This is a genomic window from Variovorax sp. J31P207, from assembly GCF_030316965.1.
GTDB lineage: Bacteria > Pseudomonadota > Gammaproteobacteria > Burkholderiales > Burkholderiaceae_C > Variovorax > Variovorax ginsengisoli_B.
Genome location: NZ_JASZYN010000022.1, coordinates 1 through 56,728, shown reverse-complemented (window position 1 = coordinate 56,728; position 56,728 = coordinate 1). Strand labels below are relative to the sequence as shown.

53 protein-coding genes and 1 pseudogene (1 of these 54 cut by a window edge) are annotated in these 56,728 nt (G+C 64.9%); 21 read left to right on the top strand and 33 right to left on the bottom strand.

Annotated elements, in window-relative coordinates; translation table 11 throughout:
• From QTI68_RS38020 to QTI68_RS38010, 3 genes are all read right to left on the bottom strand, one after another.
• On the bottom strand, positions 1-1,007 hold the 5' portion of the coding sequence (locus tag QTI68_RS38020; RefSeq protein ID WP_286529449.1) for a flavin-containing monooxygenase. Its footprint begins 199 nt before the window's first position; only the first 1,007 of its 1,206 coding nucleotides appear in the window; it begins with the start codon at positions 1,005-1,007; the stop codon falls past the left edge of the window.
• Positions 1,008-1,128: 121 nt separating this feature from the next.
• Positions 1,129-1,713, bottom strand: a complete 585-nt coding sequence (locus QTI68_RS38015) for a VOC family protein (RefSeq protein ID WP_286529448.1) — start codon at positions 1,711-1,713, stop codon at positions 1,129-1,131.
• A 20-nt stretch (positions 1,714-1,733) separates the two neighbouring features.
• Complete coding sequence (locus QTI68_RS38010; protein WP_286529447.1) at positions 1,734-2,648, bottom strand: Bug family tripartite tricarboxylate transporter substrate binding protein; 915 nt, start codon at positions 2,646-2,648, stop codon at positions 1,734-1,736.
• Between the two features lie 213 nt (positions 2,649-2,861).
• Here QTI68_RS38010 and QTI68_RS38005 point away from each other — a divergent pair, with 213 nt between their 5' ends.
• A complete protein-coding gene (locus QTI68_RS38005; RefSeq protein ID WP_286529446.1) occupies positions 2,862-3,800 on the top strand; it encodes a LysR family transcriptional regulator in 939 nt (312 codons plus the stop codon).
• A 541-nt stretch (positions 3,801-4,341) separates the two neighbouring features.
• On the opposite strand, the gene QTI68_RS38000 is transcribed toward QTI68_RS38005, so the two are convergent.
• A complete protein-coding gene (locus QTI68_RS38000) occupies positions 4,342-5,106 on the bottom strand; it encodes a hypothetical protein (protein WP_286529445.1) in 765 nt (254 codons plus the stop codon).
• 1,174 nt (positions 5,107-6,280) lie between these two features.
• Here QTI68_RS38000 and QTI68_RS37995 point away from each other — a divergent pair.
• A complete protein-coding gene (locus QTI68_RS37995) occupies positions 6,281-6,943 on the top strand; it encodes an SGNH/GDSL hydrolase family protein (protein WP_286529444.1) in 663 nt (220 codons plus the stop codon).
• 770 nt (positions 6,944-7,713) lie between these two features.
• Here QTI68_RS37995 and QTI68_RS37990 read toward each other — a convergent pair.
• Together QTI68_RS37990 and QTI68_RS37985 are read right to left on the bottom strand one after the other, a co-directional pair.
• Positions 7,714-7,848: a hypothetical protein gene (locus tag QTI68_RS37990; protein WP_286529443.1), complete on the bottom strand. Its 135-nt coding sequence runs from the start codon at positions 7,846-7,848 to the stop codon at positions 7,714-7,716.
• A gap of 510 nt (positions 7,849-8,358) precedes the next feature.
• Entirely contained in the window at positions 8,359-9,615 is a 1,257-nt protein-coding gene (locus QTI68_RS37985) for a porin (protein WP_286529441.1), read from the bottom strand.
• A 298-nt stretch (positions 9,616-9,913) separates the two neighbouring features.
• Here QTI68_RS37985 and QTI68_RS37980 point away from each other — a divergent pair, with 298 nt between their 5' ends.
• Complete coding sequence (locus tag QTI68_RS37980) at positions 9,914-10,966, top strand: LacI family DNA-binding transcriptional regulator (RefSeq protein WP_286529440.1); 1,053 nt, start codon at positions 9,914-9,916, stop codon at positions 10,964-10,966.
• 135 nt (positions 10,967-11,101) lie between these two features.
• On the opposite strand, the gene QTI68_RS37975 is transcribed toward QTI68_RS37980, so the two are convergent.
• The 13 genes from QTI68_RS37975 to QTI68_RS37915 all read right to left on the bottom strand — a co-directional run bounded on the left by QTI68_RS37975 (position 11,102) and on the right by QTI68_RS37915 (position 23,938).
• Complete coding sequence (locus QTI68_RS37975) at positions 11,102-12,100, bottom strand: phosphotransferase family protein (protein WP_286529439.1); 999 nt, start codon at positions 12,098-12,100, stop codon at positions 11,102-11,104.
• 9 nt (positions 12,101-12,109) lie between these two features.
• The gene (locus QTI68_RS37970; RefSeq protein ID WP_286529436.1) at positions 12,110-13,078 is read right to left on the bottom strand and encodes a C-terminal binding protein; all 969 of its coding nucleotides are present in this window, start codon (positions 13,076-13,078) and stop codon (positions 12,110-12,112) included.
• Positions 13,079-13,080: 2 nt separating this feature from the next.
• On the bottom strand, positions 13,081-13,857 hold the full coding sequence (locus tag QTI68_RS37965; RefSeq protein WP_286529435.1) for a fumarylacetoacetate hydrolase family protein: 777 nt from the start codon (positions 13,855-13,857) through the stop codon (positions 13,081-13,083).
• A 287-nt stretch (positions 13,858-14,144) separates the two neighbouring features.
• Positions 14,145-15,251, bottom strand: coding sequence for an alcohol dehydrogenase catalytic domain-containing protein (locus QTI68_RS37960; protein WP_286529434.1), 1,107 nt, complete (start codon positions 15,249-15,251; stop codon positions 14,145-14,147).
• Between the two features lie 34 nt (positions 15,252-15,285).
• On the bottom strand, positions 15,286-16,497 hold the full coding sequence (locus QTI68_RS37955; RefSeq protein ID WP_286529433.1) for an amino acid ABC transporter substrate-binding protein: 1,212 nt from the start codon (positions 16,495-16,497) through the stop codon (positions 15,286-15,288).
• Between the two features lie 46 nt (positions 16,498-16,543).
• On the bottom strand, positions 16,544-17,068 hold the full coding sequence (locus QTI68_RS37950) for a carboxymuconolactone decarboxylase family protein (RefSeq protein WP_286529432.1): 525 nt from the start codon (positions 17,066-17,068) through the stop codon (positions 16,544-16,546).
• A gap of 16 nt (positions 17,069-17,084) precedes the next feature.
• A complete protein-coding gene (locus QTI68_RS37945; RefSeq protein ID WP_286529431.1) occupies positions 17,085-18,095 on the bottom strand; it encodes a VOC family protein in 1,011 nt (336 codons plus the stop codon).
• Between the two features lie 101 nt (positions 18,096-18,196).
• The gene (locus QTI68_RS37940; protein ID WP_286529429.1) at positions 18,197-18,754 is read right to left on the bottom strand and encodes an NADPH-dependent FMN reductase; all 558 of its coding nucleotides are present in this window, start codon (positions 18,752-18,754) and stop codon (positions 18,197-18,199) included.
• A gap of 26 nt (positions 18,755-18,780) precedes the next feature.
• Entirely contained in the window at positions 18,781-20,073 is a 1,293-nt protein-coding gene (gene eno, locus QTI68_RS37935; protein WP_286529428.1) for a phosphopyruvate hydratase, read from the bottom strand.
• Positions 20,074-20,097: 24 nt separating this feature from the next.
• Positions 20,098-20,631: a cupin domain-containing protein gene (locus QTI68_RS37930; protein WP_286529427.1), complete on the bottom strand. Its 534-nt coding sequence runs from the start codon at positions 20,629-20,631 to the stop codon at positions 20,098-20,100.
• Positions 20,632-20,662: 31 nt separating this feature from the next.
• Complete coding sequence (locus QTI68_RS37925) at positions 20,663-21,370, bottom strand: ABC transporter ATP-binding protein (RefSeq protein ID WP_286529426.1); 708 nt, start codon at positions 21,368-21,370, stop codon at positions 20,663-20,665.
• Positions 21,360-23,099 carry a branched-chain amino acid ABC transporter ATP-binding protein/permease gene (locus QTI68_RS37920; RefSeq protein ID WP_286529425.1) on the bottom strand — a complete coding sequence of 580 codons (1,740 nt, stop codon included), beginning with the start codon at positions 23,097-23,099 and terminating at the stop codon, positions 21,360-21,362. The genes QTI68_RS37925 and QTI68_RS37920 overlap by 11 nt, the downstream gene beginning before the upstream one ends.
• Positions 23,090-23,938 carry a branched-chain amino acid ABC transporter permease gene (locus QTI68_RS37915; RefSeq protein WP_286529424.1) on the bottom strand — a complete coding sequence of 283 codons (849 nt, stop codon included), beginning with the start codon at positions 23,936-23,938 and terminating at the stop codon, positions 23,090-23,092. The genes QTI68_RS37920 and QTI68_RS37915 overlap by 10 nt, the downstream gene beginning before the upstream one ends.
• A gap of 238 nt (positions 23,939-24,176) precedes the next feature.
• Between QTI68_RS37915 and QTI68_RS37910 the strand changes: the two genes are divergently transcribed.
• The 3 genes and pseudogenes from QTI68_RS37910 to QTI68_RS37900 all read left to right on the top strand — a co-directional run bounded on the left by QTI68_RS37910 (position 24,177) and on the right by QTI68_RS37900 (position 25,893).
• Positions 24,177-24,959 (top strand): fumarylacetoacetate hydrolase family protein, encoded by a 783-nt coding sequence (locus QTI68_RS37910; RefSeq protein WP_286529423.1) that lies wholly within the window; start codon positions 24,177-24,179, stop codon positions 24,957-24,959.
• 103 nt (positions 24,960-25,062) lie between these two features.
• Positions 25,063-25,524 (top strand): annotated as a pseudogene (locus QTI68_RS37905) (M20/M25/M40 family metallo-hydrolase); the annotation flags it as partial.
• Positions 25,525-25,554: 30 nt separating this feature from the next.
• Positions 25,555-25,893: a cupin domain-containing protein gene (locus QTI68_RS37900; protein WP_286529468.1), complete on the top strand. Its 339-nt coding sequence runs from the start codon at positions 25,555-25,557 to the stop codon at positions 25,891-25,893.
• Positions 25,894-25,962: 69 nt separating this feature from the next.
• On the opposite strand, the gene QTI68_RS37895 is transcribed toward QTI68_RS37900, so the two are convergent.
• From QTI68_RS37895 to QTI68_RS37865, 7 genes are all read right to left on the bottom strand, one after another.
• Positions 25,963-26,943: a threonine ammonia-lyase gene (locus QTI68_RS37895; RefSeq protein ID WP_286529422.1), complete on the bottom strand. Its 981-nt coding sequence runs from the start codon at positions 26,941-26,943 to the stop codon at positions 25,963-25,965.
• A complete protein-coding gene (locus tag QTI68_RS37890; protein WP_286529421.1) occupies positions 26,940-28,013 on the bottom strand; it encodes an ornithine cyclodeaminase family protein in 1,074 nt (357 codons plus the stop codon). The genes QTI68_RS37895 and QTI68_RS37890 overlap by 4 nt, the downstream gene beginning before the upstream one ends.
• Positions 28,014-28,029: 16 nt before the next feature.
• Positions 28,030-29,355, bottom strand: a complete 1,326-nt coding sequence (locus tag QTI68_RS37885; protein ID WP_286529419.1) for an NAD(P)/FAD-dependent oxidoreductase — start codon at positions 29,353-29,355, stop codon at positions 28,030-28,032.
• Between the two features lie 21 nt (positions 29,356-29,376).
• Positions 29,377-30,096, bottom strand: coding sequence for a cupin domain-containing protein (locus QTI68_RS37880; protein WP_286529418.1), 720 nt, complete (start codon positions 30,094-30,096; stop codon positions 29,377-29,379).
• Positions 30,097-30,142: 46 nt separating this feature from the next.
• Entirely contained in the window at positions 30,143-31,624 is a 1,482-nt protein-coding gene (locus QTI68_RS37875) for an aldehyde dehydrogenase family protein (RefSeq protein WP_286529416.1), read from the bottom strand.
• A gap of 142 nt (positions 31,625-31,766) precedes the next feature.
• Positions 31,767-32,261, bottom strand: coding sequence for an Lrp/AsnC family transcriptional regulator (locus QTI68_RS37870; RefSeq protein ID WP_286529414.1), 495 nt, complete (start codon positions 32,259-32,261; stop codon positions 31,767-31,769).
• A 76-nt stretch (positions 32,262-32,337) separates the two neighbouring features.
• Positions 32,338-33,741, bottom strand: coding sequence for an aspartate aminotransferase family protein (locus QTI68_RS37865; RefSeq protein WP_286529412.1), 1,404 nt, complete (start codon positions 33,739-33,741; stop codon positions 32,338-32,340).
• Between the two features lie 616 nt (positions 33,742-34,357).
• Here QTI68_RS37865 and QTI68_RS37860 point away from each other — a divergent pair.
• The gene (locus QTI68_RS37860; protein WP_286529410.1) at positions 34,358-35,056 is read left to right on the top strand and encodes an HAD-IA family hydrolase; all 699 of its coding nucleotides are present in this window, start codon (positions 34,358-34,360) and stop codon (positions 35,054-35,056) included.
• Positions 35,053-36,282, top strand: a complete 1,230-nt coding sequence (locus QTI68_RS37855) for a M20 aminoacylase family protein (protein ID WP_286529408.1) — start codon at positions 35,053-35,055, stop codon at positions 36,280-36,282. Before QTI68_RS37860 ends, QTI68_RS37855 begins: the two co-directional genes overlap by 4 nt.
• Before the next feature lie 170 nt (positions 36,283-36,452).
• Here the strand turns inward: QTI68_RS37855 and QTI68_RS37850 are convergent, their stop codons facing one another.
• The 3 genes from QTI68_RS37850 to QTI68_RS37840 are packed head-to-tail and all read right to left on the bottom strand — an operon-like array spanning position 36,453 to position 38,734.
• Positions 36,453-36,866, bottom strand: coding sequence for a DUF3526 domain-containing protein (locus tag QTI68_RS37850; RefSeq protein ID WP_286529407.1), 414 nt, complete (start codon positions 36,864-36,866; stop codon positions 36,453-36,455).
• Positions 36,867-36,914: 48 nt separating this feature from the next.
• Positions 36,915-37,850 carry a 2-hydroxyacid dehydrogenase gene (locus QTI68_RS37845; RefSeq protein ID WP_286529406.1) on the bottom strand — a complete coding sequence of 312 codons (936 nt, stop codon included), beginning with the start codon at positions 37,848-37,850 and terminating at the stop codon, positions 36,915-36,917.
• Between the two features lie 5 nt (positions 37,851-37,855).
• A complete protein-coding gene (locus QTI68_RS37840; protein WP_286529405.1) occupies positions 37,856-38,734 on the bottom strand; it encodes a GNAT family N-acetyltransferase in 879 nt (292 codons plus the stop codon).
• A 160-nt stretch (positions 38,735-38,894) separates the two neighbouring features.
• Between QTI68_RS37840 and QTI68_RS37835 the strand changes: the two genes are divergently transcribed.
• The 11 genes from QTI68_RS37835 to QTI68_RS37785 all read left to right on the top strand — a co-directional run bounded on the left by QTI68_RS37835 (position 38,895) and on the right by QTI68_RS37785 (position 51,323).
• Complete coding sequence (locus QTI68_RS37835; RefSeq protein WP_286529404.1) at positions 38,895-39,341, top strand: aldehyde dehydrogenase family protein; 447 nt, start codon at positions 38,895-38,897, stop codon at positions 39,339-39,341.
• Positions 39,342-39,500: 159 nt separating this feature from the next.
• Positions 39,501-39,857, top strand: coding sequence for a cupin domain-containing protein (locus tag QTI68_RS37830; protein ID WP_286529403.1), 357 nt, complete (start codon positions 39,501-39,503; stop codon positions 39,855-39,857).
• 235 nt (positions 39,858-40,092) lie between these two features.
• Positions 40,093-40,758: a haloacid dehalogenase type II gene (locus tag QTI68_RS37825; protein ID WP_286529402.1), complete on the top strand. Its 666-nt coding sequence runs from the start codon at positions 40,093-40,095 to the stop codon at positions 40,756-40,758.
• 22 nt (positions 40,759-40,780) lie between these two features.
• Positions 40,781-42,073: an NAD(P)/FAD-dependent oxidoreductase gene (locus QTI68_RS37820; protein ID WP_286529401.1), complete on the top strand. Its 1,293-nt coding sequence runs from the start codon at positions 40,781-40,783 to the stop codon at positions 42,071-42,073.
• A 51-nt stretch (positions 42,074-42,124) separates the two neighbouring features.
• The gene (locus tag QTI68_RS37815; RefSeq protein ID WP_286529400.1) at positions 42,125-43,747 is read left to right on the top strand and encodes an ABC transporter substrate-binding protein; all 1,623 of its coding nucleotides are present in this window, start codon (positions 42,125-42,127) and stop codon (positions 43,745-43,747) included.
• 24 nt (positions 43,748-43,771) lie between these two features.
• On the top strand, positions 43,772-44,728 hold the full coding sequence (locus QTI68_RS37810) for an ABC transporter permease (protein ID WP_286529399.1): 957 nt from the start codon (positions 43,772-43,774) through the stop codon (positions 44,726-44,728).
• Between the two features lie 10 nt (positions 44,729-44,738).
• Positions 44,739-45,644: an ABC transporter permease gene (locus QTI68_RS37805; RefSeq protein ID WP_286529397.1), complete on the top strand. Its 906-nt coding sequence runs from the start codon at positions 44,739-44,741 to the stop codon at positions 45,642-45,644.
• A complete protein-coding gene (locus QTI68_RS37800) occupies positions 45,644-47,272 on the top strand; it encodes an ABC transporter ATP-binding protein (protein WP_286529396.1) in 1,629 nt (542 codons plus the stop codon). The genes QTI68_RS37805 and QTI68_RS37800 overlap by 1 nt, the downstream gene beginning before the upstream one ends.
• Before the next feature lie 11 nt (positions 47,273-47,283).
• The gene (locus QTI68_RS37795) at positions 47,284-48,372 is read left to right on the top strand and encodes a tartrate dehydrogenase (protein ID WP_286529395.1); all 1,089 of its coding nucleotides are present in this window, start codon (positions 47,284-47,286) and stop codon (positions 48,370-48,372) included.
• A 22-nt stretch (positions 48,373-48,394) separates the two neighbouring features.
• On the top strand, positions 48,395-49,864 hold the full coding sequence (locus QTI68_RS37790) for an NAD-dependent succinate-semialdehyde dehydrogenase (RefSeq protein ID WP_286529394.1): 1,470 nt from the start codon (positions 48,395-48,397) through the stop codon (positions 49,862-49,864).
• Between the two features lie 124 nt (positions 49,865-49,988).
• Positions 49,989-51,323: an NAD(P)/FAD-dependent oxidoreductase gene (locus tag QTI68_RS37785; protein WP_286529393.1), complete on the top strand. Its 1,335-nt coding sequence runs from the start codon at positions 49,989-49,991 to the stop codon at positions 51,321-51,323.
• 1,338 nt (positions 51,324-52,661) lie between these two features.
• On the opposite strand, the gene QTI68_RS37780 is transcribed toward QTI68_RS37785, so the two are convergent.
• Together QTI68_RS37780 and QTI68_RS37775 are read right to left on the bottom strand one after the other, a co-directional pair.
• On the bottom strand, positions 52,662-53,294 hold the full coding sequence (locus tag QTI68_RS37780) for a site-specific integrase (RefSeq protein WP_353506469.1): 633 nt from the start codon (positions 53,292-53,294) through the stop codon (positions 52,662-52,664).
• 289 nt (positions 53,295-53,583) lie between these two features.
• Complete coding sequence (locus tag QTI68_RS37775; RefSeq protein WP_286529392.1) at positions 53,584-53,787, bottom strand: hypothetical protein; 204 nt, start codon at positions 53,785-53,787, stop codon at positions 53,584-53,586.
• A 619-nt stretch (positions 53,788-54,406) separates the two neighbouring features.
• On the opposite strand from QTI68_RS37775, the gene QTI68_RS37770 reads away from it, so the two are divergent.
• Positions 54,407-54,670: a hypothetical protein gene (locus QTI68_RS37770; protein WP_286529391.1), complete on the top strand. Its 264-nt coding sequence runs from the start codon at positions 54,407-54,409 to the stop codon at positions 54,668-54,670.
• 64 nt (positions 54,671-54,734) lie between these two features.
• A complete protein-coding gene (locus QTI68_RS37765) occupies positions 54,735-55,403 on the top strand; it encodes an SOS response-associated peptidase (protein WP_286529390.1) in 669 nt (222 codons plus the stop codon).
• 121 nt (positions 55,404-55,524) lie between these two features.
• Here the strand turns inward: QTI68_RS37765 and QTI68_RS37760 are convergent, their stop codons facing one another.
• Positions 55,525-55,779: a DUF6868 family protein gene (locus QTI68_RS37760; RefSeq protein ID WP_286529389.1), complete on the bottom strand. Its 255-nt coding sequence runs from the start codon at positions 55,777-55,779 to the stop codon at positions 55,525-55,527.
• Positions 55,780-56,063: 284 nt separating this feature from the next.
• Positions 56,064-56,456: a hypothetical protein gene (locus QTI68_RS37755; protein WP_286529388.1), complete on the bottom strand. Its 393-nt coding sequence runs from the start codon at positions 56,454-56,456 to the stop codon at positions 56,064-56,066.
• Between the last annotated feature and the right edge of the window lie 272 nt (positions 56,457-56,728).

The following is a 56,728-nucleotide window of genomic DNA, read 5'->3' as shown; positions in this document are numbered from 1 at the left end:
AGGCCCGGCTGGAAGCCAGTGCACCACACAATGTTGTCGACGTTCAGGAGCCTTCCGTCCTCGAGCATCGGCAGACCGCGCTGAACGCCAGTCACGCTCGGCACGCGGAGGATGCCGGCACGGTCGAGGTTCTTCGGCCTCAGGCGAATCAAGGGCGTGCCATGGGAGATGAAGCTCGGCAACGCCTTGCGACCTATCGGCGTATCGACCGAAAGCAGCCGGTGGAAGACAAGGCGGAACAGTATTGGCAGCACCACGTAGTAAGCCAGGACGCTGCCATGTTCGATCGGGATGTGTCCTGGGTGTCGGCCGGCCAACCAGACCTGATGCGTGCGGCTCAATTCGGAGGCAATTTCCGCTCCCGAATTGCCCGCCCCCACCACCAGTGCGACCCCGGCCTTCAACTGCGAGGGTCGCCTGTAGCCTAAGGCGTGGATCTGGTGGATGGACGAGTCCAGGTCTGCCGCGAAGTGGGGAATCTTCGGCTTCTGGTAACTCGCCGCCGCCACCACGACGTGATCAGCCAAATAGAGTCGCTCGCCGGCACGGACAACATAGTGCCCATTGGCCCGCGTCAGTTCCTCCACTTTGACGCCGGTACGCACCGGCAGTTCGAACTTCGCCGCATAGGCTTCGAGGAAATCGGCCATTTCGTCCTTGGTCGGGAAGTAGCGAGGCGGCGCCGGGAACCGCATGCCGGTCAGCCCGTCGAAGCGTGCCGGCGAAAACAGGCGCAGCGAATCCCAGCGATGGCGCCAGCCGTCACCAACACGCGCGCTGCCCTCGAGGATGACGAAGCGCAGGCCTTTGCGGGCCAGGTAGTGACCGACCGAGAGCCCGGCCTGGCCGCCGCCGATGACGACGACATCAAAACGCTGCTCGGGGTTCGCACTCGCCGCGGCACTGGCGCGCGAGTCTCCATTCGTGTCGGGACCACCGGACGCGCGCAACGCGCCCGTGTCCAGTTGCCTGAACGCATGGCTTGAAGAAGGAACGGTTTGGGTCATTGCGGTCTCCGGATTTGTTGGCAGGGATGGCACTCCGGCGTTCATGACGAACCACGACACCCCCTGGAACGGCTTTGTCCAGGTGCGCTGCGCCGCGTCGGCCCGTGCCAGCGTCCAGAACTCACGGCTGCTCAGCCCTCGCGCAAATGAGCGCCGTCACGGCGTCGGCATCCACGTGGCGGCCCGAGGGATTGCGGCTGAACTCCGGACTTGCCAGTGCAGCGAGGTAGGCCTCCACGGACGCGTGATTGCTCGCCGCGATCTCGACGACATTGCAATCCGGATCGTGATAGTAGAAGCTCAGCGAAGGACCATGGTCGACGGTTCTGAATGGTTCGATGCCAAGTGCCTTGAGCCGCCGGTAGCGCGCTGCCATCGTCGAGAGCGAAGCATCGCGCAACTGCATGTGGTGCAGGCCCGGACCCGCCGGAGCAGCCAACTCCGCCGTGGGAACATCGAACAATGCGATCACCTGGATGTAGGGATGGTCCAACAGCAACCTGAAAAAACTCAATCGCGACTGACTTTCCCATGATGGTTCGCCATGTCCGGCTTCCGCGCTGGCCTGCGCGGCCATCGGCGGCAGATGCTCGCAATACGGATCGATCTCGAGCACCGACGCGTACCAGGCCCTCATCTGGTCGTATCGCGACGTTCGAAGAACGACCTCGGCAATCCGCAATAGGGTGTTGGCTTCAGTCGACATGATGCGGTGCTCCAAGGGCTCTATTGAGGTGCGATGCCGGCGCGTTGCACGACTTCGCGCCAACGCGGGATTTCCTCGGTGATGACTGCCGTCATCTCTTCCGGCGTGCTCAGGTGGATCGTTCTGCCCGCGGCCTCGAAACTGGCGCGAAGCCCGGGGTCTTGCAGCGCCTTTGAGAGGGCCTGATGAAACGCCGACACCACTGGCTCTTTCAGATCGCGCGGGGCGATGACCCCGACCCAGACCGCGTCGACTCCCTTGATCCCCAACTCCTCGAACGTTGGCACCTCGGGCGCCATATCCACGCGGCGGGAGCCGGTGACGGCGAGCGCGCGCAGCGCGCCACTTCGAACATAGGGAATCATGGGTCCGACACCCTCCAGGAGTGCATCGACTTCGCCGCTGAGCACCGCAGTGTTTGCGCTCGGTCCTTTGTAGGGAATGTGCTGTACGTCGATGTTCGCCTCGTGCTTGAACTGTTCCATCAACACGTGCGACGGCGTGCCGTTGCCAGGGGAGCTGTAGCGCAGACGTCCGGGATGAGCCCTGGCGTACGCGATGAGATCAGTCAGCGAAGCCGCGCGCACGGAAGAATTGACGACGAGGAACTGCGGCCCGCGATACAGGATGCCGATGGGGGTGAAATCCTTGACGGGGTCATAGGGCAATTGTTTGAACAAGCTCGGGCTCACGCTCATTTGCGGCATGGCGACGACGCTCAACGTGTAACCGCCGGGAGGGGTGGACTTCAACGTCTCCAGCGCTACGATGCCACCGGCCGAAAACCGGTTCTCGACGACGACGGGCTGTTGAAGCTCCCTCGCCAATCCTTCGGCAATCTGACGGGTAACGACGTCGATCACCGAGCCGGGCGCACTGCCAATGACGAAATGGATTGGCTTTGCCGGGAAGTGCTGGGCGTGCGCCACTGGCATGGCGACAAGACATGCGAGCAGAACCCAAGGCCGAACCAGACACCGCGTGCTCATTGCCAATTTCCCTTTCGATCAATCTGCAGCCAGCTTAGGTGGGCGCTCCCGAACACGCCAGCCAGAGATTGGCACACAAGAAGTGAAAAAAATTCACCTCGTTCACCCAGACGCGCGGTACGTTTCGGGTGTCGACCAACGTGCGCATGGGGGAACGGCATGGAGCATCTTCGAAGCATCAGCATTTTCGTTCGGACCGCGGAATTGGGAAGTTTCGCGGCAGCCTCGACGGCGCTGGGCCTGACGCCGTCAGCGGTCAGTAAATCGATCGCTGCGCTGGAGCGCGGGCTCAAGGTCCAACTACTCGTGCGTACGACGCAAGGCGCCCGGCTCAGCGACGAAGGCGCAAGGTTCTACGCCCGCTGCAAGACCATCGTCTCGGATCTCGAAGCGGCTGAGCGCGAGATGTCCTCAGCGCGCGAGATTGCGCAAGGCCGCTTGCGTGTGATGCTCCATGTCACCCCGGCGAGATACCGCATCCTGCCGGAGTTGCCCCGTTTCCTGCGCGAGCATCCGGAACTGCAACTCGAAGTGGTGATTTCGCCAGGCGCGAAAAGCGTCGAAGCAGAAGGCATCGATGTGGGCGTCTTCATTGGCGATCCACCCGATTCGCGACTCGTTGCGCGCCGCGTTGCCGATCTGAAGTTCGTCACCTGCGCATCGCGCGCCTACCTTGCGCAGCATGGGACCCCGTCTCATCCCCGCGACCTTGTGAACCACAACTGCATCGAGTACTTGCGCCCCGACGGGCGCACGCGCAAGGAATGGACCTTCGAGCGCGACGGCGAGACGCATGCCGTGGAGGTGGGCGGCAATCTCTGCATCAACGACGGCCAAGCGCTCGTCGACCTGGCTGCAGCGGGGAATGGCATCGCGCATGTGATCGCGATGACTGCGGAACGATCGATCGCGGCTGGCGTCCTGGTGCCCGTGCTGTCCGACTGGACGAGCGATGCTCCGCCGATCTACATGCTCTATGCGCGCGGCAACGTCCAGACGCTGCGGGTCAGGACGTTTGTCGATTTCATCACCGGGCTGTTTGTTGACATGCCTCGTGTGGCGACGCCCTCACGGCGTTGGCCGATGTATCAGAGTTGAGAGCGGCACATTGCGCGCGCCCAAGGTCGGATACTTCTTCCAACCACCGGGTCGCTCGACGCGGGCAATCCAATAGTTTTGGGCATGTCCGGCTCTTGGAGTGGGCTCAGGCGCGTTCCTAACGGAGCTAGGGACGTCGATTTGTCCACGCTCGCTGGGCGAAGATGCTGCTCAGCATGGTTTCTCTCACTTGTCTTCGAGGTCCTCGGCCGGAGGAGGGAGGCACCGGGGCCAAATTGCAGTAGGGAAGAGGAACCCTCAAACCGGGAAAGTGACATAGACAATGAGGCGTACCGGCGATCCCGGCCCCGATCTGGCTCTGAGCGGTGCGACTCAGACTTCCGATTCAGACTGACACCGTGTGCACGGTGTCGAAGTGACAAATATGAATGCCCCGGGCAAAGGTCGACAGGGCGCTACGCTTGGTACAGTCCCCCTTAAAAGCGGCTCGAGGGTTCGGCCTCTACACGACTTTGGCGGCACAACTTGAGTACTGGTTCGACGTCCGTCATGGACAGCAGCGAGACCGTTGGCGCCCTCGTCATGCTTGAGTCGGCGTCCAGCGCTTGCTTCCGAGAAAGATGCCATGGTTCTGCCCCGGACGGTTGAAGCCGTAGGTCTTCGAACCGGTCCAATCGAATCGCAAGGCGAGCTTCGCCATAGGTGCTGGCTTCACGCGTTCATGGACCTGAATGACGCAAAGTAGCTTGGCGTGCTGGAAATGGCCGACAAGGCGATCCACGATCGTTTCGACAGGCGGCTCGGTGCGGCTCAGGTCCAGACCCGATTCTGGATCCAATGCGCGGCCCCAGGGCGGTGCGATGAACGCAACCACCAACTGGTCTTGCGCCGCGACGGTATGCTCGAGGCCGTGCTCGAAGTCGATGTCAAACATGCGCATCGACTGGCCCAGTAGCACCATATTGCTGGAAGTGAGTCGGAAGACCGATGCGTCGTTCTCGAAAGCGAGGCCGACCGCCCCGGGCAGACATCGCAGCAGCCAGTACAGCGTGTTACCTGAGCCCGCGAAAGGATCGATCACAAGATGCGAACCGGCCAGGATGCCGGCCGCGGCGAACGCGACATCAGCGGCGATCGCCGCGGCCAAGCGGTCGCGCGTGCACTCGACGGCGGTGCGTCCGAGCACACGAATTCCCCTGGCGAACCAATCGACCGGCGTCAGGCCGTAGAGTGAAACGTAGTCGGCATCGTCGTAGCTGTCCAGGCCGTACTGCTGGACTTCGTGAAGATCCAGGACGTCGTTTCGCTTCTCGCCAAGCAGGAGTAGTTCACGGTCGTACTTCATGGGAACCTCCATGGCGATGGCGGCCGCGCGCGATGGGACATTCTGCGCTCGCGGCGCCAAGACATCGTGCCTCACCTTGACGCAATCCGATGGGGTCACTCTGCAATGCCGGCTTCTGGCCGTCAAGCGGTCTCGTCACGAAGGCGTGCTCAAGACTGGTTGCTGTCGGTCGAGTTTCTGGGGCGAACGACGGCGACTGTTGAAGGCTGACTTTCGGGCTTTCTTCGCGACCGGCTCGTCTACTTCAGACCTTGACCTTCGCCGTCATCGTGAGGACGTTCAGGGCAGGGCATTGGTCGGATCGCTGGTGGCAATGGACGGCGTTGCCCGTCAGCGGCTGCTTTCGAATGTCGCGAAATGGCGTTCTGGGCCCGAACTCAAACAGCCTTGGGCTGGACCAGTATGCCGAGTGCAACCACCCTTTGGACTCGATGCCGCGCATGGAGCGACGGCTCCAATGAGCGGTCGTTTCGACTTGAAATGGGTCGCCGGCTGCATTTGGGGTTCCACTCGGGCGATGTCGGTACAGGATTGCGGAGCGCCAAGGCACGCCAGCGGAACAATTCTTGGCTTGCGCGACCCTCTACGCTGTCAAATAATTCGGGTCAATCTTCGGCCCCGTTGCGCTCAAGGTGTACCCGTGAAGACCCGATTTCTTCTGATCGGATGGTTCCTTGCGACCCTTGCCGCCTGCTCGGTCGCGCGCGCGGAAGGCGCCCGCGCACCGGGAGTGCCAGACGTTCCGAGTGCCGCGGTGGCGGCGACTCAGGTGACCTCGCTCCCGCCGCTGCTCAGGACGAGCCCCGTGCCCAGTGCGGATCTTGGCGGAGCGATTCTTAGCCCTTTTTCGCCGATGCCAGGGCCTCCCGGGAGGATAGAGGCAGCGGAAGAGGCCGAGACGGCGGAAGGCGTGGCGCCGCCAGATGAAGCGAGTCCGACTGCGACAGTTGTTGCGGCGCTGGGAGGATTGGCGATCTTTGGATGTCTTTTGCGTCTTGCGGTGAACGGCGTATGACTGGGCAGCGCCTTCGCGCAGGCCGGCGCTCAGATTGTCCCGAGGGGAGCGAATGCCCTTTTTGACGATGTCGTTAACTTGTCAATTGAGCTTGCGTCAGATAATTCCAGCGCCCTGACGGCCCACCGATGGTGCGGTGGCACCGAGAGGAGATGATTCATGATTCGATCCATGCTTCGCCCACTCGCTGCAGTCCTGGTGACTGGCGTTCTTGCCGGTTACTGGGGAGGGGCCGCCGCCCAAGACGCATCTCTTTGCACGGTCGAGATCTTTGGCGACTCGATCATGGGCGGCAACGGGTCCCCAGAAACCCCGTCCATGACGCTGCAGCGGATCAGGCCCAACCTGCAGATAGTCGCCGATCACGCGGTCGCCGGCATGTCGCTGCGTGCCCTGGCGACTTTCTTTCCTTACGTGACCCTCACCGCGCACTACGTGATCATCGAGAATGGAGTCATCGATGCGTGGGACGGTTTGAATATCAACACCGTGATGTACGAGTACGCCGCCATGGTCAAGAAAGTGCGAAATGAGGGCCGCGTCCCGGTGCTGACGGGCTTTTCCCACCAGGCATTTGGCGGAGACCTTGGGTACCCGCAACTCTGGCGCCGGGACTTCTACGACACGGTCATTCAAGCCGTCGCTAACAACGCGAGCGTAGCCTTTGCCGACTGGGGATCGGTGCCGTTCTTCGGCGAGGTGGATCTGCTCGACTTCGTGCATCCAAACAAGGGCTACAGCGACCGTCTGATCGGGCGACTGGCAATGACACTTGACCCACTCATCACCAACTGCACGGCCGTTCTGGTTCCTCCAGCCTGATCGGGGAAATTGAAGCGGGTCCGACGACGATGCCTCCGGCTGCGGAAATGGGATAGCCGCTTCGCGGCGGCGTTGCGCCACCTTTCCAGTCCACTCGCCCCCCAGGCCGACCGCGCTACCACGCCCGGTCTCGACGTGCTGCTCATATGACTTACCGCCAGCCCGGGGTAGTCGTACCTTCGGTGGAGATTGATACGCTCGGAGCCAGAAATCCAATGCACGACAACCACTTATGGCGACTCACCTCTGCGCGAAAACCGTCCGGCGTAAGTTATTGATATTCAAAGGGAAATTTCTCGCAACCGTATCAAACCGAACGATAAGTACGACTACCCCGTCCACCAGTCCACCGGCCAGATACGACAATCGGTCATGGTCCACGGGCTTGAGTTGGCTGGCCGTCGCCTTGCTGTGCACGACGACATCGAGCTTGCTGACGCGTCGTCGCAGGTGATACCAGTCCAGAATGTGAGTCGCCCGGGGCAAAGCCGTCAGCTGCCATTGGCGCAGTTGGGTGTCGCCGTCGGTGAACCTCCATCAACCTATCCTGTCTGCCGAAGGCAGCAAGGACGCCTCGCACCCGTTCGCGCGAATGCTCGTCGATGGTGCGAACGAACGCAAGGCTTCGCTGACCGACGCCGACGCGCATCGCCCGCCCAGCGACGACCTCGAAGGATTTTCTCGTGGTCGGGGTGGCAGTGCCGCAGGTATCCGCTGTCGAGGCCGACCGTTGTGACGACCAACACGCTCTTCACCGCGACTGGGTCTTCCTAGGTCTCCAGGCCTTGCGCGTTCAGTCGGCGGCCGACTCCCAGCGTGTGTTCTCGCACCGTGCTCGGCGCGTTCGCTCCGACCACCGGCAACGACAGCCCAAGCAGTTCGGCCGACTTTGCGTAGGGAATCATCGCGGCCGATCGGCTTTGCACAAGGTCAAGTTCCCATCTATGGCGGCACCACCACCGCCTACTTCCAAGGGCAAAACGGCCATCCTTCGACAGTTGCCCAAATGCACGCGCGAATGCAAGCGATGACGATGCGAGGATCCTGCGCCAAGGGCACATTCTTTATGACGATCAACATTGCAATCCTTTCCGAGCTGAAGCGCCCTCGACGGTTCTCGTCACCAATTTCCGGCAATCCACGGGAGCCGCGTGCGCCCTTTACTGCCTGCCGAGTAAGTCGGCCTTCTTGCCAGACCTTGCTTGGTCCGTGCCACGAGGTGCAAGGGTGGGCAGTTACTGGACTGAAGCGTAGGAATCCGCTTCGCGCCAACAACTCTCAGATGGCCCGATCCGCATAGCCCAATGGAAGCTCCGGTCCGATCCCAGCCGAGTGAAGCACCAATTGCTGACGCCATCCCTCCCGAGGTCATACCCACTGGCGTGGGCATGTGGATGGGTACGCCGGAGTCAAAATCAGAAGGCATGACGGATACCCAGGTCGTAGCCCATTGACTTGTTCGGCACAGCATTGCCGGCACCGCCCGGGATCGTGCCCGTGTAGAAGGTTGGGGAACCCGTGACACCCAGAGCAGCGCCACCCTTGTCGTTGATGTACGCAAAGGTTGTGTATAGCGCGGTGCGCTTCGACAGGTTGTACACGTAGCCGATAGCGAACTGGTCGGCCTTCGGCTGCGAAGCGAAGAAGCCCACCGGCAGGTTGTTGTACTTCACAGCGGAGTACGACGCCCGGATAACGCCAACACCGACTGGAACAGTCACTCCAAACACGCCGCCATTGGCACCGGGCTTCGTGGTGCCGAAAGGATTGAACGCGTTGGTCGCGTAGGCGGTCTTTTGCTTGTTGTTCGAGTATTCGCTGAACAGCTTGGCAATGCCGAAGTCGTATGAAGCTCCGAGGTTCAAAGTATCGAGGGTGGTCGTCGTACCCACGTAGTAGTTGGAACCGATGGTGCTCTCGGCATAGGCCAGCGCGACGTCCAGCGGGCCATTGGCATAGCCGACGCGACCACCGAAGTATCGACCAGTGCGTGCGTTGTTCGGCGTCAGGGCCAGCGCCGGGTTGGCGACGATCGCGGCGGCGCCCGGGGGGGTCAGACCACCCGGGTCATACGAGACTTGCTCATTGAAGGCATACATGAACTGACCGTAGAAACCACCCAGGTTCGGCGGCAGGAAGTAGCCCACCGAGTTGACGGATCGCACGTAGTTGGGGTTCGACTGGAAGCCGCTGTTGGGAACGCCGAGGGCGGCGCCGCCGCTGGCGGTGGTGATCAAGTTGGTGCCCACGCCGTTGGCGCCGAACGGATCGAACACGGTGTCGTTCCAGAATGTCGGGCTGAAGTCCTTGCCAAGGCGGACTTCACCGAAGTTGCCGGACAGGCTGACCGTCGAACGACGATTGAAGTTCAGGCCGCCGCCGGTGGCAGCGCCATTTCCGTTGTCGTTGGTCATGCCGGTTTCGAGCCAGAAGCCGGCAGCCAAACCGCCGCCGAGGTCTTCCGTGCCACGGAAGCCCAGGCGGCTGGAGTTGTAGCCAGAGCTGGTCAAGGCCGTCGCAGTCTTGGTGACGCTCACGCCGAAAGGCGTTTCCGACTGGTTCTTGTAGCCACTGATTGCGGCGTCCAACACGCCAAACACCGTGACAGACGACTGTGCCGAAGCAGCACCGGCAACTGCCAGAGAAGCTAGGGCAACCAGAGATTTTTTCATTGCAAGTGTCTCCATTGAGGCTCTAAAGAATCCGGTCAGGGTGGCCAGCCCTTGATCGTGGGCGAATGAAGTGCGCCACGAACGATGGAGTTCGCCATCTGGCGGGTCGTCGTCCGTTTATGCTATCGTTAGCATAGATTCTAGAAGAGGCATTGCAGGAATGTCAACAGCCCTGATCCGACGACGCCAAATGTTGCTTGTAGTTTTTCTAGTGAATCGGCGACCGGGAGCAGGAACGGTACTGGTTGGCAATCCCCATTCCCTATGCTATCGTTAGTGCATCCTGCACCCTTTTCCCATGGTCACAATCAAAGACATCGCCGCCCGACTTGAGGTCTCCGCGTCCACTGTTGGCCGCGCCTTGGCCGACGACCCCCGCATCAGCTCTGCCATGAAGCAGAAGGTGCTCGAGATAGCGAATGAGATGGGCTACGTCGCCAACCGTGCGGCGCGCATGATGCGGGGGGTCTCCAGCAATTTGGTGGGCCTGGTCGTTCCCGACATCCGCAACAGCTTCTATTCGACGATCGCGCACGCGTTGTCGAAATGCCTGGAGAGCGCGGATCTTCAACTTACGCTGTCCGAATCCGATGACGACCGCCTGGTCGAGTTGCGCCACATTCGCGAACTCACCAGCGTCAATGTGGCCGGCATCATCATCGTGCCCACGGCCCGGCCACATCCAGAGTCGGTGCGCCTTCTCAGGATGACGCCATGCATCCAGTTGCTGCGCAGACATGCCTCGCTGGGTGACCATTGGTTTGGCATCGACGATACGCAGGCGCTCTTCCAGGCGACCAGGCACCTGGTCGAACTCGGCCACCAGCGCATCGCCTATATCGGCGGCACCACGGACCTGCCTACCGGAGCCGCACGCTTGCAAGGGTTTCACAACGCCCTCGCCGGAAGCAAGGCGGCTACGCATTCGCGAGAGGAACTCGGAGTGCCGTCGTCGACGGATTTCGGCCGTGATGCGATACGACGCCTGCTCGCACTGCGCAGCCCGCCCACGGCGGTAGTCCTGGGTTCGGTCCAGAACACGCAGGGCGTTCTGGAGGAACTGCTGGCAAGCGGCGTGCGTGTGCCCGAACAGTTGTCCATTGTCGGGTTCGGAGACGAGTTGGGTTTCAGATGGTGGGGACCGGGCCTGACGACGATGAGCCTCCCCGTCTCCGAGTTGGCCACTGCGTGCGGGCTGTGGTTCATCCATCAGCTGAAACAGAAGTCTGCAAACGCAGCGCCTTACAGCTCTGTCTCGCCGCCGACGCTCGTTGTGCGCGGCAGCACCCGAGGAATGGAGGCGGCGAACCCCAACCGCGCCGAAGCGCGTCTTCGCCAACTTGCGGACTGATCATTCCCTCGGCTGCCGGGAACAAGGCTTGCGATCGTGCCGTCCATGCCCTTGTGCATCGATGGCACCTCAATGATCTCCCCAGTCGCAAAAGTGACGCCTGCCGACGCCTCTGAGGCGTCGGCTCAATCCCGTCTAGAACCAGCGGCGGCAGATGTCACTGAGTTCTTGAGATGGGTGCTTGATCAAGCCAACGGCGAAGCCTCTGACCCGGTCTTTGTCTTGCTCATCGGTGATGTACTCGACGGGCGACTTGCCATCGATCCGCGCCAGCAACAGGCCAGGCAGCAACTTCGCGGCCCGGCGTTGTACATCGTGCGCGGGCTCCCAACCAACTTGGTCGAGGTAGCTGCGCATGAGTGCCATGAACGACCGCGCGAACTCAGCGCTGCGCGACGGCACGACAACCGCCTTCAACATCAGGTGGTTGAGGCAGAACGCGAGGTCAAACGCCGGATCACCATACCAGGCGCATTCGGCATCGAGAAGCACCGGTCCGCGCGGACCGGCCAGGATGTTCTTCGGGCTCACGTCGCCGTGGACCAGCGCGTGCGTGGTGCCTGCTGTCTGCGCCACCAGCGCCAACAGTGCCGCCGAGACCTCTGGATAACGTGCCGCTGTAGCGACGAGGTAAGGCTCCAGTCGCAAGGCATAAAAGCTCTCGATCGTGTCGAAGCGCTTGGCCACGTCGATCCGCCAGGCACTTTCCGCATGGATCGCACCAAGCACCTTACCCACCGCAGCAGCCAGATCGACGTCAACCTCGCCCGCTAGCAGTTGCTGCTTCCACACCGGGTGGTCCTCCGGCTCCAAGTAGGCCATGGCAAACAGGCCGGCTTCCACATCCTGCGCGATCGGCGTGGGCACATTGGCGGGGCAATGCTCCGACACGAACTGCATCCACGCCCACTCATAGGCATTGCGGGAGACTGGAGCCTCCCACACCGCTGCGACCTTCAGTTGCGGCAGTGCGCGCTTGACGCAGATTGCGCGATCGCCCAAATCGACCTTCCAGATGTCGGAAGACACGCCTCCGGCCAACTCCTGCCAGCGCGCTTTGACGCCAGGTCTTGTCAAGCCATGGGCTTCGACGAAGCGGACCAGATCGCGGTCGGGCACGGGTGCATTCGACATGGCGTCTCCTTAGCTGTGGCGAACCGGCTGGTTGCACCCCTCGTGCGGCGCTTGACCCGACAGGACGCGCACCACCTCCTCGGCAGCGCGACGTCGCAATTCTTCCAGCGACGCGTCGGACGAGAATGCGACATGCGGCGTCAACATCGCGCCTGGACTGGATCTCAGTTCGTCCGGCACCAGTGGTTCCGACTCCAGTACGTCCAACCCAACTGCGGACAGGCGACCGGACGCAAGGGCCTCAATCACTGCCGCGGTGTCCACAACGCCGCCTCGGCTGACATTGATGAGCAGGCCACCCGGTCGCATCAGGGCGAGTCGCTCGCCGTCGATCAAATTTTTGGTGGCCGGTACCAATGGCGCATGCACGACGATGATGTCGCTGTTGCGCATCAGGCCGTCCAGATCCATCGGCTCGACGCCTGGCTGCGGTGCACCTGAAAATGGGTCATAAGCCAGCATCCGGCAGCCGAACGCAGACAGCTTGCGGGCGGTGAGCCGACCGATGCGTCCGAACCCTACGATGCCGCAGGTGAGGTTGGCCAGTCGCTTGAGTTGCGCGCTCGCTGGGTTCCAGCGTCCGGCCCGAACCTCGCGATCAAAGTGATTCAGGCCACGGGTCCAGGACAGGATGAATCCAAGCGCGTGATCGGAAACCTCCTCCACGCAATAGTCTGGCACGTTCGTTACCCAGACTCCACGGTCGGTCGCGGCCTGCACAGCAATGTTGTCCAGCCCGACGCCCAGGCGGGACACTATCTCGAGCGGCAGGCTGGACTGGATCGCTTGCGCGGAGACCTCCGCCCAGCACGTCATGATTCCGTGCGGTTGATGCGCGGCGACCAGAGCGTCGATGTCTGACACGTTGGATGGCGCGGCCGGGCCACTCACGAGACGCAGCCCCGCAGATTCAATGACCATGCGCTCGATGGAGTCGTCGGGCCAGGCGAAGTCAGTCAGCAAAACAGTCTTGGTCATGCTCAATACCTAGGATGAGACGAGGGCGAGCCCTCGATGAAACTAATGCGTTGGGTCCCTAGTCCGTCGATGCCTGCTTCCACCACGTCGCCAGGGCGCAAGAAGCGACCGAGGTGGCTGCCAAACCCAGCCGGGGAACCAGTGCAGATCAGGTCGCCTGGCAGCAACGCGACATGTCGCGACAGGTAGGCAATCTGTTCGGCAATGCCGAACACCATGTCGTCCGTGCAACCGTCCTGCATGAGCGTGCCGTTGAGGCGCAGCCACAGGCGCAGCGCACTGGCATCGCTCACGTTCCAGGAAGGTACGAACCACGGCCCGGCGGGCAGCCAGCCGCGACCACCTTTCGACTGAAGCCAATCCGTACCGAAACGTGGAGGCTCCTCGCGAAACACCGCCGAGCGCAGCGTGATGTCGTTGACCACGCAATAGCCAGCGATTGCCGACGCCGCCTGCTCGATCGTCAGTTCCCCACCCGCGTCGCCAATGATCACGCCCAACTCGACTTCCCAATCGAGCATGGTGTGTTCGGCATTTATCACTAGCGCGCCAGTCGGATCGCGGACGGTCGAACTGGGCTTCAAGCAGATGTACGGGGCACCGCTACGGCGGCGCTCCTGGATCGCCCCGAGCGCCGCCTCCCGGCGCGCGCCGGCGCCTGCACCGGCCGGACCGTCACCGCTGTCCTCAGCGGCCTCGATCAACTGGCCCGAGTAGTTGCCGATCGTGCAAAACACCTGGCGCGGTGCTACCGGCGCGTGCAGGCGCAGATCTTTCATCGGAAATCCTTCGGCAGCGATGGCCTGCAGAACATGCGTCGAGTGGCAAGCGGTCCGCAGGGGCTCGATCCATCTCGACCACTGACTCTGAAGCCCCCCCAGATCGAGCTCCCCCGCAAGCCTACGGCTCGAAGCGAGGGCCAGGCAACGATTCAGTCCTAGCGCGCGCCCGCCCGTCGCGAGAGCCAAGAGTGGTCGCCCATCGCCTATCGAGGCATTGATCATCACGACGCTCACGCAAGCGCTCCTTCTGGTGCCGACGGGTCCGCCACGGGCAGGCGAGGTCCTCAGGGACACACGACGTAGTTCGAGAAGCCCCCGTTGCGGTCCTTGAGGCCGGAGATCGCCTCGTTCACCCGTTCCAGGGGGAATGTGACGTCTTCCAGGTACGACAGGTCAATCGTCCCGGTGCTCACCATATCGGCCATCTCTTGGCCTTGCGTGGCGCTGAACCAATTCGACCCGATCAACTGGATCTGCTCGTCCATCAGCCACTTCATGTCGATCGGCAACGCGTCGGACACACCGCCGATATTCACTACCTTGCCGCCACGCCGCACGCCCTTCATCGAATCCAGCATCGTCTCGACCGGCGCGCGGGCGCCCAGTGCGCTGATCGCGAAATCGACGCCGTCGCCACCGGTCTGCGCCCTCGCCCATTCCCCGGTGGGCCGTTCCCCCAACGCAATGACCTCGATGCGCTCGGGTGCTAGCGCCTTCACGCGCTCCAGCAGAGCCAGATCTCGGCCGGTGCCCAGAATCCTGGACAGTCCCATCGCCAGGCCGAGCACTGTCGCCGCGACGCCCAGCGTACCGGTGATGCCGTCGATCAGGCCGACTTGTCCCGAGCCAGCGCCGGCATTGCGCAGCGCCCCGTAGGAGGTGCCTAGATAGCCAAACCGTCCAGCCTTCTCGAAGCTGAGGTTGTCGGGAATGTTCACCAGCGCGTACTCAGGAGCCGTCATGTACTCACTGAAGCCGCCGTACGGGTACAAGTCGAAGATGCGTTGCCCGTCTGTGCTGGTGCTGAAGTAGCCATTGAGCGTGTAGTAGCGGCATTGGCTACGGTGGCCAGAGCGGCAGGCCTTGCACGATCCGCAAGAACGCAGTGGGCTGACGTACACGCGATCGCCCGGCTTTGCATTGATCACCGCCTCGCCGACCTCCTCGATAACGCCGGCCGGGTCCAGGCCGAAGATGGCCGGAAACTTGGCGAGCGGCTGGTGCGGAAACCAGCTCGGCCAGTTGTTGATGACGTTTGCCATGTTTGGAACGATGCCGCACGCCTTGACGCGCACGAGCACGTCGTTGGGCCGAGGCTTCGGCACCGGGATGGTGTCGAGGGTCATTGGGGTGTGCAGTTGGTGCAGCCGCGCCGAGGTCATTGTCCTCATGATTTCTCCTGTTGCGATCCGGGGGTATGCGATGTCACTGGAAGGAGCCGCCCGGCGGGCGGAACTTCGCCGGCCAAACAGTCACCCACTTGCCGCCCTGCACCTGCTTGAGCTTGGTGTCGGGCGGGCTACTGTTGAACTTGCCTTCGAATGAACGAACGCCGAGCACGGTCTGTACCTTGTTGGCCTTGAGCCAGGAGGCCATGACCTTGTCGTCAATCTTGCCGGCGCCATTGACCGCGGCTTCTAAGATTTGCCACGCAGCAAATTCCGACGCAGCCTGATATTCAGCAACCGGGTATGGCAAGCCGGCAACTTTGGCTTTCTGCACATATGCAGCAGCGAAATCTGAGGCACCCGCATTCTTGATGAACGGATCGTGATCCTCGAACCATGTCAGGCTAGTCACGCCCGTGGCGTTCGGGTGTGCCGCTGTCGGACCCGGCGCGGGAAACAGGTAGAAGTGGCGTTTGGGCCGGTAGTCGATGCGCTTCATCGCGTCGAGAAGTTGCACCGCCTCCATTCCCACTGCGCCTGACCACAATAGATCTGGATTGGCGTCCTTGATGCGGGCGGCGATCGCGCCAAAATCGCGCGTGCCAAACTCATACTCGAGAGCGAGCACGTTGTTGAGGCCCCGCTTTTGCGCGATCTCCTGGCCTCCCTTTGCCAGATCGAGCGCCGACGGGAACTTGCTGGTGACGAAGGCAATGGTCTTAGGCGGATTCGGAAGACTGGCGTATCCATCGAGGATGAGTTCCGTGTCTGCGGAGCGCGGCTCGGGGCCCAGGGGCAGAGAAGGGAACTGCAGGTCGTACGGCGCCAGCGCAGGCTCTCCCAGGCTGCTTTGAACGAATAGCTTGTTGAAGCGCTGCGCCACACCCATTGCAGCGAGGATTGCGCTGGTGCCGTAAGGTCCCATCAGCAGGTCGACCTTCTCCGCTGTGATGAGGCGCTCGTAGAGCGTGCGTGCGTTTGCCGACTGCGACTGGTCGTCCAATACGATGAATTCGACCTTGCGGCCCAGCAGCCCGCCGCGCTTGTTGATGTCTTCGATAAACACCTCGGCGGCCAGTTTGTGAATCATGCCGACCGACGCCAGCGGGCCAGTGAGTGGCAGGGTGCCCCCGACACGAATGGGGGCGCTGCCGGTCCCCTGCGCGAAGGCCTCCGGCAGGCCGGATGCAAGCACGAGCGTAGCGGCCGCGAGCGCCAGCATGCGACGACGATAAAGGCTGCAAGTCATGGTGATGCCTCCTGTTGATGTTGTGAGTCGGCGCCGTTGCCGTCGTTCAGTGGCCCGCTTCGAGCTCGATCCCCAGGCCCGCCATGATGCGAACTCCGGAGTTGTACCAAGCGACCACCAGCACCAGCGCGATCATTTCCGGTTCGCCAAGGAATGCCGCTGCGCGTGACCAGGTGTCGTCATTCACGTTAACCTCGAGAGTCGACTCCTTGGCAAATGCCATCACCGCCTTCTCTTGGTCGGTGTAGAGGCTGGAACTCTCGAACTGCGGAACCGCGTCGAGTTGCGCCTGCGTCAGGCCGGCCTTGAGGCCATGCGACTGATGGTGGGCAATCTCGTAGCGCGAGTTCGTCAGGTGCCCCACCGTCAGGATCGCCAACTCCCGCAGCCGCGGGCTCAGTGGCGATGACCGTAGCGCGTTCGCGTAGGTAAGGAAGCCGTCAAGCAACTCCGGCGTCTGGGTCAGCGCCAGGAAGATGTTGGCTGTGGGTGTCTTCCGCTCTTTCTCGAGGCGGTCGAAGATGGCCTGGTTGGGGCTGTTGGCGCGATGGAGGTATTTGACGCGTGCCATGGGATTCGGTCCTTGTTTAGATGTTGCTTTGGGTCGATTGCTGCCGGACGAACATTTCCAGCGTCTGCGGATTCGGCTTCTTCTCAGGATCCTGGGTTGTGGCGTCCTTGAAGGGGCTGGCGTGGAAGTACCAGTGCTCAGTCGCCGGAAGGCCCCAGCGCACGTTGGTGCTGAGCGAGCCAGCCTCCCAGCGCACCGGCTCGACCTCGGTGTCGATGGTCTGGTAGTGGCCGTCGCACAACTCGATGCGATGTCCGTCCGGGTCCAGGAGGTAGACGTACAGCATCCCGCCAGGGCCATGTCGGCCTGGCCCGCGGTCCACCGAGCCGCCGTAGCCATAGTTGCCCGCAAGGTCGCAGGCCGTGAAGATCAGGTGCGACTCCGGAACGATATAGGCGAAGTGGTGCATCTTCGGCCCCACGTTCTCCACGATCGCAAGGTCAAGGCACGTCCCTTTGCGGAACATGAAGGCGCCCAGCAACTTGTCACCGTGCGCCAGGTATTCCGAGTTGCGGAAGCCAAGTTGGCTATAGAACTCGCAGGCCTTCCAGCAATCGGGTGCAAAGATCTGGAAATGATCAATGCGCTGAGCGTGTGCGCCGGTGAACTGCTCGAACTTGAGGAACATCCGCTCGCGCACTTCCATGTGGGCGCACAGCTCGAGCTTGGTGCCGTACAGGTCTTCGCAATGCAGCGTGCGGCTTTGGTAGGGTACCTCCACCCACTTGACGGGCAGGCCGCGCCCGGTGAACCAGGCGTAGGCGCTGTCGAGGTCCTCGTCCAGATAGACGCGGAAGCCGAGCCGCTGACAGGCTGGCGCCCCCTCCGCCTGCACCAGGACCAGGCTGTGGTGCGCTGCTTCCGACAAACCGCGTAGGTAGCAGGTGGTTGGCGTCTCGTCGGAGACCACCAGGCCCACGATCTTCACGTAGAAGTCTCGGCTCTTTTGGAGATCCTTGACTTCCAGCACTATGTGACTCGCCCGGCTGATGTTGAATGGCGGGCGCAGGTCGACGGTGGGCAACATGGTAAATCTCCTGTGTGGTTGGTTTGACGGTGAGCGAACGAGACCGGTTTGAAGAGGGCTTGGGACTCGATTTCCGGCGGTGCAGCCGAAGTAACTTCACCCTACTCGGTTAGCGCCCTGCTGGCGCTGATCTCGGTGGTCAATGCCTGGATGGCGGCGAGAGCGAACTGGATGATCGACTCGTCCGTCAGCAGGCCGTCCTTCAGCTTCTCGAACACCTGGGGGATGACGACAGCCGGATGGACCGCCACCCGGGACAATGTGCTTGCGAGCGCCTCCCGCAGCTGCGCATGCGCTCGAGCCCCACCGGTGAAAGCAGGCGAGGCGCTGATGATGAGCGCATGCTTGCTCCGCAGCGGCGAAGTCTTCGGCGGCCGAGACGCCCAGTCGAGGGCGTTTTTCATCACGCCCGAAGTACCGGCGTTGTACTCCGGGGTGCACAGAACGAGGCCGTCCGCCTGCCGGATCGCCTCGCGCAAGCGCGCCACCGCGACCGGAGGCTCCTCGGTGTCGAAATCGCCGTTGTACAGCGGGAGGTCCGTGAGCGGATGCAACTTGAGGGCGATCCCGTCGGGCACCCGTTGCTGCAGGGTGCGCAGGACGGCCGTATTGCTCGAAGCGTGGCGCAAGCTGCCGGAGAGGCCGAGGAGGCGAATCATGCTGGGAATCCTTTGTTGGCAAGAAATCAGTGACTGGCCTGGAACGGCAATGCGTCCCAGCCCCAGAAGCGCGCGTCGCGGCCCATCGATTCCTCGATGCGCAGTACCTCGTTCCATTTCGCCATTCGCTCCGAGCGGGCGAAGGAGCCGACCTTGAGCTGTCCCGCGTTCCAACCCACCGCCAGATGAGCGATCGTGACGTCCTCGGTCTCTCCTGAACGCGCCGAAACGATGGTGCCGAATCGTGCATCCTTCCCTGCTTGCAGCGCGGCCAGGGTTTCGGTCAAGGTGCCGGCCTGGTTGGGTTTGATCAGGACAGCGTTCAATTGCGACACCGCCGCGGCGGCGCGGACGCGTTCGGCGTTGGTGACGAGAAAGTCGTCGCCGATGATCTGGCAGCGCGATGCGTACTTCGAACTGAAGCGCGTGAAGCCCTCTGCGTCGTCCTCGGCCAATGGGTCCTCAATGGACATGATGGGATAGCTGTCGAGCCAACGCCCCAGCATGTCAATCATGGCGTCCGTGTTGAGCACGCGGCTCTCCAGGGCCAGTTCGTAGCGACCGTTCGAGCCAAATTCGGAGGCTGCGATGTCGAGCGAAATGCCGACCTGCGCACCTGGCTTCAGTCCCGCATCGATGATGGCCTGCATCAGCGTATCCAACGCTTCCTCGTTCGAGTTGAACGCGGGCCAGTAGCCGCCCTCGTCGGCCACTCCTTGGAGCTTCCCGGTGCGTCGTAGCAGCGCTCCCGCGGCGCGATAGATTTCGGCAGTCCACTCCAGCGCTTCGTCGAAGCTGGCGGCGGCAGGACACATCACCATGAAGTCCTGGACATCAACGCGCCGCTCAGCGTGGGCGCCGCCCCCGAAGATCTGGATCTCAGGAAGCGGCAACCGAACCGGCTGCCCGGCGGCCAGCAGCTGCCAAAGCGGCACACCAGCCGCGGCCGCCCGGGCATGTGCTATCGCCATGGATGTCGCCACCAGCGCGTTGCCCCCGAGCCGGCTCCGGTTGGGTGTTCCGTCCAGCTGGACCATCAGTTGGTCCAGCGACCCCTGGTCGTTGACATCGCGCCCTGCAAGCGCGCCGTCTATAACCTCGTTGATCGCGCGACAGGCCGATTGCACATCCAAGCCACCGAAGCGTGCTCCACCGTCGCGCAGGTCGACCGCCTCCCCACTGCCCATCGAGGCGCCAGCCGGCGCGAGCGCGCGCCCCGTCAGGCCGCCGCGCAGCCGTACGGTCGCCTCGACGGTCGGTCGGCCGCGCGAGTCCCACATGCGTCGTCCGTGGACGCTCTCGATCGTTGTATCGTTCATTTGTTGTGTTGATGTCGTTTGGTGTTACTCGGCCGCTTGGCGCGCACCGATGAGCACGAAAGCCACGGTCGCAGGTCGGTCGGACTTGTTGCGCCATGCGTGGCGTGTACCGTTCTGGACCACGATGTCGAACGGCTTCAGGTGGGTCTGCACCGCGTCGTCGAGCTCCAGCCACAGCTCTCCGTCGAGCAAGATGCCGTAGTCGACGGTTGGGGTCTCGTGCATGCCGTCGGGCTCGAATCGCTCCGCCAAGCCGGGGCTGATCGCGAGGTTCTCTTCAAACGCCGCTTGGCCGTTGAAATGCGCGGCGGCGAAGACGCTATCGGGTGGAAACGTGACGACCAGCAGCCGCGTCTCGCCTGGGGCAGGTACAAGGCTTGTGACGTCAGCAGTCGGATCTGCTCCGTCGAAGGGAAGCGTCGGCGCGGCGGGTGTCGCCCAGACCAAGCGCGACACCATGCCCGGGATGTGTTTGAACACGTCAGTGCGGGGCGGCACCGAGCGCATGGCAACCTGGCTGCCGCCATCCTTCCGCTGCCCCGTCACGATGCGATTCAAGGCGGACGGGACGTGGACTTGGTTGGAACTATCAGACGCCAAGATAGGCCTCCTTGATCTTCGGGTCATTCAACAAGGCAGCGGGCTTGCCGGAGGTCACGATCCGGCCCTGCTCGATGACGTACGCGTGATGCGCCACCTCCAACGCCTGGTGAATGTTCTGTTCGACCAGCATCACTGCCACACCGCGTTCGTTGACGCATCGGATGATCTTGAACATCTCCGAAACGATCAGCGGCGAGAGGCCCAGCGACGGTTCGTCCATCAGGAGCAGGCGTGGTCGCGCCATGAGTGCGCGTCCGATCGCGACCATCTGTTGCTGCCCACCGGACATCGAGCCCGCGATCTGCTGGCGCCGGTCCTTCAACACCGGCAACAGCGAGAACACCTCCTCCATCGTCTCGCGGCTCGATGCCCGCGCACCCTTGCGATAGGCGCCAAGCTCAAGATTGTCCTGCACGGTCATGTCAGCGAACAGGCGTCGGCCCTCGGGCACGATGGCAATACCGTGGTCGCACACCCGGTGGCTAAGTGCTGCCGTGATGTCGACGCCGCCAATGAGCACCTTCCCCTGGCGGGGCCGAAGGATGCCTGCGATGGCGTTGATGAGCGTGCTCTTGCCGGCACCGTTAGGGCCTACCACCGCCACCACTTGGCCGGAGTCGATCTGCATGCTGGCATCCCAGATCGCGGGTGCGTCGCCATACGACACGTGTACATTGAGAAGATCAAGCAGCATGTGCGACTCCCAGGTAGACATCGATGACCTTGGCGTCCTGCATTGTTTCTTCGGGCTGACCGAGGGCCAGCAGCCGCCCCTGGTCTAGCACAGCCACCCGGTCTGCAAGCGCCACCACTGCGCGCATCACGTGCTCCACGAACACGATGGTGGTCCCGGCGGCGCGGATACGGCGGATCAGGTCGATGGCCTGGTCGACTTCGGTGGGTGTCAAACCGCAAAGCACCTCATCGAGCAGCAGCAGCTTGGGTTTGGCCGCCAGGGCTCGCGCGAACTCGACGAACTTGCGCTCGTGGAGGTTGAGGGACGCCGGCAGTTTGTGCGCCTTCTCGGCCAAGCCCATGAAGTCGAGCCAGTGCAACGCGGAGTCCGCTGCATGGAGCGCCTTGGCGTTTTGGCCAAACGCCGCACACAGCTGCACATTCTCCAGCACCGTCATGTGCTCGAACAGCCGCGGGATCTGGTAGGTACGCGCAATGCCGCGTGCCGCGACCATGTGCGGCTCCAGCGCATCAAGAGACTGTCCATCCAGCCGGATGCTCCCAGACGTCATCGGAAAGTGACCGCTGATCATGTTGATGAGCGTCGACTTGCCCGAACCATTGGGGCCAACCAGCGCCAGGATTTCGCCACGGCGCACCGAGAGGGAAATGCCGCCGAGCGCGCGAAGACCGCCAAAAAGCTTGGTGACGTTCCTGCACTCCAGCAGCGCGCCGCTCGGCGCACGGGTGTCGATGGCCTGTAGCAGTGGCTCCGCGGCTGACGCCACCGCCGGTCCAGGACGGCTGCGAAACTTCTGCAGCAGTCGTGGCGCGATGCCTTCAGGCAAAAACAGAATGACGACAATCAATGCGAGGGCGACCCCGGCGCGGCCCAGCTCGGCGTGACTGCCACCGACGAACAGGCTGAGCGCGACGGTAATCAGGGTTGCGCCCACTGCCGGCCCTGCCCAATGCCGGGCGCCGCCCAAGATGCTCATCAGCACCACGTAGAGGGGCACCGTGATCGAAAACGTCTCGCCAACGGTGACGTAGCCCACGTAGCCCGCTTGCACGGCACCTGCGGCGCCGGCGATGGCAGCCGAGATGGCGAAGGCGCCGACCTTGTAGCGGAATGTGGGCACGCCTTTCACCTCGGCCACGTCCTCGTCGTCGTGTATGGCCAGCAGACCGCGGCCAAAACGAGAAGACAGAATGCCGCGCGACACCAGCAGAGCGATCACCGCCACTGTAAGGCCCAGCAAATAGATTGCGCCGGGAACGGAGGTGCCGAAGGTTGGCATCGAGACGCCGCTGAGATTCACACCGGCACCGCCATCGATTGGGGTGTTCGACACAATCGCGGCCAAGACGTACGTGACTGACAGCGATAGCAGGGCAAAGAATTCGCCACGCAGCGTTTGGATGCGAAACACCACCGCGCCGATGCAGGCGGCCAGCCCAGCGGCCAGCGCCGCTGCAAGCGGAATGGTCAGAAGGTAGGGAACCCCCAACTTGACGGACAGTCCGCCTGCGGCATATACGCCCGTGCCGAAGAAGGCCGCGTGACCAAAGCTCCAATAGCCGGCGTAGCCGCTCAGGATTCCCCAGCTCGTGGCCAACGCCACCCAAAAGAAGATGACGTACAGATACGACAGATAGAAGTCGGGGGCTCCTGCGTAAGGCAACGCGATCAGCGCTGCCCCAAGAAGGCCGACGGCCGCTTTTACAGTCATGGAATTCACAGCCATTTCGGCTTCCAAAGCAACAACGCGATAAGGATGGAGAACGCGACCAATGGCGCCCAAGCGGGATTTACCGTGGCCATGGTGAGGGCTTCCGCAACGCCGATCAGCATGCCCGCTGCCAGTGCGCCGAGGGGATTTGCCAGACCGCCGATGATCACGACGGCAAATACCACGCCGATCCAGGCCTCGATCTGCGACGGCGCCAACGTGGAGGTCAGGGCGATAAACACGCCCGCCACGCCAGCTGAAGCGGAGCACAGTCCGGCCAAGCCGTATGACAGCTGACGGGCATTGATGCCGAAGGCTGCCGCGATTGGACCGTCGTGGGCGGAGGCCCGCAATGCTCGCCCGAGCAACGTGCGGTGCAATGCCACCCAGGCGGCGATCGCGAGCAACGCCGCGCTGACAAACGCCGTGAGTTCGAGCACTGGAACGAACAGAGACCCCACCCGGATGGACTCCTGCGCGTAGGGAGTCTCGTACTTCCGAAAGTCCGCCGACCAGATCCACTGGATCAGGGACTCGATCAGCACAGTGATGCCGAAGGTCACGAGCATGGAGGCGAACTCGCTGACGTCGAAGCGGACGAATATCGTGTGCAGCGCCAAGCCGATCAGAAAGAAGCCTGGAGCGATGATGAGCAACGAAGCGTACGCCGGCCAGCCGAACTGGGCGCCGAACTGGTAGGTCAGGTACGCGCCCAGGAATGCGAGGGCGAAGTGGCTCAGGTTGACCAGTCTCAGCAGACCCCAGCTGAGGCTCAACCCCATTGCGAGCAGTCCGTAGATGCCACCGAGCAGCAAGCCCCCAATGCCCGACTGGAGCAGCAGCGAAGCGCTCACCCTTTTGCTCCCTCAGCGCACGGCCCGCGCGAGAAGTGCGCTCGCTGTGCGCAGCTGACGGCCTGATGGCCCACCGCTATTTGGTCCCGACGCATTTGTCTTGTCTCCTGTGCTAACGTTCGCACAATTGTTGGCGCGGTCTTGTTATTTGTCAATGGGATAGAGAGCCAGGGGTTTACCCTAGTCGCCACGGCCATCGGCGGAGGATCAAAATGCCAACGTTTGCATAGGAGTTGACATGGATTCACTGACTGTCGTGAGATACGAACGAGAAGGCCAAGCGCACTACGGCGTTCTGGCAGACGGCGTGTTGGAACGCCTGGTTGGCTCCCCTTTCGAGGGAATTGTCAAAAGCGCAGAGCGGGACCGCCTTGACGCGGTCCGCCTGCTGCCGCCGGTGGCACAACCGCGCATCTTCGGCCTTGGCTACAACTACAAGGCCCATTCGCAGGAATCGCAAAAAACAGTGCCGGAAATCCCGGTCGTTTTCATGAAGCCGAGCACCTGCGTCGTCGGCCACGAGGACGCGATTGTGTATCCGCCCCACGGCGAAAACATTCACTTCGAGGGGGAGCTCACAGTGGTGATTGGCAAGACGGCGCGTCACGTCACGGAGGCCGATGCACTGGGCTACGTCTTCGGCTACACCTGTGGCAACGACGTCAGCGACCGCGTGCTGCAGAGGCGCGAGAGCAGCTTCGGCTGCCTCTTGGCCGGAAAGGGTTACGACACCTTCGGTCCCATCGGCCCGTGGATCGTGACGGGCCTGGATCCGGCGGACCAGCGGATCATCACACGGGTCAATGGCACCGTGCGCCAGGACGGCAACAGCCGGGACCTCGTGTTTTCCGTGCCGTTCTTGATCGCCTACCTGTCCAAATACATGACACTGCTTCCGGGCGACTTGATCATGACTGGCACACCGGCCGGAGTCGGGCCTATCAACGTCGACGATGTGATCGAGATCGAAATTCCGGCCATCGGCGTGCTGCGCAATCCGGTCGTGGCCGAAGCGCGGTGACGATCCGGCAACGGTTCCGGAGACCTTCGGTTCAACGGGGCAAGCCCTTGCCACAGACGAGCGCAGCGGCGTGCTAGCGTCACCGCTTACTTGGGGGCGCTTTCGCATCGAAGGCGGGCACAGCCACAACGTGCTGCCGGCGGAGGTTTCGATCACCGGCACCGTGCGCAGCTTCGACCTCGCGTCGCAAGACCGCATCGAGGCCGCGCTGCGCGCCACCGTCGAGGGCGTGTCGCTGGCGAGCGTCGTCCAGGCCGAGGTGCGCTACGTGCGCTACTACCTCGCCACCCTCAACACGCCCGAAGAAGCGGCGCTCGCGATCGCCGCGGCTCAAGCCGTCGGCCTGCAGGCCGACATGGCGCCGCGCGCGGCCTTCACCTCGGAAGACTTCGCCTTCATGCTGCAGCGCGTTCCGGGCGCTTACTTGTGGCTGGGCCAGGGCCGCGCCGACCCGGGGCCGGACGCGGAGCGCGCACTGCACCACCCCTGCTACGACTTCAACGACGACGCGCTGCCGCTGGGCGTGCGCTGGCCGTGCGAAGTCTCCGAACGCGCGCTGGCGTGATGAGGCCTTCTTCGGCCTCCACACCCGACCCTGAGCGTCACCGCACTACGCCAATCCGCAGCCATCGCCGGCCTCCAAGACCAGGGCACGCCTGCGGGTCCGCACAGCCAACCGTCCTGCCGCCTGCGCGGCATCGACGTCGAACTGCCGGACGCCGGCGACAACAAGAGCGGTATCCGGGAATGCGGGCCCGGGCGCTTCGCGCGTCCGTTGCCCAACGCCGAGGTCATGCACATCCGTGCAGGGGTCTGCAGCTTCACGCCGACCGGCGGCGAAGCGCTTCAGATTCGAGCAGCCGACACCTTGCTCTTTCCGGCGCACACCACGGGCGAATGGCATGTGCGCGAGACCCGCTTCATGTGGTTGTGAAGCGGGTCTCGGCAAATGATGCTTTGGCGGCGTTGCCTTCCCATCGCGGGCACCCCAACTCGAGAGCGATCAATTGCCGCGTTGAAAGACTTCGGCAAGATCGCACAGATCCCAGTTGCCGCCTGTCAACACCACACAGACCTTTTCCTTCGGCGTCACCTTGAGTCCTTTCGCCAGCAGCGCGCCAATGCCGATCGAGGCAGCCGGCTCTGCGATCAGCTTGGCGTCCTTGGCCAGCATGCGCATGCCCTCGATGATGTGTTCGTCCTCCACCAGCACGATCTCGTCGACGTACCTTTCGATGATGGGATAGGGGTTCTGGCCCGGCACACTGATGCGCAATCCGTCGGCGATCGTGTTCTTCAGCGGCAGCGAAGTGCGCTCCTTGTTGATCCGGCTATGGAAGTACTTGGGGGTCAGCGCCGGCTCCGCGCCCACCACACGTACGGAGGGTCTGGTTTCCTTGATGGCGGTGGCAATGCCGGAGATGAGACCCCCGCCGCCCATGGGAATGATGACAGTGTCCACGTCGGCCAGGTCTTCCAGGATTTCGCATCCGATGGTTCCCTGGCCCGCCATGACCATGGGGTCCTCGAATGCGTGCACTACGGCGTAGTGGTTTTCTGCCGCGATCTCGTAAACGCGTTTCCATCGCGCCGCGGTGTCGCCGTCAATCAGAATCACCTCCGCGCCGAGCGCCCGGGTGTTTTCCACCTTGATTTTCGGGGTGGTGACGGGCACCACCAGAAGCGCCTTGACACCCAGCATCCGCGCTGCGTAGGCCAGCCCCTGGGCATGGTTGCCTGAAGACGTAGCGATGATGCCGTTGGCAATGGCCTCGCGAGGCAGAGACAAGGCCTTGTTCAGCGCGCCCCGGATCTTGAAGGCCCCGGTGATCTGCAGCGTCTCGGGTTTGAGGTACACCTCGCACCCGAGGGTGGTCTCCATCTTCTCGGCGCGCAGCATGGGCGTGTGACGGATGTGCGGTTTCAGCCGCTCCCGTGCTTGGTGGATGTCGCGAAGGGTGGGGTGTTCAAGCAGGGGAATCATGATTGAATGAACTCAAAGGCCATGCCGGTGTTGCTGGCGATGGCGTTGCGATAGATCAGGTTCGACGTCGTGTTGTCCTGAATGGCCATGCCCGTCGAGTCGAAGATCGTGATCTCGTCGTCGGACTCGCGCCCCGGCTTCTTGCCCAGCAGGATCTCGCCGATCTCGGCGTGGATGTCGTGCTTGCTGATGATGTTGTTGTGCAGCGGGTGCCAGGTTTCGCCTTTCTCGACGCATTGCGCGATCGAATCGTTGACGATCTTGGCGTTCCTGAAGATCTCCGGCTCCAGTTCCTGCTTGCCTTGCGTGTCCGTGCCGATGGCGACGATATGCGTGCCAGGTCGGACCCAGGCGGCTTCCACCAGCGAGCCTTTGCCGCGGGTGGTGGTGACGAGAATGTCCGCCTGTTCCACCGCGTCTTGTTTGGAGCGGGCCATCACCACCGGGATGCCGAACTCGCGCTCGATGTCGGCCTTGTACTGGGCGAGGGTCTGGGGGTGGTGGCTCCAGGCATGGATGGCTTCGATCGTCATCACCTCCCGGATCGCCCGGATCTGCATCCGGGCCTGATTGCCAGTCCCGATGGAGGTGATGGTCCTCGCGTTCTTGCAGGCCAGCGCCTTCACCGAGACGGCTCCGGCGGCGCCGGTTCTCAGGCCGGTGATCAGGCTGCCATCCATCACGCAGATGAGCGCGCAGGTTCTGGCGTCGAACAGGAGGATGGTTCCCATGCCGCTGGGCACGCCGTGCTCGGTGGGGTTGTTCGGGAATCCCCCGGACGAGGCCTTCATCGAGATGATCTCGTTGGCCTCGCAATAACCCAGCTTGAAGTCGATTTCGCCCCGGGGTGGCGGGAGGTGGATGCATGTATACGGCGGTTGATTCACCTGGCCACTGTTGAAGGCCTTGTACGCCTCCTCCACCGTTCCGATGACTTCCTTCATGGAAATCAGGCTTCCTACATCCTCTTTGTTCAGCAACAGTGTCTTCATCGGGGTGATCTCTCCATGAATCAAGGGCTCGGGCAACTGCTTTCGGTAGCGCCGCGCGCGGTCGGCCAGCAGGACCATCGGCGTGCCGGCAAACCTAGAAGTCAGCAACCTTGCCCCACGCCGAACCGCTGAACCGTGCCGGGCTGAAAGGCGCGGGATCGAAGATCGGCTTGGCCCCGGACACCAGGTCGGCGATCAGGTGGCCTGCGCCGGGGCCGATGCCAAAGCCGTGGCCGGAGAAGCCCGCGGCCAGGATGAAGCCTGGCACCTGCGGCAGTTCTCCGATACCCGGCACGCCGTCGGGCGTGCTGTCGATGTAGCCCGCCCAGGTGTTGACGATGCGGACTTCGCGCAGCACAGGCAACAGATCGACGGCACGGCGGTGGATTTCGCGGACACCCGCGGGGTCGGGCGTCGGGTCGAGGATGCGCGCCCGTTCCATCGGTGTGGGAGCGTCCAGCTTCCATCGAGCGCGGGTTTCGTGGCCCCATCGGATGCCTTCCAGGCCGCCGGGAAACACGTTGCGCCAGCGCTTGGCGAACATCGGCAAGAACTGCGGTGCGAAGCGCACCAGCTGTGCCGTGGGGTCGGCGCGCCCTCGGCCGCTGATGGCCAGGACGTAGTGGCCGTCAGGGCGCCGGGTGATGGCAACGCGGGGGCTGGTCAGCGCGGCCGGCAGTTGCTGCTCCACCGGCGCCAGGCGCACGATCGATTGGCGGATCGTGGCGACCGGAAACTGCACGCCGAGCTGGTTGCAGAACGAGGACGCCCACGCGCCGCCTGCGAGCACGGCGGTACGGGTCTTGATTGTCCCCGCTTCGGTCACCACGCCGCTGAGCCGGCCACCCTCCATCTCGATGCCACGCGCGGCGCAGTTCTGGTGGACGGTGCCGCCGAGTTTCATGAGCGCGGCGGCGACGGCCGGCGCCGCCTTGGCCGGATCGGCCGTGCCGTCGCTGGGTGAGAAGACGCCGCCTTTCCACGCGCGGCCGGTCGCCTGGCCACGCTCCGAGGCCTCGCGGCCGCTGAGCATGTGCGTGGTCACACCAACCGTCGTCGCAAACTCGCGCCATTTGGCCCAGCCGGCAATCTGGGCCTCGTCGTTGCTGAGGTACAGCAAGCCGCAGCGCTTGAAGCCCGTGTCTTCGCCGCTGTCTGCGGCAAACTGATCCCACAACTCCAGGCTCCGGGTGGACATGGGCAGTTCGCGCGCGTCGCGGTTCTGCTGGCGGCACCAGCCCCAGTTGCGGCTCGATTGTTCGGCGCCGATGCGGCCCTTTTCGACGACGGCGACCGACAGCCCGCGCTGGGCCAGGTAGTAGGCGGTGAAGACACCGATGATCCCGCCGCCGATCACGACGACGTCGGCACGGGCTGGCAGGTTGGGCGAGGTCTCAACGAGACGCAGTGGCTGGGACATGGCTGGGGCTCGATCGTCGCCTCAGGCTGCAACGCTTTGGCACACGTAGTACTTCGCCACGCGATCGCTGCTCTCCCAGCCGATCGGTGCGCCCTGCGGCACGAACAGCGCATCGCCGGTGACGGCAGACAGCACGCTGCCGTCAGGGGCAGCAAACCGCACGCCGCCGGCCAGCAGGAACATGAACTCGTTGAGGCGATGGGCCCGGACGATCCGGTGGTAAGGGGTCGACTCCCAGGTGCCCGCGAGGTACTGCGCGCCGTCGTCGGTAAACACGTTGTCGCTGCGGCATTGCGGCGTGGGACCCAGCAGCGTCTCGGCCGGTGGCGGATTGGACGGCTTGAAGTTGGCTTCGGCGCGCAGTGCAGTGACGCCGCGCTGGGTCGGCTTCTCGCAAGCGGCCGCGCAAAAGACGAACCGCGTGCGCGCTGCAGCCTGGATGTGAAGTGCGGTGCCGCATCCGATGACCGCGCCCGCTTGCGCGACGAGCACCAGCGGCGCCTCTCCGGCCACCGTCAAGGTCAGCTCGCCCTCCACCACCACAAGGGTCTCGATGTGGGGAAAGCGCGCGACATCGAGGTCACCGGAGAAGCTGACGCGGCCAGCGCTCATCGCGCCTGGTCCTTCCCAGGCGATTTCGCGATCGCGAGCGAAGGGATCGGCCGGGCCGAAGGCGGCCCTGCGGAAAGAGGTCGATGGCGATGCGCCATCGGCGCGGTGCAGCAGCAGGGCCACGGTCATGGTCGTTGTTCCTTTGAGTTGCGGGTATTTGTCTGCGTTCGCGCCCTCATGCGGCAGTGGGCGCCGGGCCTTCCAGGTAGCCGAGGATGGCCTTGGTCTCGAGGTATTCCTCCAGGCCTTCGACGCCGTATTCGCGTCCGTTGCCCGAGCGCTTGTAGCCGCCAAAGGGCGCATCGGGGCTCCAGGGCGGGTTGTTGATGTGGATCTGCCCGGAGCGGATGCGCAAGGCCACCGCGCGCGCGGCCGCCAGGTCGCGGCCCTGCACGTGCGCGCCCAGGCCGTATTCGGTGCCGTTGGCGATGGCCACCGCCTCGTCCACGCTGTCGTAGGCGATGATCACCAGCACCGGGCCGAAGATTTCTTCCTGCGCGATCCGCATCTGCGGCTCCACGTCGGAGAAAAGTGTCGGGCGCACGTAGCAGCCACGCTCCAGCCCCTGCGGCCGGCCGGGGCCGCCGCAGACGAGGCGCGCGCCTTCGGCCGTGCCGACACCGATCATCTCCTGCACGCGATTGAACTGCGCGCGATTGGCTACCGGGCCGTGCGTGGTCTGCGGCGAACGCGGATCGCCCACGACGAGCGTGGACGCGGTCTCGCAAGCGAGTCGTTCGACCTCCGCGAGGCGTTCGCGCGGCACGATGATACGGGTCGGGGCGCTGCAGGACTGGCCAACATTGCGCATACCGGCCGCCACCGCAGCCGGTATGGCGCGTGCGAAATCAGCATCGGGCAGGATGACGTTGGGCGACTTACCGCCGAGTTCCTGGGCAACGCGCTTGACAGTCGGTGCGGCCGCCTGCGCCACCAGCACGCCGGCCCGGGTGGAGCCGGTGATGGAGATCATGTCGACATCCGGGTGCGCAGCCAGAGCGGCGCCAACCTCTGGCCCTTGGCCGTTGACCAGGTTGAACACACCCGCCGGAATTCCGGCGTCGTGCATCACTTCCGCGAACAGCAACGCGCTCAGCGGCGACAGCTCGCTGGGCTTCAGAACGACGGTGCACCCCGCCGCCAAGGCGGGACCGACCTTGGCGGTGATCTGGTAGAGCGGCCAGTTCCAGGGCGTGATCAGGCCGCACACCCCGATGGCTTCTCGCACGATGGCCGTGTCGCCCCGATGGGTGAGGAAGGGATAGCTGCCCGCAATGTCCCGGGCCACGCGGATGTGCTCCGCCGCAACAGGCACTTGAGTGCTACGCGCCATGCCGATTGCCGCGCCCATCTCCAGCGAGATGGCCTGGGCAAACAACTCCGCGCGCTCGAGGATCAGACTGTGCACGCGATCGAGAAGCGAGGCCCTGCTGTGCGGGGAGCTCACGGACCATGTCACGAAGGCGCGCTGCGCCGCAGCCACCGCGGCAGCAACGTCTCTTGCACTTCCCAGCGCGATCTCCGCGACGGGCTCGTCCGTCGAGGGGTCGACGACGGCGCTGCGAGCCTGCGTTTCGGGCACGACCCACTCGCCGCCAACGTACATGCGGTCCAGGCGGCCAGCGCTCCTGAGGTGTTCGATGATCGGGGAGTTCATGGCAAAAAGTTTAGGCTGCGTGCCCCTCGCGCCGCTGCTGCAATGATGGTCTTGCACGAAGGAGGCTGCGGTTGTGCGAGTCGCTACAAGCAGATCCTGCCGTCGGCCCCTTGCAGCCGGGAATGGACGGAACGAAAGCGCCTCAGCGCGGATGCGGGAACAGCCGCTCGATCGGACTGTGCGTCTTGATGAATGGCGACTTGATGACGATGTAGCTGAAGTACTTCGCGATTCCGATGTTGCGTTCGAGCAGTTCCTCGATCACTTCCTGGTAGTGGTTCACACCCCGCGTCAGGAAGCGCAGCAGGTAGTCGTAGCCGCCGCTCACCAGGTGGCATTCGAGCACCTCGTCGACCTCGCGGATGGCGGCCTCAAAGCGCACGAAATCCTCACGGTGGTGATCCTGCAGCGTGACCTCGGTGAATACGGTGAGCGTGTCGCCGAGCTTCTCCAGCCGCAGGTGGGCACCGTAGCCGGCGATATAGCCGGCCTGCTCCATCCGCTTCACGCGGATCAGGCAGGGGCTGGGCGACAGGCCCACCGCATCCGCCAGGTCCACGTTGGTCATGCGCCCGTTCTTCTGAAGTTGCGCCAGGATGCGCAGGTCGAGTCGGTCGATTTTGAAGGCTTCTGACATGGCGGTGCCGAAAAACGAAGATAGCCCGATTCTGCGTCTGTCTCGTTGTGTTGGGGGTCGGTACGCGGGTTTTCGCTCAGGCAGTCAATGCGGCGCGAACGTCCGGCGCGTCGAGCACCTCGTCGAGCGTCTTCTTCAGGCGCGAGAACATCTGCGCGAACTCGTCCTCGGTGAAGGTGAGCGCCGGCGCAAAGCCGAGAATGTGGTCGCCGAAGGAACGGAACACCAAGCCGTTGCGGTAGCCGGCGGCGAAGATGCGGTCGGCCAGGCCGAGTGCGGCATCGAAGCCGCGCTTGCTCGCCTTGTCGCTCACCAGCTCGAGCGCGCCGAGCAGTCCGCGATGGCGCGCATCGCCTACCAGCGGATGCGCACGCAGCCCATCGAGCCCGGCCGCGAAGTGGGCCGCGCCGCGCTGGCCGTTGGCGAGCACGCCGCCCTCCTCGTACAGGCGCAGCACCTCCAGCGCGACCGCGGCGCTGACCGGGTGTGCCGAATAGGTCGCGCCATGTCCGATCGATGCGCCCGCCGGCGCACCGTCGGCGATGCCGGCATAGACCTGCTCCGACATCATCGTTGCGCCCATCGGCGCGTAGCCGGCGGTCAGGCCCTTGGCCATGGTCATCAGGTCGGGCTCCACACCCTCGGCCTCGCACGCGAACATGGGGCCGGTGCGGCCGAAGCCGGTGATGACCTCGTCGACGACGAAGAGGATGCCGAGCTCGCGCGTGGCCTCGCGCATGGCCTTCAGCCAGCCTTTGGGCGGCACGATGACGCCGCCCGAGCCCTGAATCGGCTCGCAGAAGAAGGCCGCCACGTTGTCCGCGCCCAGCTCGGCCACCTTGGAGCGCAGTGCGGCGACCGAGGCTGCGATCAGCGCCTGCGGGTCGGCCCCGTCCGCATGGCGGTAGGCGTAGGGTGAGGGGATGTAGTGCTGCGTGGGCAGCGGCAGGTCGAAGCCGCGATGGAAGGCCGGCAAAGCGGTCAGGCCGGCGCCGGTGGACGAGGAGCCGTGGTAGCCGCGCTCCAGCGCGATGAACTGCTTCTTCGACGGCTTGCCGGTCGCGTTGTGGTACTGCACGATGAACCGCACCGCGGCGTCGATCGCCTCGGAGCCGCCGAGCGTCAGGTACACGCGGGTCAGCGAAGCCGGCGTGATCTGCACCAGCTTCTCGGCCAGGCGAATGGCCGGCTCGCTGCTGAAATGGAAGTAGCCGGTCGCATACGGAAGGCGGCGCATCTGCTCGGCCGCGGCCTGCACCACGCTCTCCTGCCCGTAGCCCACGTTGACGCACCAGAGGCCGGCGAAGGCGTCGAGCAGTTCGTGGCCACTGGCATCGGTGAGCCACGCGCCGCGGCCCGAGGCGAGCACGGTGGGCCCGCGCTGCTCGTGCACGCGCCAGGGCGAGACGGGATGGATGAGATGGGCGCGGTCGATGACATCGAGCGCGGCCAGGTTGGGGAGTGCGGCGGAGTGCGTCATGGAGGGGCGGTGGTCGGGTTTAAGGATGTCCAGAAGCTTAGGGCGCGCGCCTCTCGCGCTGGTGCTAGATTGGGGTCGTTGCGCAGAGCAGGCTGCGGTTGTGCGGGTCGCCACAGCAGATACTGCCGTCGCGTCCATGCCGGGGGCCTCTACGACGGGCGCACTCGACCGGCGGCAGCCGCGCCCGACTCAAAGGCCAGTAAAAGCCCGAAGGCGGTGGCGCGGTGTGCTTCCATTCGGGATGGGTGCGGATGAACTTCTCCATCGTGGCCTCTGGTGACAGGTCCCATCCGATTGCAACGACATAGAGGCAGGCCGACGCACGGTCCTGGTCCCACTTCCAGGGCCCATGCCGCCTTCGCCGAGCAGGGTCTCGAGCGACTTGCCAGTAATTGCCTTGATGACGCTTTCCCAAAGTCCAATCAGAGCGTGCGGCGTCACGTTAGAGCTTGAGGCACCGTCTGCCATCCGACGTTGGGCGACAGAAGAAGATGCCGGCAGCGTGCCGACAACGAAATCCTGTGCCGCAGCGCGGACCCACTTTGATTCAGCGGCGCAGAAAGCGGCCCCTATGCTCATAGCAACGGCATTGCCGTCATCACTGGAGCTCTTCACCATGTCCCTGCAAGATTTCAAGGTGCTCACCTTCGACGTCGTCGGCACGCTGATCGATTTCGAGGGCGGCATGCTCGCCTACCTGCGCTCCGCGGTGCCCGAGTCCCGGGTGACGGACGAGGATTTCCTCGCCGCCTACCGCCACGCGCGCGCCGACGGCACGGCCGGCTGGTACCCCGACGATCTCGCGCGCTGCTGGCATGCCATCGCACCGAAGCTGGGCCTGCCCGACACCGACGCACTCGCGCAGGGCCTGCGCGATTCGGTGGCGCAGTGGCCGGCGTTTCCCGATTCGGTGGACGCACTGAAGCGCCTGGCCAGGCGCTTCAAGCTGGTGACTATGACCAATGCGCAGCAATGGGCGCTGGCGCACTTCGAAAAGACGCTGGGCTCTCCCTTCGACATGCTGCTCGCCTGCGACGACGCGCTGTGCGAGAAGCCCGATGCGCGCTACTTCGCCTACGCCCGCGGCCGCATCGAGGGCGCCTGGGGCTACAAGCAGGCGGACAACCTGCACGTCGCGCAAAGCCAGTACCACGACATCGGCATTTCCAAGCAGTTGGGCATCACCACCTGCTGGATCGAGCGCCGCCATGGACAGAAGGGTTCCGGCGGCACGCTCGAATCCGAACACACCCAGCCCGACTACCACTTCCACACGCTGGCCGAGCTGGCCGACGCCGTCGAGGCGGGGCTTTGACGCTGCACGCGATCGCCGCGCCGGTCGCCGACCTGCTGCCCGAACTGGTCGCGCTGCGTCGCGACCTGCACGCACATCCCGAGCTCGCGTTTGAGGAAAGGCGCACGGCAGGCCTCGTGGCGCAGGCGCTGCGACTGCTCGGCCTCGAGGTCCATGAAGGCCTGGGCGGCACCGGCGTGGTCGGCACGCTCAGCTCCGGCAGCGGGACGCGCAGCGTCGGCCTGCGTGCCGACATGGATGCGCTGCCGATGGTCGAACTGGGGCGCGCCGCCCATGCCAGCCGCACGCAGGGCGTGCACCATGGCTGCGGCCACGACGGCCACACCAGCATGCTGATCGGCGCCGCGCGCCAGCTGGCGCGCACGCGGCGCTTCGACGGCACGGTGCACTTCATCTTCCAGCCGGCCGAAGAAGGCGAGGGCGGCGCGCGAGCGATGATCGAGGACGGTCTGTTCGAGCGCTTCCCCTGCGACAGCGTCTATGCGCTGCACAACTGGCCCGACCTGCCCATCGGCCATGTACAGACGCGGGCCGGCCCGATCATGGCCGCGGCCGACCGCTTCGACATCGTGCTGCGCGGTCGCGGCGGCCATGCGGCGCAGCCGCATCACACGCCGGACGCGATCCTCGCCGCCAGTCAGCTCGTTGCGCAGCTGCACACCATCGTTTCGCGCCGCATCGACCCGGGCGAATCGGCGGTGCTGTCGGTCACGCGCATCGAAGGCGGCCACAGCCACAACGTGCTGCCGGCGGAAGTGTCGATCACCGGCACCGTGCGCAGCTTCGATGCCGGATCGCAGGACCGCATCGAGGCGGCGCTGCGCGCTACCGTGGACGGCGTGGCGCTGGCCAGCGGCACGCAGGTGGACGTGAGCTATGTGCGGTACTACCCGGCCACCGTCAACACGGCCACCGAGGCTGCTCTCGCGCTGGCCGCGGCCAAATCCATCGGCCTGCAGGCTGACATGGCGCCGCGCGCCGCCTTCACCTCAGAGGACTTCGCCTTCATGTTGAAACACCGGCCCGGCGCCTACCTCTGGCTGGGCCAGGGCCGCGCCGATCCGGGGCCGGATGGCGAACGCGCGCTGCATCACCCTTGCTATGACTTCAACGACGATGCGCTGCCGCTGGGCGTGCGCTGGTTCTGCGAAGTGGCCGAGCGCGAGCTGGCACCCGCTGCCGACCCGGCATCCCCGCCTGCTCTGTCCGTCGTGATGGCAAGGTAGGCGCCGGGCCTTCCCGGGGGCTTGGGTATGCTTTGCGCAAGCCCTGAACACGTGGAGCGCCCCATGATCATCGGGCGCATCTGGGCCGGCAACGCCTGCCGCAACTGCGTCGCCAGCCAGAGCAGCAGCGGCTGACGCGGCATGCGCAGCGCGTCGATGGGCGGTGCGGCTTAGTCGCGAAAACTCGGCAAAGTCGCGCCAGTGCGCGTGGCTGCTGCGGCTATCGCGGCTGGATCGGTTGCCAGCGAAGCTGAGCTTCTCGGCCTCGAGTCCTGCATCAGTCGATACCGATGGTGCTCAGCCTGCTCGACGAAGCGACGGTAGTTCTGCAGGATAGTGCCTGCAGCCGCCATCGAAAGGCAACGCAGCGTGATCTCGGCCCGATCGAAATCGACCAGGGCGGCCAGCGCGCCCCTGACCAAGGCAGATTCCCATCGAGCCGGGGTCCAGACGTTGACGTTCGGATTGCGGCTGACCAGGCGAAAGTCCTCGATCACGGCCTGCTCCACCACTCGGGCCGGCGGGCTGACGGCCGCGGTTTTCAGGTTGGGCAGCGGTTCCTGCGCCGGATGGCGCTCGCGCACCTGCCCAGCACTGCTCGCTCGTTGTCCCGTTGAGGTTCCTGCATCTTCTCAGTACCCCCGCGCGCGATCGACGAGGCCGATCATCGGCTCGCTGGCCTCGAAACGGCGCAGGTTGTCCAGCACGACCTCGGCCGCGCTCAAGGGCTGCGTCATGCTCGCGATGTGCGGCGTGAGCTGGACGTTCGGGTGGCGCCAGAACGCATGCGCCGGAGGCAGCGGCTCAGGCTCGGTCACGTCGAGCACGGCATCGCCGATCTGGCCGCTGGCCAATGCAGCCAGCAGATCGGTATCGATCAACTGCGGCCCGCGGCCGACATGTACGAGGCCCGCGCCTTCCGGCAGCATCGAGAACAGCCGCGCATCGAGAAAACCGCGCGTCGAATCGGTGAGCGGCAGCAGGCACACGAGGATCTCGGTACGCGCGAGGAAGGACGGCAGCTCGTCGGTACCCGCATGGCATTGCACGCCGTTGACTGCATGCCGCGAACGGCTCCACCCTGCGCAATCAAAGCCCAGGCCGACAAGCTGCGCCAGCACCGCCTGGCCCAGCGAGCCGAGCCCGAGCACGCCGACGCGCCGCTCGGCGGCGGACCGCACCGGCAGCGGGCGCCACTGGGCCTCCTGCTGCTGGCGCCGGTAGCGCGGCATGTCGCGATGCAGGCCGAGCACCGCGTGCGTCACGTACTCGACCATGCCGCGCACGATGCCGGGCTCCACCATGCGCACCACCGGCAGTGCGGGGGGCAATGTCGCAAAGTCGAACTGGTCAACGCCTGCGCCGGAGGAGAACAGCACCTCGAGGTTCGGGAAGCGCTCGGCCAGGTCCTGCGGCGGTTCCCAGGCCGCAAGAAAGCGCACCTGCGCCGCATCGCCGATGTCGGGCCAGATGCGGAAGTCGATCTCGGGCGCGCGGCGCCGGAACACCTCGGCCCACTGGCGGCCGCGCACCGGATCTGATTTGTAGAGGAAGGTGGTCGTGCCCATCGCCATCAACCGATAGCTTGGGTCACGATCGCGAACATCTCCGGCCCGTCCGGCGGCTCGGCAAGCGGCGCACCGCGCACCATCGTCGTCGGGGCGTCCACGCACGGCAGGCCGATGCTTTCGAGCCATTCAGTCAGCCCGCTTGCGAAGTCGATGTCGATACGCGTGAAGTTGCCGGCGTTGAGTCCGGCGAGATGCGCGATCAGCGCCTTGGCGCCTTCGGCGTCGGGCGCGACGACCGGACCGATCGCGTGCCCGCGTCCGAAGCGCCGCAGCATCGCGAAGCCCAGTGGCTCGTTGTCGTGATCGAGCACCACGCAGGCATCCGCGCCGGCGAGCAGGTCAGCGATCAGCGCATCGCGCGGCATGCCGCGCGCCGCCGCGTCGAGCGCCTGCAGACCTGCAGCCTCATGGAGTCCGGCAGGCCGCAGCCGCCAGCCGGGCTTGAGCGCGATCATCGGTGCCGTCTGCGCGATGCCTTGGTGCTGCCGCAGTTCGCCGGTGCGCACGAAGCCCAGCCGCTCGTACAGTCCGCGGCCTTCCGGGGTGGCGTGCAGCAGCACGGTGTGTTCGTCGAGGCCCTCGAGCAGCGCGCTCATCAACCGTTGCCCGATGCGTCGTCCCTGGCAGGCCGGCGCCACAATCACGAGGCCGATGGTGGCGTGGTGCGCGCCCCAGCGCCAGCGCTGCGCGGTGGCAACGATGGCGCCGTCGCACTCGACGACGAAGCCTTCGGCATGCGCGAACGCCTGCGCCCAGTCCGTCGGACGGTGCGGCCAGCGCAGCTGCGCCGACAGCGCGTGCGCAACTGGCAAGTCGCCGGTCGTCATCGGTCTCAGCACCATTTCGTCTGTGGTGGGTGCATCCAGGGTGCGATCAGGCATCGGAGAGGCTCTTTCTGCAAAGGAGAAACGCCTTCATCTTGGACGACTTTGACGGCCTGCACCAGACCGAATTCGCACTCTCAAGCAACTCGCAAGCTTCGCCTGCAAAGCGTGCGTGTTTTGCAATTCGCTGCGGCAGCGGGCCCGCTTACGCATACAAATGCTGAGCCCCCTAGCGTCGATCGCCATCCAAAGCCTCGACCCGAACTTGAAGATGCCTGATTCTGATCGCAACAAGATCTCCTTTCAGAAGCGACATTTCATCGGGGGTGTGCTGGTCGATGGCGAGGGTGACGTGCTGGAGGTCCGTCGCCCGTCCGATGGGATGGTCTGCGCAGAGGTGCCGATCGCTGCCGCGGCAATCGTCGACCGCGCGGTCTTGGACGTGGACGGCCCGTACGCCGCCGACTGCCTGAGGTTCTTTGCAGAATGCGCCGACGAGCTGCTGGGCGGCGATGCGGCAGCGACGCGCAGCGCGCCAACTGGGTCTGGTGGTCGGCGAGCCCTCCGGCGTCGTTCCGACTTCGCACTCTGGAACTTCCCGGTCACGCAGGCCGTCACCGACATTGGCCCGGCGTTGGCGGCAGGCAACGACTTCTCCAATTGATCGCCGAGTCTCACGCATTGCCCGCGCAAAGCAGATTGCGCTTCGCCGCGCAGCCAATCGGCATTTGCCACCGTTTTCGGCATCTGCTTCGGCACCCACGCGAGAACGCCCAAACTTAGCATCAGGGTCGTGTTCCACCCTCCTGAGAGTCCACTTTTCATGTCAAAGAATCTACTCATCGACTTCAACTTCGATCAACTCGGCGAACCGCGTGAGTACCGGCCGCCCGCTGAACGCGTCATCGAAGGCGACATCGTGTGCCGCAACTGGGATGTCGACAGCGCCAAAGACGACAAGGTGCGCGCTGGCGTGTGGGAGTCGACGCCCGGCGTCAACCGCTCCATCAAGGGCGAGACCTGGGAGTTCTGCCTGATCCTGTCCGGCGTGGTCGAGCTCACCGAGGACGGACAGCGCCCGGTCACCTACAAGGCCGGGGACTGCTTCATCATGAAGCCCGGCTACACCGGCACCTGGCGCACCCTCGAGACCGTGCGCAAAGTGTGGATCATGGCCTGAGCATGACTCAGCCTGCCGCTTCAAAAACGTGCGCATCGCCTTCGCAGCGACGCACCGAGGTGCGTCGCTGCACGCGCAAGGGGCAGACCGCACGGGATGCCGCCGCACCCCCTCCAAACCGCAGTTTTCGTGTGCCAGGCGCCCAATTTCCCTACGGCCTCAGCGCTTGTGCGTGCTGCAATCACGTCGTCATCAGTTCGCCTCATTTACATCTGTCATTTAAGGAATAGAGACCATGACCTTCCGGCCCAAGTACATCACCTTCGACTGCTATGGCACCCTCACGCGCTTTCGCATGGGCGACTTGGCGCGCGACATGTTCGCCGACCGCATCCCGGCAGAGCGCATGGAGCAGTTCGTCGCCGACTTCAGCGCCTACCGCTTCGACGAGGTGCTGGGCGACTGGCAGCCCTACGACGTGGTGCTGAAGAACGCGGTGCGCCGCCTGTGCAAGAAGTGGAAGATCCAGTACCTCGACCACGAAGCGCAAAAGTACTACGACGCGGTGCCGACCTGGAGCCCGCATGCGGATGTCCCTGCAGGGCTGGCCAAGATCGCCAACGAGATCCCGCTGGTGATCCTGTCGAACGCCTCGGACAGCCAGATTCAGAAGAACGTCGCCATGCTCGGAGCGCCCTTCCATCGCGTTTACACCGCGCAGCAAGCCCAGGCCTACAAGCCGCGCCTGCAGGCCTTCGAATACATGCTCGATTCGCTGGGCTGCAACCCCGAGGACGTGCTGCACGTGTCCTCCAGCCTGCGCTACGACCTGATGTCAGCGGACGACCTGGGCATCGTCAACAAGGTCTTCGTCAATCGCGGCCACGGCCCGGGCAACCCGGCCTACCGCTACGTCGAGATCAAGGACATTGGCGGCCTCCCCGGCGTGGTCGGTCTCTGATCCGTTGCAAGCACCGCACGCCATGAAGCTTGAATCCTATTGGACCGATTCGGCGCCCGCCTTCGTCTCGCGCTCGTGCGAGCTGCCGGCGCAGGTGGATGTCGCGATCGTGGGCGGCGGCTTCACCGGCCTCTCGGCGGCGCTGGCGCTGACGAGGCGCGGCGCCAAGGTGGCGGTGCTGGAGGCCGGCGAGCGCGTAGCGGCCGAAGCCTCGGGCCGCAACGGCGGGCATGTCAACAACGGGCTCGCCCAGGACTACGCTGAAGTGGCCGCCAAGGTCGGCGTCGAGCGCGCCCGAGGCTGGTACCACGCCTACGACGAAGCCGTGGACACGGTTGAGCGGATTGTGCGCGAGGAGGCTATCGCCTGCGACTTCCTGCGTCACGGAAAGCTCAAGCTCGCCACGCGGCCGAGCCAGATGGCCGCACTGGAGCGCAGCGCCGAACGCCTGATCGGTGACGGCGTTGACACCGATGTCCAGGTGCTCGACGCGGCCAGCGTGCGCGCCGAAGTGCAGAGCGACCAGTTCCACGGCGGCCTGCTCTACAAGCGCAGCGGGCAGATGCACATGGGCCGCTTCGCCCAAGGGTTGGCAGCGGCGGCCGAGCGCAGCGGTGCGCAAATCCACACCGGCACGAACGTGCAGCGCATCGAACGCCTGGGCCAGGGCCACGCGCACAAGCTGCACACCGGCCACGGCACCGTCGCCGCACAGCAGGTGCTGCTGGCCACGGGGGCGACGCGCCACGGCGGCTACGGCAGCTTCGGCTGGCTGCGCCGGCGTATCGTGCCGATCGGAAGCTTCATCGTGGTCACCGAGCCACTGGGCGCCGAGCGCGCGCAGGCCCTGCTGGCCGCACGGCGTACCTACACCACGGTGGCCAACATCCACCACTACTTCCGGCTCACCCCGGACCACCGGCTGGTGTTCGGCGGGCGTGCGCGCTTCGCGATCTCCAGCCCGCAGTCGGATGCCGCCAGCGGCGAGATCCTGCGCGCCGGGCTGGCCCAGATCTTCCCGCAGCTCGGCGCCGTGCAGCTGGACTACTGCTGGGGCGGCCTGGTCGACATGACGCAGGACCGCCTGCCCCACGCCGGCGAGCGCGAGGGCCTCTACTACGCGATGGGCTACAGCGGCCATGGCACACAGATGTCGGTCCACATGGGCCAGCGGATGGCGGCCGTGATGGGCGGCGATGCGCTTGCCAACCCCTGGCAAGGCCGCGACTGGCCTGCCATCCCTGGCCACTTCGGCCCGCCGTGGTTCCTGCCGGCGATCGGCCTTTACTACACGCTCAAGGACAGGCTGGCCTGAGCGCCCTAGCTACCACCTTTCTTCATCGACCCACCAAGAGGAGACAACCCCATGAACAGCACCAGCAACACGAGCTTCGAGAAGCTCGTCGGTCCCGGCGAGAGCCTTCGCGTGATGGAGTCGCTCAAGCGCGGCGCCACGCGGCGCGACATCCTCGCGATGCTGATGGCGGGCGGCATGCAGGCCACGCTGGCCGGTGGCATCGCAGGCGCGGCGATGAGCGCCCATGCGCAGACGCCGAAGAAGGGCGGCCGCATCCGCGTCGCAGGCGCCACTGCCGCCGCCACCGACACGCTCGACCCGGCCAAGCAGTCGAACCAGACCGACTACTCGCGCTGCAACATGATCTACAACGGGTTGACATCGCTGGACGGCAGCCTGACGCCGCAGCCCGCGCTCGCCGAATCGTTCACCACCAAGGATGCCAAGACCTGGGTGTTCACGCTCCGCAAGGGCGTCACCTTCCACGACGGCAAGGCGCTGTCGCCGGCCGACGTCGTGTTCTCGGTGATGCGCCACAAGGACCCGGCCACCGCTTCCAAGGCCAAGGTGCTCGCCGACCAGATCGACAGCGCCAAGGCCACCGGCCCCAACGAAGTGACCTTCGTGCTCAGCGCGCCGAACGCCGACCTGCCGGTCATCCTCGGCACCTCCCACTTCCAAATCGTCAAGGAAGGCACCACCGACTTCAACGCCGGCATCGGCACCGGCCCCTACAAGCTCAAGGAGTTCAAGCCCGGCGTGCGCTCGCTGATGGTGCGCAACGACGCCTACTGGAAGCCCGGCAAGCCCTACCTCGACGAGATCGAATTCGTCGGCATTGGCGACGAAACCGCACGCGTCAACGCGCTGCTGTCAGGCGGAATGGACCTGGTGGGGTCGGTCAATCCGCGCTCGGTCGAGCGCGTGAAGGGTACGCCCGGCTTTGGGATCTTCGTTACCCAGTCCGGTCAGTACTCAGACCTCGTGATGCGCAAGGACGTGGGTCCCGGCGCCAACCCGGATTTCGTGCTTGGGATGAAGTACCTCTTCGACCGCGAGCAGATGAAGAAAACCATCGCGCTCGACTACGCCGTGGTCGGCAACGACCAGCCGATCGATCCGACCAACCGCTTTTATTTTGCCGGCCTGCCGCAGCGGCCCTTCGACCTTGACAAGGCAAAGTTCCACCTGCAGAAGTCCGGCGTTACGGGCAAGGTGCCGATGGTGGCATCGCCCGCGGCGCTGTACTCGGTGGAGATGGCGCTGTTGCTGCAGCAGACGGCACAGCGCGCCGGGCTGGAAATCGACATCAAGCGCATGCCGGCCGACGGCTACTGGTCGAACCACTGGCTCAACAGCCAAGTCGGCTTCGGCAATGTGAACCCGCGCCCGAGCGCCGATGTGCTGCTGACGCAGTTCTTCCAGTCGGGAGCCGCATGGAACGAGTCGCGCTGGAAGAGCGAGAAGTTCGACCAGTTGCTGCTGGCCTCGCGCGCCGAGACCGACCTGGCCAAGCGCAAGCAGATGTATGCCGACATGCAGACCATGATTCACCAGGAGGCCGGCATCGGCATCCCGCTGTTTCTCGCGAGCATCGACGGCCACACTTCCAAGCTCAAGGGTCTGGCGCCGATCCCCCTGGGCGGCCTCATGGGCTACAACTTTGCCGAGAACGTCTGGCTCGAGGCCTGATCTGCACGCGCCGGAGGATTCCCCATGAACCACGTGATTCTGAAGCTCCTCGGCCAGCGCATCGCGTTGGCGTTGCTTTCGCTGCTCGCAGTGTCGGTCATCGTCTTCTCGATCACGGCGGTACTGCCGGGCGATGCGGCGCAAGAGCAACTAGGCCAGGACGCCACGCCGGAGGCAGTTGCGGCGCTGCGAGCCCAGATGGGTCTGGACGTGCCGGCGCCCCAGCGCTACGCGAAGTGGCTGCTCGGCATGGTGAAGGGCGATCCCGGCCTCTCGGCCACCACGCAGATGCCGGTGGCCGAGCTGGTCGCCAGCCGCCTGCCCAACTCTCTGTTGCTGGCTGCGGTGACGGCGCTGTTCTCCGTGCCGATCGCACTGGCACTCGGCATCGCCTCGGCGGTCTGGCGCGGCTCCTGGTTCGACCGGGCAGCCTCGACGACGGCCGTTGGCGTGGTGTCGGTACCGGAATTCCTGGTCGCGACGCTGGCGGTGCTGGTGTTCGCGGTCAAGCTGCGGTGGCTGCCGGCGCTGTCCTTCGTGAACGACATCGAGTCGATCGGGCAGATGCTGCGCGCCTTTGCCATGCCGGTGATGGTGCTGTGCTGCGTGATCGTCGCGCAGATGATGCGCATGACCCGCGCCGCGGTGATCGACCAGCTCGAGGCCCCCTACATCGAGATGGTGCGGCTCAAGGGCGCCTCGCCGATGCGCATGGTGCTGGCGCATGCGCTGCCCAATGCGGTGGGACCGATCGCCAACGCCGTGGCGCTGAGCCTGTCGTACCTGCTGGGCGGCGTGATCATCGTCGAGACCATCTTCAACTACCCCGGCATTGCCAAGCTGATGGTCGACGGGGTCTCGCAGCGCGACATGCCGCTGGTGCAGACCTGCGCCATGATCTTCTGCTGCGCCTACCTGATCCTGGTGACGACGGCCGACATCTGCGGCATCGTCGCCAACCCGCGGCTGCGGCACCGTTGAGGAAAGCACCATGGAAACGTCCACCTCTGCAACAGTCGTGAGCGCCGCGGCTTCCCTGGCGGCAGCGTTGCCAGATCGCCGGGGCGGCCCACTGCGCTGGCTCGCCGGCTTCGGGCCATCCGGGCTCCTGGGCCTCGCGGTGCTTCTGTTCTGGCTGCTCGCGGCGCTGCTCGGCCCCTGGCTACTCTCGCACGGCACGGCGGCCACGGGCACCTCGAACGTCTTCGCGCCGATCAGCGCGGCGCACTGGCTGGGGACCGACTACCTCGGCCGCGACATGCTGGCGCTCATCATCGAGGGGGCGCGCTACACGATCGGCGTCGCGCTGCTGGCCACCGTGCTGGCCAGCGGTACCGGCATCACGCTGGCGCTGCTGGCCGCGGCCAGCGGCCGCTGGATCGATGCGGTGCTGAGTCGCGGCCTGGACACGCTGACCGCGATCCCGAGCAAGATGTTCGCGCTCATCATGGTGGCGGGCTTCGGCTCCTCGGTGCCGATGCTGGTGGTCACGGCGGGCATCATCTACGTGCCGGGCGCCTACCGCATGGCGCGCTCGCTGGCCGTCAACATCAATGCGCTCGACTACGTGACCGTGGCGCGCACCCGCGGCGAAGGCACGCTGTACATCATGCTGCGCGAGATCCTGCCCAACATCCTGGGGCCGATGCTGGCCGACCTCGGCCTGCGCTTCGTCTATGTCGTGCTGCTGCTGGCCAGCCTGAGCTTCCTCGGCCTGGGCATCCAGCCGCCGGCTGCCGATTGGGGCTCGCTGGTGCGCGAGAACATCGGCGCGCTGGCCATGGGCGGCGCCTCGGTGATCGTTCCGGCGCTGGCCATCGCGAGCCTGACCATCGCGGTCAATCTCGTCATCGACAACCTGCCGGGCCGCACCGCCCGGGAACGAGGAGCACGCTGATGGGCGCACCACTCATTGTCCAGGGCCTCAGCATCTCGGCCGGCGCGATCACGCTGGTCGACAACCTGAGCTTCTCCGTGCAGCCCGGCGAGGTGCTGGCGCTGATCGGCGAGTCGGGCTCCGGCAAGACCACCACCGCGCTGGCACTGATGGGCTATGCGCGCCACGGCTGCCGCATCTCGGCAGGCCGCGTGCAGATCGGCGACACCGACGTGCTGGCGCTCGATGCGCCTCGGCAACGCGCGCTGCGCGGCCGCACGGTTTCCTACATCGCGCAGAGCGCGGCCGCCTCCTTTAATCCCTCGCGCACGATCATGGACCAAGTGATCGAGCCGACCGTCATCCACGGCCTGTGCAAGCGAGCCGAGGCCGAGGCGAAGGCGGTGCAGCTGTTTCGCGAGCTGGCACTGCCCGATCCGGAGACCATCGGCGATCGCTATCCGCACCAGGTCTCCGGCGGCCAGTTGCAGCGGCTGATGGCCGCTATGGCGCTGATCGGCGACCCCGAGCTCGTGATCCTTGACGAGCCGACCACCGCGCTCGACGTGACGACGCAGATCGAGGTGCTGCGCGCCTTTCGCCGCGTGGTGCGCGAGCGCCGCGCCACCGCGGTGTATGTGAGCCACGACCTGGCCGTGGTGGCGCAGATGGCGGACCATATCCTGGTGCTGCGCGACGGAAAGATGCGCGAGCTGAACGCGACCGGGCAGATTCTCTCGGCACCGCAGGACGACTACACGAAGTGCCTGCTGGCCGCGGCGCGGCCGGTGCCGCGCGCGTCGGCCAAGGCAGCCAACGACGATCTCGAGTTGTTGCTCCATGTGCAGCAGCTCTCGGCTGGCTACGGTCCGGTGGATGCGCAGGGACGTCCGGCGATGCCGATCCTGCAGGACATCGACCTCAAGCTCCACCGCGGCCAGGCGATCGGCGTGATCGGCGAGTCCGGCTCCGGCAAGACCACGCTGGCGCGGGCCGTGGCCGGCCTGATCAAGCCCAGCCACGGCAGCGTGCTGTTCCGCGGCCACGAACTCAAGCCGACGCTGCAGCAGCGCGACCGGGACGAGCTGCGCCGCATCCAGATCGTGTTCCAGATGGCCGACACTGCGCTGAACCCGTCGCAGACTATCGAGCGCATCCTGGCGCGGCCGCTCCAGTTCTACAAGGGCCTGCGCGGCGAGCCGCTCAAGCGCCGCATCCGCGAATTGCTGGATCTCGTGAAGTTGCCGCAGACGGTCGCCGGGCGCCTGCCGGGCGGCCTCTCGGGCGGGCAGAAGCAGCGCGTGAACCTCGCGCGCGCGCTCGCGGCCGACCCCGACCTGATCCTCTGCGACGAGGTGACCTCCGCGCTCGACACCGTGGTCGCCGCGGCGGTGCTCGAACTGCTAGCCGAGCTGCGGCGCGAGCTCGGCGTGTCCTACTTGTTCATCAGCCACGACCTGCACACGGTGCGCGCGGTGTGCGACGAGATCGTCGTGATGCAGCATGGCCGCAAGCTGGCGCAGGTGGCACGCCGCGACTACGAGCGCGGGCCGCACCATCCCTACTACGAGCTGCTGGCCCGATCGGTTCCCGAACTGCGCCAGGGCTGGCTCGACGACATGGACCGCACGGCTGCGGCAGCAACATGAGGAAAACCGAAATGACCCCCACCTTCCGCATCGCGCTGATCGCCGGCGACGGCATCGGCAAGGAAGTGATGCCCGAGGGCCTGCGCGTGGTGCAGGCCGCGGCGGCGCGCTTTGGCTTCGAGCTCGACTGCCGCGTCATCGACTGGGCCAGCTGCGATTACCACGCCGAGCACGGCCAGATGATGCCGGACGACTGGAAGGCGCAGCTGAAGGGCGTCGACGCGCTGTACTTCGGCGCCGTCGGCTGGCCCGCCACCGTGCCCGACCACGTGTCGCTGTGGGGCTCGCTGCTCAAGTTCCGCCGCGAGTTCGACCAGTACATCAACCTGCGCCCGGTGCGCCTGTTCGAAGGCGTGCCGTGCCCGCTGGCCGGCCGCCAGCCCGGTGACATCGACTACCTCGTGGTGCGCGAGAACACCGAGGGCGAATACACCTCGCTCGGCGGCGTGATGTACGAAGGCACCGAGCGCGAGATCGTGATCCAGGAATCGGTCTTCTCGCGCCACGGCACCGACCGCGTGCTGAAGTACGCCTACGAACTCGCGCAGGCGCGCAAGAGAAAACACCTGACGGTGGCCACAAAGAGCAACGGCATCGCGATCAGCATGCCTTGGTGGGACGGGCGCGCCGACGCGATCGGCCAGGACTACCCCGACGTGAAGGTCGACAAGCAGCACATCGACATCCTGTCGGCGCGTTTCGTGCTGCAGCCGACGCGCTTCGACGTAGTGGTGGCGAGCAACCTGTTCGGCGACATCCTGTCCGACCTGGGGCCCGCGACCACCGGCACCATCGGACTGGCGCCGTCGGCCAACCTCAACCCCGAGCGCAAGTTCCCGTCGCTGTTCGAGCCTGTGCACGGCTCGGCACCGGACATCTACGGCCAGAACATTGCCAATCCCATCGCCATGATTTGGTCGGGCGCGCTGATGCTGGACTTTCTCACCCAAGGCCAGGGCGCGGGCCGCGCCGCGCACGACGCGATCCTCGGCGCCATCGAGGCGGTGTTGCGCGAGGGCCCACGCACGCGCGACCTCGGCGGCACGGCATCCACTACCGAGCTCGGCATGGCCATCGCCGAGCGCGTGGCCGCAAACTGACAACCCCTAAATGACAAACACCATGACACTGACCCTCGAACGCCAGGACCTGATGCCCGGACGCCAGCTGATCGGCGCCGAATGGCGTGACGCGAGCGATGCGCGCCGCCTTGATGTGAGCGACCCTGCCACCGACGCCGTCTTCGCGAGCGTGCCCGACGGTAGCGCGGCCGATGCGCACGCGGCCGTCGACGCCGCGCATGCCGCCTTCCCGGCGTGGCGCGCCGTGCCGGCCAAGCAGCGCGCCCAGATCATCAAGCGCTGGAACGACCTGGTGATGGCGCACCAGGAGGATCTGGGCCGGCTTATCTCGCGCGAACAGGGCAAGCCGTTGGCCGAGGGCCGCGGCGAGGTGGCCTATGCCGCCAGCTACATCGAGTGGTTCGCCGAGGAGGCGACGCGCGCCAACGGCGACATCATTCCCGCTCCGGTGCCGGGCCGGCGCATGTTCGCGCTGAAGGAGCCGGTCGGCGTGGTCGCCGCCATCACGCCGTGGAACTTCCCGGCTGCCATGATTGCGCGAAAGATCGCGCCGGCCCTCGCCGCCGGCTGCACCGTGGTGTTCAAGCCGGCCGAGGACACGCCGCTCACTTCGCTTGCGCTCGTCAAGCTCGCTCAGGAGGCCGGCGTGCCGCCGGGCGTCATCAACATCGTCACCGCCTCGCGCGAACGCACGCCCGAAGTGGTGGATGTGTGGCTGGACGACCCGCGCGTGCGCAAGATCACCTTCACCGGCTCCACGCCGGTAGGCCAGCACCTGGCGCGCCGGTCGGCTGACACACTGAAGAAGCTCTCGCTCGAGCTCGGCGGCAATGCGCCTTTCATCGTCTTCGAGGACGCCGACATCGACGCCGCCGTCGAAGGTCTGATGGCGGCCAAGTTCCGCAACGGCGGCCAGACCTGCGTCTCCCCGAACCGCGTGTTCGTGCACGAGCGCCTGCATGACGCCTTCGCCGACAAGCTGGCCGGGCGCGTAGGCGCACTCCAGGTGGGCCCTGCGAGCGAACCGGGGTCGCAGATTGGTCCAATGATCAATGCGCGCGCGGTCGAGAAGATCGATCGCCATGTGCAGGACGCGGTCGCCAAGGGCGCCAAAGTGCTCACCGGCGGAAGGCGTCTTGTCGATCTGGGCCCGAACTATTACGCGCCCACGGTGCTGGTGAACGCCGACGCCAGCATGGCGTGCAGCTGCGAGGAGACCTTCGGGCCGGTGGTGCCGATCACGCGCTTCGACAGCGAGGCCGAGGTGATCGCCGCAGCCAACGACACGCCCTTCGGACTGGCCGCGTACTTCTACTCGCAGGACGTGCGCCGCATCTGGCGCGTGGCCGAGGCACTGGAGTCGGGCATCGTCGGCATCAACGAAGGCGCATTGGCGGCGGAGGCCGCTCCCTTCGGCGGCGTCAAGGCCTCTGGCTACGGTCGCGAGGGCTCGGTGCACGGTCTCGACGACTATCTGCACATCAAGTACCTGTGCCAGGGGCAGCTGTAGGAGCGCTCGGTCACGGCCTGGAATGCTGGTGCGTCTCCACGAAGTGGCCGTGCCTGGCGAACTCATCGGTCGTCGCGGCCCCTGCCGCGCTGAAGCGCCCCCGCGCCTGTACGAGCAGTCAACCATGAACAGCCCTTTGTCCAAGCACCGAGTCGTCATCGTGGGCGGCGGCGCCGGCGGGCTGGAACTGGCCACGCGCCTCGGCGATATGCGGGTCTTGCGCGGCGTGGCGGACATCACGCTCGTCGACATGCACCGCACCCACGTGTGGAAGCCTAAGCTGCACGAGATCGCGTCGGGCAGCATGGACATGAGCGCACACGAGGTGGACTACCTCGCGCAGGCACACTGGCACCGCTTCCGATTTCAGCTCGGCGAGCTCACCAGCATCGACCGCGAGCGGCGCGAGGTGCATGTCGCTCCTTACCTGGACGACGAGGGCCGCCTGGTCACGCCTGCACGCGCCTTCGGCTATGACACGCTGGTGGTCGCCATCGGGAGCCTCAGCAACGACTTCGGCACGCCCGGCGTGCGCGAGCATGCGCTGCGCCTCGAGTCGAAGGCGGATGCGCAGCGCTTTCACCAGCGCATGGTCAACGCCTGCATCCGCGCGCATGCGCAGACCACGCCGCTCAGACCCGAGCAGCTGCACGTGGCGATCATCGGTGCGGGCGCCACCGGCGTGGAGCTGGCCGCCGAGCTGCATCGCACCACCCGCGAGGTCGTGGCCTACGGGCTCGATCGCGTGGACGCCGAGAAGGATATCCAGGTCAGCGTGATCGAGGCCGCCGATCGCGTCCTGCCCGCGCTGCCGCCGCGCATGTCCACCGCCACCGAGGCGCTGCTGCGCAAGCTGGGCGTGGATGTGCACACCTCGGCCAAGGTGGCTGAGGTGCTGCCCGAGGGCGTGCGCCTGGCCGACGGCCGCACGCTGCCGGCCGAGCTGGTGGTGTGGGCCGCGGGGGTGAAGGCGGCCGATTTCATGAAGGACATTGCGGGACTCGAAACTAACCGCAGCAACCAGCTCGCGGTGCTGCCGACGCTGCAGACCACGCGCGACGCCGACATCTTCGCCATCGGCGACTGCGCGGCCTGCGCCTGGCCCGAGGCCAACGGTGGCAAGGGCGGCCTCGTGCCGCCGCGCGCGCAGGCCGCGCACCAGCAGGCCTCGCACGTCGCGGAACAAATCCGCCGCCGACTGGCCGGCAAGCCGCTGAAGGACTACCGGTACCGCGACTTCGGCTCGCTGGTCTCGCTCGGCGAGTACAGCACGGTCGGCAACATGATGGGCGGCCTGATCGGCGGCAGTCTGATGATCGAAGGCGCCTTCGCGCGGCTGATGTACATGTCGCTCTACAAGATGCACGAGCTCGCACTGCACGGCGTGGTCAAGGTCTCGCTCGACACGCTTGCCCGGCTCATCACGCGGCGCACCGAACCGCACGTGAAGCTCCATTGAGGCGTTGCGATCATGCTGCGCGCCATGTCCCGCCCAAGGCGGCTCGAGCTTGAGCCGCACCCCATTTTTCAATTTGTATCAACCCGATGCGAAGAGGTGTCCGGGCACGGTCGTCGCTTGATGTTGAGGTCAGTTAAAACAGCTAGCCAGGTCAGCGAAATGCGCTAGCCGCTGAATGAACTCTGCTAGCGCGCCGGGGTAACGTCCCAGCGCGAATCTCCCGCTCGTTGCGACTCGTCAAGGCAAACAGCTTGTCCAGGTTCGTACACGCGAGCACCCGCCCGGCACTCAGCGTCTGAAACCCGTCGCCGTGGACCGTGCAGGCCATCAGGTTCTGGTCGAGCCACTCGCGCCGCCAGATCGGCGCTGCGACGTCAAGAGGGTTGACGAACACACATCGCGCGCAATAGCAGAAGTGCCTCCTGGACCCTCCCAGGGCGGCGGGACCTCGATGCTCTCGATGCGTTGCCTACTGATTCGGGTCAAGGCTGCAAGGTGGTCTACCGCATGCTGGTGCAATTGCGGCATCAGCAACCATCCCCGGCCGTCCGATATCTGCAATTCAAGTCCGCATGTTGCCGCGAACGCCGGCACGGACATTCTGTAGCGCGCAACGATGCGGCCAATCCATCCACCCAAGACCTCGGCATCAAACGGCCTGGGTGCGAACGGCAGCGGGCGGTGCTCACTGATCAGCGAGTGCGACATGTTCCAGATGCGCAAGCGTGATCCGCTCCGAACCATCCAGGACTGCGAGTGCCGATGCTTCGTTAAGCAGCATTGAGATCTCGCCCGTCTGGCCGCCACTGGCCACAAGAATGAACTGAACGTTGGCCGCTGCATCAGATCCGAGGGCTTGCGCAGCGGGAGCACCCGCTCGAAGGCGCCCAGCAACCGTCGGAGGTCGTCGCTCTCGCGCAAGCGCGGAATTTCAAACGGCGTGAAGCGGCTGATCATCTGGGCGTCTGAGGCCGAGGTGGTGGAGGAGGGCGCTTGCGCCGATCGCGCACCCACGCTATCAGCGCGACGATGCTGCCTGCCTCGTGTTTGGTCGCTGAACAAGCGCGTCGGCGTACCCGTTCGTAAGGGGCGGTCCCTCGATGTCGGTGGCGGTCTCAATTCATGGGATGCCATGTCGCTTTTGCAGGCACCGCGTCAGAACGCCCGGCTGGTAACGATTTGCAACGATGCGGGCATCCTTGTCCACAGGCTTGTCCACTGCAAATGTGGAGAACCTGCCGTTCGGGATTCGGAGCCCGCCGCGCGACAGGGCATCGTAGTTGTACACATTTGTATTACATGTTGAATTGAGCAACCGATTCGGCACCGAACCGGCATTCAGGCTTTGCCAGACTCATGCTTTCCCGTGTCCCTCATCCGCGCCACCGCGCTCACCTGGGCGGCGCCTGCCCGGAAGTATCCCGCGACGGTATCCGTGCTCCAATGCCCCGTCATGGCCATCGTCTCCTGCCGCGGCATGTTCTGCCGCCCGGCCTCGGTGACGAAACCCGACCGCAGCGAATGCGCCGAGTAATCTTCGCCCACCCCTGCCAGCGCACACCGCGCCTTCACGATGTCCCGCACCGCCGTCCCTGAGAGCCCGTCGATGCCGAGCTTTCGGTTCTTGAGGATCCGTCGGAAGAGGGGCCCCGAGGTGATGCCGCTCGCCTTGAGCCACGCATCCAGCGCTTCGGCGGCTGATCCGACCACCGGCTTCACGTCTTCCGGGCGGATCTTCCCGTTGTGGTTCGTCTTCGAGCTCGCCAAGGTGTACAGATAGGCGCCCTGATCGCCGCGGTGCAGGTTCTCGAACACAGCTTCTGAGACTTCGGAGCGCCGGCGCCCGCCCGAGGCCCAGGCAAAGAGGAGGAGGGCGCGGTCTCGCTTCCCTTTGAGCGAGTCATCGCAGGGGGTAGTCGTACTTTCGATGGAATTTGATACTGTTGGGGCAAGAAACCCAACGCACGACAACGACTTACGAGCACTCGCATCTGCGCGAAAGCCGTCCTGCGTAAGTCGTTGATATTCAAAAGAAAACTTCTCGCAACCGTATCAATCCACATGATTGGGATGATTACCCCAACTAGCGCTTCGTGCGTGCCGCGGTCTGGGTCGGCGCGACGGCCTTCCTCGCAAGGGCGCGCTGCTGCCAGTTGCAGCGCCTTGCCCCCGCCTTAGGGGGCGCCACCCCCCAGCGTCTGGCAGAAGGAGAGGGTGCTGTCAGCGTCCTGGGCCTCGGACTGGCTGGTTCACATCGCTCTCAGGCTTGCCGGTTCTCGATCCAATGGGTGGCCGGACCATGCAGCCGATTGCCAAGCTCCACGGCCCGGACGAGCCTTTCCCTGGTGGTGCGGTTGTAGGGAATCCACAAGTGATCGCGCCCGTCGGCAGGCGCGCCGCCATGGGCCACGTCGTCAGAGCTGCGAAGCCTGATTTCGGTGAGTGCTCGCCACGTCGTCTTCAATGCAAAAACTCCTTGAGGGAGGTGCGCGTCAGCCTGCGAGGGTGGTACATCTGCGCACTGGTCGCTGGCTCGTTCATCGCCCTCGCTTGGACCCTGAATGTGGCGGTCGCCTTTGAGGTCTATAAGTCCTCGCTTCGGGCGCAGATCACTTCGAACGAATTATTGCATCTGAGCCGAGTCGCCCCCGAAAAAAGCCCGCCGAAGCGGGCAATGAGGACCCTCTGATGTCCTCGGTGGAGGAGGAAGGTCAAATGCTGAACCTGCTGGGTGAACGAGGCCTTAACCCGAAAAGCGTGCACGGCCTACATACAAAGTCAAAGACGCAGACGTACCCTGGAGAACGATGGTCCGCTGGCGCTCGCAACGGATGCTGTGGCAACCCGCTCGTCGAGAGCGGGCCCTTGATGCCGGCGGCCCATCGTTTCAACCTCGCACCGATTCCAGTTCGAAGGCATCGTGGAGGGCGGTTTGGCCGCCGTCCCAAGACCATCTCGACGGCTTTCATGACCGGCCGGACTAGGCCCCTCGAATGCCAAGGATGATGCCTGGCTGCGCGGTTCCCCGGGCCTATGATCTCCACGAGGGCGGACGAGGAGTTGGATCTTTTGGAGCGACAGCCATGCTGCCCAGTGTTGAACTTCGTCGTTTCGAATACGACGGGTGGTCTGTGGTGATCGAGTTGGACGGCTGCACCTCGGAGGGCGTGTCTTCTGGGCACGCCGACCTTGACAGGCGCGGCGGCCACCGATGCACTATTGCGCTCGCCGGGAAATACCCGAATGCTGCCGCCGCAATGACGGCACTCTCCGACCGATCCCGCGCCTTTGTCGATGAATGGGACATCAAGCGCGGCGAGGGCGAATCACCCTTCATCGATCAGTAGCCGTCCCTGCCTCAGTCTCGTCATGTCGGGCCTGCGGCCCACAAGGGGAACCAGGTGTCCGCCGATGTGCAACCGATACGAGGCCCCTGAAGTCTGGGAAATCGAGCGCTTCTGGCACATCGGCCGTCACAACCAACTGCCCTGGCCGCGCCAGGTGCTCCCGCGGGCGCCTGGCCCCTTCATCCGCCGCGCGCTTCTCGCCTCCAACTACGAACGCGAGCTCGTTGTCGGGCAGTGGGCCCTGATCCCCTGGTTCGCCAAGTCCGCCAAGCTGACCTTCAGCACGAACAACGCGCGGTCCGAAGATCTCTCGGCCAAGGCCACTTTCAAGGACCCCTGGAAGCGCGGCCAGCGTTGCATCATCCCGGCGGCCAGCTTCGACGAGCCGAACTGGGAGAGCGGGAAGAACCAATGGTGGCAGTTCCGGCGCGCGGACGGGAATCCGTGGGGGCTGGCCGGCCTGTGGAGCACCTGGACAGACAAGGCGACGGGCGAGGTGCACGAGAGCTACAGCATGCTCACCCTGAACGCGGACCACCACCCGTTGATGAACCGGATGCACAAGCCAGATCCGAAGCTGCCGCCCGACCAGCAGGACAAGCGCTCAGTGATCGCGATCGAGCGGGGCGACGTCGATCAGTGGCTCGCGGGCACGATGGACGAGGCCAGGCAGTTGATGCGCCTGACGCCGGTCGAGGTGTTCGATGCTGGGCCGACCATGGCGCCGAGCTGATGCAATCTGGCGGCCGTGCCTCGACGAACGGTCGGCTGTCGGGCCGCATTCTGCCCTTGCAGGGAGGCAGCAAAAATCCTGGTCTGTTTGCGCTTTAAATCATTGGGGCGGGCGCGCTTGGTCAGCCGGTATGACTCGCCAGGACGCGAAGGGCGATGTATGGCACGACGTTGAAAAGAAGAATGCCAACTTTGTAGACCGCCATGCATGCGTAGTGGATGCCATCGAAGCGCTCTTCCGATATGTGAAACCATCGACCGTGGAGCCTTCGCATCCAGGCATGGGCAAACCTGAAGGCGACAAACCAAGCAAGCAGTACGGCGTAGTTGAGCACTGCGCACCACAGCAGAAAATCGCTCAAAAACCGAAGCGTCATTGGACGTTCTCCATGAGGGGCAGCTTGTCGCCGCATCCTGCCACATGGGCGACGACGCCGGCGGCCCGAAGCGGTTCTAGCGACTTCTCCGAAGCAGCCGCCGCGCTCGCGTCACCGATGCTGCTTCCGGCAGGATGCGGTCCCGCTTACCTTGTGCTCGACGAAGTGCCGCCCGCCATGCGCGAGGAGGTTCGGGGCCTGCGCGACACCGAGGCAGGGCGATTCGTACTCCGCCTGTACTCGGAAGAGCGCGTCCGCGTTCCGCGCAGTGCCCGAGAGCCTTCTCAGGTCTTCGCCGACTTCTTTGGCGCTCTACTCGCGGCCTGCAGGGCCGCCGCCTGCGCAGCGTGCTTCTCGGCACGCGAGGGCCTGTGGGCCGTGCCAGCCTTGGTCTTCTTGGCGTCCTTGGGCTCCTTTTTTTCCTTGGGCTTCTCCTTGGCCTGCGCGTGGTGCGTCCTCACCAGCTTGTCGACGGCCTTCGCCCTCGGCTGCTGCGCTTGCGCTTGGCGCTTCGCACGCTCCTCCTTGAGCAGGCGGCGCTCCTCGGCCAGCTCCTGTTCGGCTTCGGATGGCTCATGGTCCGCCCCCAGCGAGTGGACGCGGTCCATCGTCGCCTTGTGAAGCATCGCGCCGTTCTTCGCGATGCGGTGGGTCAGCGATGCGATGCGAATGGGCATGTTGCGCTCCTCGTGGTGGGTGGAAGACCAATGTAGGCCAGCCCGCCGCGTCCTGCCAATCGATTTGTATGGCTTCGGCCCTGCGGCCGTCAATCTCTGCTGCCGGAGAAGGGACTGTCGCAGATACCTGCTTCTCTGATCGGGCCCGTTTGTCAACAGCGCTGGCGGGCGACAATTATCTTGAGCGGTCAGCGACAACTATCGTGAGCGGTTGACGCACGCGCCCGGGGTGCGTTTGCGGTCGGGTTTTAAAGTGGTTTGCCTCTAGAGGA

Bases quoted from the DNA above. Each gene is read 5' to 3' on its own strand.
- QTI68_RS38015 (WP_286529448.1), bottom strand. From the start codon at position 1,713: ATGTCGACTGAAGCCAACACCCTATTGCGGATTGCCGAGGTCGTTCTT.
- QTI68_RS38010 (WP_286529447.1), bottom strand. From the start codon at position 2,648: ATGCCAGTGGCGCACGCCCAGCACTTCCCGGCAAAGCCAATCCATTTC.
- QTI68_RS38005 (WP_286529446.1), top strand. From the start codon at position 2,862: ATGGAGCATCTTCGAAGCATCAGCATTTTCGTTCGGACCGCGGAATTG.
- QTI68_RS38000 (WP_286529445.1), bottom strand. From the start codon at position 5,106: ATGAAGTACGACCGTGAACTACTCCTGCTTGGCGAGAAGCGAAACGAC.
- QTI68_RS37995 (WP_286529444.1), top strand. From the start codon at position 6,281: ATGATTCGATCCATGCTTCGCCCACTCGCTGCAGTCCTGGTGACTGGC.
- QTI68_RS37990 (WP_286529443.1), bottom strand. From the start codon at position 7,848: ATGATTCCCTACGCAAAGTCGGCCGAACTGCTTGGGCTGTCGTTGCCG.
- QTI68_RS37985 (WP_286529441.1), bottom strand. From the start codon at position 9,615: ATGAAAAAATCTCTGGTTGCCCTAGCTTCTCTGGCAGTTGCCGGTGCT.
- QTI68_RS37980 (WP_286529440.1), top strand. From the start codon at position 9,914: ATGGTCACAATCAAAGACATCGCCGCCCGACTTGAGGTCTCCGCGTCC.
- QTI68_RS37975 (WP_286529439.1), bottom strand. From the start codon at position 12,100: ATGTCGAATGCACCCGTGCCCGACCGCGATCTGGTCCGCTTCGTCGAA.
- QTI68_RS37970 (WP_286529436.1), bottom strand. From the start codon at position 13,078: ATGACCAAGACTGTTTTGCTGACTGACTTCGCCTGGCCCGACGACTCC.
- QTI68_RS37965 (WP_286529435.1), bottom strand. From the start codon at position 13,857: ATGAAAGATCTGCGCCTGCACGCGCCGGTAGCACCGCGCCAGGTGTTT.
- QTI68_RS37960 (WP_286529434.1), bottom strand. From the start codon at position 15,251: ATGAGGACAATGACCTCGGCGCGGCTGCACCAACTGCACACCCCAATG.
- QTI68_RS37955 (WP_286529433.1), bottom strand. From the start codon at position 16,497: ATGACTTGCAGCCTTTATCGTCGTCGCATGCTGGCGCTCGCGGCCGCT.
- QTI68_RS37950 (WP_286529432.1), bottom strand. From the start codon at position 17,068: ATGGCACGCGTCAAATACCTCCATCGCGCCAACAGCCCCAACCAGGCC.
- QTI68_RS37945 (WP_286529431.1), bottom strand. From the start codon at position 18,095: ATGTTGCCCACCGTCGACCTGCGCCCGCCATTCAACATCAGCCGGGCG.
- QTI68_RS37940 (WP_286529429.1), bottom strand. From the start codon at position 18,754: ATGATTCGCCTCCTCGGCCTCTCCGGCAGCTTGCGCCACGCTTCGAGC.
- eno (WP_286529428.1), bottom strand. From the start codon at position 20,073: ATGAACGATACAACGATCGAGAGCGTCCACGGACGACGCATGTGGGAC.
- QTI68_RS37925 (WP_286529426.1), bottom strand. From the start codon at position 21,370: ATGCTGCTTGATCTTCTCAATGTACACGTGTCGTATGGCGACGCACCC.
- QTI68_RS37920 (WP_286529425.1), bottom strand. From the start codon at position 23,099: ATGGCTGTGAATTCCATGACTGTAAAAGCGGCCGTCGGCCTTCTTGGG.
- QTI68_RS37910 (WP_286529423.1), top strand. From the start codon at position 24,177: ATGGATTCACTGACTGTCGTGAGATACGAACGAGAAGGCCAAGCGCAC.
- QTI68_RS37895 (WP_286529422.1), bottom strand. From the start codon at position 26,943: ATGATTCCCCTGCTTGAACACCCCACCCTTCGCGACATCCACCAAGCA.
- QTI68_RS37890 (WP_286529421.1), bottom strand. From the start codon at position 28,013: ATGGTCCTGCTGGCCGACCGCGCGCGGCGCTACCGAAAGCAGTTGCCC.
- QTI68_RS37885 (WP_286529419.1), bottom strand. From the start codon at position 29,355: ATGTCCCAGCCACTGCGTCTCGTTGAGACCTCGCCCAACCTGCCAGCC.
- QTI68_RS37880 (WP_286529418.1), bottom strand. From the start codon at position 30,096: ATGACCGTGGCCCTGCTGCTGCACCGCGCCGATGGCGCATCGCCATCG.
- QTI68_RS37875 (WP_286529416.1), bottom strand. From the start codon at position 31,624: ATGAACTCCCCGATCATCGAACACCTCAGGAGCGCTGGCCGCCTGGAC.
- QTI68_RS37870 (WP_286529414.1), bottom strand. From the start codon at position 32,261: ATGTCAGAAGCCTTCAAAATCGACCGACTCGACCTGCGCATCCTGGCG.
- QTI68_RS37865 (WP_286529412.1), bottom strand. From the start codon at position 33,741: ATGACGCACTCCGCCGCACTCCCCAACCTGGCCGCGCTCGATGTCATC.
- QTI68_RS37860 (WP_286529410.1), top strand. From the start codon at position 34,358: ATGTCCCTGCAAGATTTCAAGGTGCTCACCTTCGACGTCGTCGGCACG.
- QTI68_RS37845 (WP_286529406.1), bottom strand. From the start codon at position 37,850: ATGGGCACGACCACCTTCCTCTACAAATCAGATCCGGTGCGCGGCCGC.
- QTI68_RS37840 (WP_286529405.1), bottom strand. From the start codon at position 38,734: ATGCCTGATCGCACCCTGGATGCACCCACCACAGACGAAATGGTGCTG.
- QTI68_RS37835 (WP_286529404.1), top strand. From the start codon at position 38,895: ATGCTGAGCCCCCTAGCGTCGATCGCCATCCAAAGCCTCGACCCGAAC.
- QTI68_RS37830 (WP_286529403.1), top strand. From the start codon at position 39,501: ATGTCAAAGAATCTACTCATCGACTTCAACTTCGATCAACTCGGCGAA.
- QTI68_RS37825 (WP_286529402.1), top strand. From the start codon at position 40,093: ATGACCTTCCGGCCCAAGTACATCACCTTCGACTGCTATGGCACCCTC.
- QTI68_RS37820 (WP_286529401.1), top strand. From the start codon at position 40,781: ATGAAGCTTGAATCCTATTGGACCGATTCGGCGCCCGCCTTCGTCTCG.
- QTI68_RS37815 (WP_286529400.1), top strand. From the start codon at position 42,125: ATGAACAGCACCAGCAACACGAGCTTCGAGAAGCTCGTCGGTCCCGGC.
- QTI68_RS37810 (WP_286529399.1), top strand. From the start codon at position 43,772: ATGAACCACGTGATTCTGAAGCTCCTCGGCCAGCGCATCGCGTTGGCG.
- QTI68_RS37805 (WP_286529397.1), top strand. From the start codon at position 44,739: ATGGAAACGTCCACCTCTGCAACAGTCGTGAGCGCCGCGGCTTCCCTG.
- QTI68_RS37800 (WP_286529396.1), top strand. From the start codon at position 45,644: ATGGGCGCACCACTCATTGTCCAGGGCCTCAGCATCTCGGCCGGCGCG.
- QTI68_RS37795 (WP_286529395.1), top strand. From the start codon at position 47,284: ATGACCCCCACCTTCCGCATCGCGCTGATCGCCGGCGACGGCATCGGC.
- QTI68_RS37790 (WP_286529394.1), top strand. From the start codon at position 48,395: ATGACACTGACCCTCGAACGCCAGGACCTGATGCCCGGACGCCAGCTG.
- QTI68_RS37785 (WP_286529393.1), top strand. From the start codon at position 49,989: ATGAACAGCCCTTTGTCCAAGCACCGAGTCGTCATCGTGGGCGGCGGC.
- QTI68_RS37770 (WP_286529391.1), top strand. From the start codon at position 54,407: ATGCTGCCCAGTGTTGAACTTCGTCGTTTCGAATACGACGGGTGGTCT.
- QTI68_RS37765 (WP_286529390.1), top strand. From the start codon at position 54,735: ATGTGCAACCGATACGAGGCCCCTGAAGTCTGGGAAATCGAGCGCTTC.
- QTI68_RS37760 (WP_286529389.1), bottom strand. From the start codon at position 55,779: ATGACGCTTCGGTTTTTGAGCGATTTTCTGCTGTGGTGCGCAGTGCTC.
- QTI68_RS37755 (WP_286529388.1), bottom strand. From the start codon at position 56,456: ATGCCCATTCGCATCGCATCGCTGACCCACCGCATCGCGAAGAACGGC.